General features: G+C 61.4%; 53 protein-coding genes and 2 tRNA genes (2 of these 55 running past the window's edge). 43 read left to right on the forward strand and 12 right to left on the reverse strand.

Going from position 1 to position 57199, the window contains the following annotated elements:
* The 7 genes from AB8A33_RS04260 to AB8A33_RS04290 all read left to right on the forward strand — a co-directional run.
* A protein-coding gene (locus tag AB8A33_RS04260; protein WP_439091566.1) for an ABC transporter substrate-binding protein crosses the window boundary here: on the forward strand, positions 1-1422 show its 3' portion. 252 nt of this gene lie to the left of the window's left edge; the window shows 1422 of its 1674 coding nt (coding positions 253-1674); the start codon falls outside the window, past its left edge; its stop codon occupies positions 1420-1422.
* Positions 1423-1442: 20 nt separating this feature from the next.
* The gene (locus AB8A33_RS04265; protein ID WP_439095854.1) at positions 1443-2411 is read left to right on the forward strand and encodes an ABC transporter permease; all 969 of its coding nucleotides are present in this window, start codon (positions 1443-1445) and stop codon (positions 2409-2411) included.
* Positions 2408-3238 (forward strand): ABC transporter permease, encoded by an 831-nt coding sequence (locus tag AB8A33_RS04270; RefSeq protein WP_439091567.1) that lies wholly within the window; start codon positions 2408-2410, stop codon positions 3236-3238. The genes AB8A33_RS04265 and AB8A33_RS04270 overlap by 4 nt, the downstream gene beginning before the upstream one ends.
* Positions 3235-4839, forward strand: coding sequence for an ABC transporter ATP-binding protein (locus AB8A33_RS04275; protein ID WP_439091568.1), 1605 nt, complete (start codon positions 3235-3237; stop codon positions 4837-4839). Before AB8A33_RS04270 ends, AB8A33_RS04275 begins: the two co-directional genes overlap by 4 nt.
* Positions 4836-5882: a histone deacetylase family protein gene (locus AB8A33_RS04280; protein ID WP_439091569.1), complete on the forward strand. Its 1047-nt coding sequence runs from the start codon at positions 4836-4838 to the stop codon at positions 5880-5882. Before AB8A33_RS04275 ends, AB8A33_RS04280 begins: the two co-directional genes overlap by 4 nt.
* Positions 5883-5974: 92 nt before the next feature.
* Positions 5975-7366, forward strand: coding sequence for an aspartate aminotransferase family protein (locus tag AB8A33_RS04285; protein WP_439091570.1), 1392 nt, complete (start codon positions 5975-5977; stop codon positions 7364-7366).
* Positions 7367-7442: 76 nt separating this feature from the next.
* Entirely contained in the window at positions 7443-9035 is a 1593-nt protein-coding gene (locus tag AB8A33_RS04290; RefSeq protein ID WP_439091571.1) for a gamma-glutamyltransferase family protein, read from the forward strand.
* 394 nt (positions 9036-9429) lie between these two features.
* On the opposite strand, the gene AB8A33_RS04295 is transcribed toward AB8A33_RS04290, so the two are convergent.
* From AB8A33_RS04295 to AB8A33_RS04330, 8 genes are all read right to left on the reverse strand, one after another.
* Positions 9430-9504 (reverse strand) — tRNA-Gln (locus AB8A33_RS04295).
* Between the two features lie 300 nt (positions 9505-9804).
* On the reverse strand, positions 9805-11463 hold the full coding sequence (locus AB8A33_RS04300; protein ID WP_439091572.1) for a urocanate hydratase: 1659 nt from the start codon (positions 11461-11463) through the stop codon (positions 9805-9807).
* A 22-nt stretch (positions 11464-11485) separates the two neighbouring features.
* Positions 11486-12574 carry a DUF917 domain-containing protein gene (locus tag AB8A33_RS04305; RefSeq protein WP_439091573.1) on the reverse strand — a complete coding sequence of 363 codons (1089 nt, stop codon included), beginning with the start codon at positions 12572-12574 and terminating at the stop codon, positions 11486-11488.
* A 64-nt stretch (positions 12575-12638) separates the two neighbouring features.
* Positions 12639-14018, reverse strand: a complete 1380-nt coding sequence (locus tag AB8A33_RS04310) for a dihydroorotase (protein WP_439091574.1) — start codon at positions 14016-14018, stop codon at positions 12639-12641.
* Positions 14019-14082: 64 nt separating this feature from the next.
* Complete coding sequence (locus tag AB8A33_RS04315) at positions 14083-14742, reverse strand: amino acid ABC transporter permease (protein ID WP_439091575.1); 660 nt, start codon at positions 14740-14742, stop codon at positions 14083-14085.
* Positions 14742-15443: an amino acid ABC transporter permease gene (locus tag AB8A33_RS04320; RefSeq protein ID WP_439091576.1), complete on the reverse strand. Its 702-nt coding sequence runs from the start codon at positions 15441-15443 to the stop codon at positions 14742-14744. The genes AB8A33_RS04315 and AB8A33_RS04320 overlap by 1 nt, the downstream gene beginning before the upstream one ends.
* Positions 15444-15446: 3 nt before the next feature.
* On the reverse strand, positions 15447-16208 hold the full coding sequence (locus AB8A33_RS04325) for an amino acid ABC transporter ATP-binding protein (RefSeq protein ID WP_439091577.1): 762 nt from the start codon (positions 16206-16208) through the stop codon (positions 15447-15449).
* A complete protein-coding gene (locus AB8A33_RS04330; RefSeq protein ID WP_439091578.1) occupies positions 16205-17038 on the reverse strand; it encodes a transporter substrate-binding domain-containing protein in 834 nt (277 codons plus the stop codon). The genes AB8A33_RS04325 and AB8A33_RS04330 overlap by 4 nt, the downstream gene beginning before the upstream one ends.
* Positions 17039-17205: 167 nt before the next feature.
* Between AB8A33_RS04330 and AB8A33_RS04335 the strand changes: the two genes are divergently transcribed.
* From AB8A33_RS04335 to AB8A33_RS04360, 6 genes are all read left to right on the forward strand, one after another.
* Positions 17206-18426 carry a LysR family transcriptional regulator gene (locus tag AB8A33_RS04335; protein WP_439091579.1) on the forward strand — a complete coding sequence of 407 codons (1221 nt, stop codon included), beginning with the start codon at positions 17206-17208 and terminating at the stop codon, positions 18424-18426.
* Between the two features lie 179 nt (positions 18427-18605).
* Complete coding sequence (locus tag AB8A33_RS04340; protein WP_439091580.1) at positions 18606-19814, forward strand: ABC transporter substrate-binding protein; 1209 nt, start codon at positions 18606-18608, stop codon at positions 19812-19814.
* 156 nt (positions 19815-19970) lie between these two features.
* The gene (locus tag AB8A33_RS04345) at positions 19971-20843 is read left to right on the forward strand and encodes a branched-chain amino acid ABC transporter permease (RefSeq protein WP_439091581.1); all 873 of its coding nucleotides are present in this window, start codon (positions 19971-19973) and stop codon (positions 20841-20843) included.
* Position 20844: 1 nt separating this feature from the next.
* Positions 20845-21849, forward strand: coding sequence for a branched-chain amino acid ABC transporter permease (locus AB8A33_RS04350; RefSeq protein ID WP_439091582.1), 1005 nt, complete (start codon positions 20845-20847; stop codon positions 21847-21849).
* Positions 21842-22600, forward strand: coding sequence for an ABC transporter ATP-binding protein (locus AB8A33_RS04355; RefSeq protein ID WP_439091583.1), 759 nt, complete (start codon positions 21842-21844; stop codon positions 22598-22600). Before AB8A33_RS04350 ends, AB8A33_RS04355 begins: the two co-directional genes overlap by 8 nt.
* A complete protein-coding gene (locus tag AB8A33_RS04360; protein WP_439091584.1) occupies positions 22600-23307 on the forward strand; it encodes an ABC transporter ATP-binding protein in 708 nt (235 codons plus the stop codon). The genes AB8A33_RS04355 and AB8A33_RS04360 overlap by 1 nt, the downstream gene beginning before the upstream one ends.
* 4 nt (positions 23308-23311) lie before the next feature.
* Here the strand turns inward: AB8A33_RS04360 and AB8A33_RS04365 are convergent, their stop codons facing one another.
* Together AB8A33_RS04365 and AB8A33_RS04370 are read right to left on the reverse strand one after the other, a co-directional pair.
* Entirely contained in the window at positions 23312-23734 is a 423-nt protein-coding gene (locus AB8A33_RS04365; protein ID WP_439091585.1) for a hypothetical protein, read from the reverse strand.
* Between the two features lie 47 nt (positions 23735-23781).
* Complete coding sequence (locus AB8A33_RS04370; protein ID WP_439091587.1) at positions 23782-24693, reverse strand: helix-turn-helix transcriptional regulator; 912 nt, start codon at positions 24691-24693, stop codon at positions 23782-23784.
* Positions 24694-24851: 158 nt separating this feature from the next.
* Between AB8A33_RS04370 and AB8A33_RS04375 the strand changes: the two genes are divergently transcribed.
* The 20 genes from AB8A33_RS04375 (at position 24852) to AB8A33_RS04470 (ending at position 47745) form a co-directional block, all read left to right on the forward strand.
* Positions 24852-26402, forward strand: a complete 1551-nt coding sequence (locus AB8A33_RS04375) for a benzoate-CoA ligase family protein (protein ID WP_439091588.1) — start codon at positions 24852-24854, stop codon at positions 26400-26402.
* Between the two features lie 21 nt (positions 26403-26423).
* Complete coding sequence (locus AB8A33_RS04380) at positions 26424-27242, forward strand: alpha/beta fold hydrolase (RefSeq protein WP_439091589.1); 819 nt, start codon at positions 26424-26426, stop codon at positions 27240-27242.
* A 12-nt stretch (positions 27243-27254) separates the two neighbouring features.
* Complete coding sequence (locus AB8A33_RS04385) at positions 27255-27749, forward strand: DUF309 domain-containing protein (protein WP_439091591.1); 495 nt, start codon at positions 27255-27257, stop codon at positions 27747-27749.
* Between the two features lie 113 nt (positions 27750-27862).
* Positions 27863-29551, forward strand: a complete 1689-nt coding sequence (gene boxC / locus AB8A33_RS04390) for a 2,3-epoxybenzoyl-CoA dihydrolase (RefSeq protein WP_439091593.1) — start codon at positions 27863-27865, stop codon at positions 29549-29551.
* Positions 29552-29656: 105 nt separating this feature from the next.
* A complete protein-coding gene (gene boxB, locus AB8A33_RS04395) occupies positions 29657-31102 on the forward strand; it encodes a benzoyl-CoA 2,3-epoxidase subunit BoxB (RefSeq protein ID WP_439091594.1) in 1446 nt (481 codons plus the stop codon).
* A gap of 81 nt (positions 31103-31183) precedes the next feature.
* Positions 31184-32377 (forward strand): benzoyl-CoA 2,3-epoxidase subunit BoxA, encoded by a 1194-nt coding sequence (gene boxA, locus AB8A33_RS04400; RefSeq protein ID WP_439091595.1) that lies wholly within the window; start codon positions 31184-31186, stop codon positions 32375-32377.
* A gap of 93 nt (positions 32378-32470) precedes the next feature.
* Positions 32471-34360, forward strand: a complete 1890-nt coding sequence (locus AB8A33_RS04405) for a feruloyl-CoA synthase (protein WP_439091596.1) — start codon at positions 32471-32473, stop codon at positions 34358-34360.
* Positions 34361-34986: 626 nt separating this feature from the next.
* Positions 34987-35706 carry an aspartate/glutamate racemase family protein gene (locus AB8A33_RS04410; protein WP_439091598.1) on the forward strand — a complete coding sequence of 240 codons (720 nt, stop codon included), beginning with the start codon at positions 34987-34989 and terminating at the stop codon, positions 35704-35706.
* Between the two features lie 75 nt (positions 35707-35781).
* Complete coding sequence (locus tag AB8A33_RS04415) at positions 35782-36642, forward strand: VOC family protein (protein ID WP_439091600.1); 861 nt, start codon at positions 35782-35784, stop codon at positions 36640-36642.
* Positions 36642-37763, forward strand: coding sequence for a M14 family metallopeptidase (locus tag AB8A33_RS04420; protein WP_439091602.1), 1122 nt, complete (start codon positions 36642-36644; stop codon positions 37761-37763). The genes AB8A33_RS04415 and AB8A33_RS04420 overlap by 1 nt, the downstream gene beginning before the upstream one ends.
* Positions 37764-37784: 21 nt before the next feature.
* Positions 37785-38798, forward strand: a complete 1014-nt coding sequence (locus AB8A33_RS04425; protein ID WP_439091604.1) for a quinone oxidoreductase family protein — start codon at positions 37785-37787, stop codon at positions 38796-38798.
* On the forward strand, positions 38795-39220 hold the full coding sequence (locus AB8A33_RS04430) for a PaaI family thioesterase (protein ID WP_439091605.1): 426 nt from the start codon (positions 38795-38797) through the stop codon (positions 39218-39220). Before AB8A33_RS04425 ends, AB8A33_RS04430 begins: the two co-directional genes overlap by 4 nt.
* A gap of 90 nt (positions 39221-39310) precedes the next feature.
* On the forward strand, positions 39311-40885 hold the full coding sequence (locus AB8A33_RS04435; RefSeq protein WP_439091607.1) for an ABC transporter substrate-binding protein: 1575 nt from the start codon (positions 39311-39313) through the stop codon (positions 40883-40885).
* 14 nt (positions 40886-40899) lie between these two features.
* Positions 40900-41868, forward strand: coding sequence for an ABC transporter permease (locus tag AB8A33_RS04440; protein ID WP_315843670.1), 969 nt, complete (start codon positions 40900-40902; stop codon positions 41866-41868).
* A gap of 3 nt (positions 41869-41871) precedes the next feature.
* Entirely contained in the window at positions 41872-42717 is an 846-nt protein-coding gene (locus tag AB8A33_RS04445; RefSeq protein ID WP_093756969.1) for an ABC transporter permease, read from the forward strand.
* 7 nt (positions 42718-42724) lie between these two features.
* Positions 42725-43747, forward strand: a complete 1023-nt coding sequence (locus AB8A33_RS04450) for an ABC transporter ATP-binding protein (RefSeq protein WP_439091609.1) — start codon at positions 42725-42727, stop codon at positions 43745-43747.
* Positions 43725-44714: an ABC transporter ATP-binding protein gene (locus AB8A33_RS04455; protein WP_439091610.1), complete on the forward strand. Its 990-nt coding sequence runs from the start codon at positions 43725-43727 to the stop codon at positions 44712-44714. The genes AB8A33_RS04450 and AB8A33_RS04455 overlap by 23 nt, the downstream gene beginning before the upstream one ends.
* Before the next feature lie 24 nt (positions 44715-44738).
* A complete protein-coding gene (locus AB8A33_RS04460) occupies positions 44739-46247 on the forward strand; it encodes a class I adenylate-forming enzyme family protein (RefSeq protein WP_439091612.1) in 1509 nt (502 codons plus the stop codon).
* Positions 46244-47005, forward strand: a complete 762-nt coding sequence (locus AB8A33_RS04465; protein ID WP_439091613.1) for an SDR family NAD(P)-dependent oxidoreductase — start codon at positions 46244-46246, stop codon at positions 47003-47005. The genes AB8A33_RS04460 and AB8A33_RS04465 overlap by 4 nt, the downstream gene beginning before the upstream one ends.
* Before the next feature lie 224 nt (positions 47006-47229).
* Complete coding sequence (locus tag AB8A33_RS04470) at positions 47230-47745, forward strand: Lrp/AsnC family transcriptional regulator (RefSeq protein ID WP_089266090.1); 516 nt, start codon at positions 47230-47232, stop codon at positions 47743-47745.
* Positions 47746-48262: 517 nt separating this feature from the next.
* On the opposite strand, the gene AB8A33_RS04475 is transcribed toward AB8A33_RS04470, so the two are convergent.
* Positions 48263-48337 (reverse strand) — tRNA-Thr (locus AB8A33_RS04475).
* A 322-nt stretch (positions 48338-48659) separates the two neighbouring features.
* Here AB8A33_RS04475 and AB8A33_RS04480 point away from each other — a divergent pair.
* The 5 genes from AB8A33_RS04480 to AB8A33_RS04500 all read left to right on the forward strand — a co-directional run bounded on the left by AB8A33_RS04480 (position 48660) and on the right by AB8A33_RS04500 (position 52575).
* A complete protein-coding gene (locus AB8A33_RS04480; protein WP_439091615.1) occupies positions 48660-48881 on the forward strand; it encodes a hypothetical protein in 222 nt (73 codons plus the stop codon).
* 35 nt (positions 48882-48916) lie between these two features.
* Positions 48917-50626 (forward strand): FAD-dependent oxidoreductase, encoded by a 1710-nt coding sequence (locus tag AB8A33_RS04485; RefSeq protein WP_439091617.1) that lies wholly within the window; start codon positions 48917-48919, stop codon positions 50624-50626.
* 20 nt (positions 50627-50646) lie between these two features.
* A complete protein-coding gene (locus AB8A33_RS04490) occupies positions 50647-50955 on the forward strand; it encodes a UBP-type zinc finger domain-containing protein (protein ID WP_092145281.1) in 309 nt (102 codons plus the stop codon).
* Positions 50956-50996: 41 nt separating this feature from the next.
* Positions 50997-51920: an alpha/beta fold hydrolase gene (locus AB8A33_RS04495; RefSeq protein ID WP_439091618.1), complete on the forward strand. Its 924-nt coding sequence runs from the start codon at positions 50997-50999 to the stop codon at positions 51918-51920.
* A 148-nt stretch (positions 51921-52068) separates the two neighbouring features.
* Positions 52069-52575 (forward strand): hypothetical protein, encoded by a 507-nt coding sequence (locus AB8A33_RS04500; RefSeq protein ID WP_439091620.1) that lies wholly within the window; start codon positions 52069-52071, stop codon positions 52573-52575.
* Positions 52576-52606: 31 nt separating this feature from the next.
* On the opposite strand, the gene AB8A33_RS04505 is transcribed toward AB8A33_RS04500, so the two are convergent.
* Positions 52607-53278, reverse strand: a complete 672-nt coding sequence (locus tag AB8A33_RS04505; RefSeq protein ID WP_439091622.1) for a TetR/AcrR family transcriptional regulator — start codon at positions 53276-53278, stop codon at positions 52607-52609.
* A gap of 101 nt (positions 53279-53379) precedes the next feature.
* Between AB8A33_RS04505 and AB8A33_RS04510 the strand changes: the two genes are divergently transcribed.
* The 5 genes from AB8A33_RS04510 to hisD form a co-directional block, all read left to right on the forward strand.
* Positions 53380-54315 carry an SDR family oxidoreductase gene (locus tag AB8A33_RS04510; RefSeq protein WP_439091623.1) on the forward strand — a complete coding sequence of 312 codons (936 nt, stop codon included), beginning with the start codon at positions 53380-53382 and terminating at the stop codon, positions 54313-54315.
* A gap of 42 nt (positions 54316-54357) precedes the next feature.
* A complete protein-coding gene (locus tag AB8A33_RS04515; protein ID WP_439091624.1) occupies positions 54358-55023 on the forward strand; it encodes an epimerase in 666 nt (221 codons plus the stop codon).
* Between the two features lie 126 nt (positions 55024-55149).
* Positions 55150-56439, forward strand: a complete 1290-nt coding sequence (murA, locus tag AB8A33_RS04520) for a UDP-N-acetylglucosamine 1-carboxyvinyltransferase (RefSeq protein WP_439091626.1) — start codon at positions 55150-55152, stop codon at positions 56437-56439.
* Positions 56440-56457: 18 nt separating this feature from the next.
* Complete coding sequence (locus AB8A33_RS04525) at positions 56458-56904, forward strand: DUF2948 family protein (protein WP_439091628.1); 447 nt, start codon at positions 56458-56460, stop codon at positions 56902-56904.
* 103 nt (positions 56905-57007) lie between these two features.
* A protein-coding gene (gene hisD, locus AB8A33_RS04530) for a histidinol dehydrogenase (RefSeq protein WP_439091630.1) crosses the window boundary here: on the forward strand, positions 57008-57199 show its 5' end (the start). The gene runs 1104 nt beyond the window's last position; the window shows 192 of its 1296 coding nt (coding positions 1-192); its start codon is at positions 57008-57010; the stop codon falls past the right edge of the window.

A 57199-nucleotide genomic window follows, 5' to 3' on the forward strand; every position in this document is an offset into this window, starting at 1 on the left:
GGGCCGACGCTGACGGTGGTGAGCAAGATCTTCCAGCCGCTGTTCACGTACTCGCCGACGCTCGACTTCGTGCCGGTGCTGGCGAAGAGCTGGACGATTTCCGACGACAAGAAGGTCTACACATTCCGTCTGCAGGAGAACGTCAAGTTCCATGACGGTCAGCCGATGACGGCCGACGACGTTATCTTCTCCGCGATGAAGTTCTGGATGACGCTGTCGCTGCGGGCGCGCATTGTGTTCGCGCGCATCCAGAAGGCCGAGGCCCCCGATCCATACACCGTCGTGATCACTCTGAAAGAATCGTACGCGCCGTTCATGTACGGGTTTGGCGCCACCGGTTTCACCATCGTGCCGAAGCACCTCTACGACGTCGCTGATCTGCGCAATAATCCGAACAATGCGAAGCCGGTCGGTACGGGTCCGTTCAAGCTCGTCGAATGGCAGCGTGGCAGCTTCATCCGGTTGCGTCGCAACGAGGATTACTGGAAGCCGAACCAGCCTTATCTCGACGAAATCGTCTACCGGATCGTGCCGGACAGCCAGAGTCGCGCTGTCGCGTTGCAATCGGGGCAGGTACAGCTTGCCGGTGGCAACGATATCGAGCCGTTCGATCTGCCGCGTTTCCAGGCCCAGCCGAATCTGTCGGTAACCCTGAAGGGCTGGGAATATTACGGGCCGCTCGCCTGGATCGACATCAACAAGCGCGTCAAGCCGCTCGATGATGTGCGTGTGCGCCGCGCCATGAGCATGGCAATGGATCGCAACTTCATCCTGCAGAAGCTGTGGTTCAACAGTGGCAAGGTTGCGACCGGTCCGATGTGCGAGACGACCAAGTTCTACGACGCTTCGGTCAAGCTGCCGCCGTTCGATATTGCGGCCGCGAATAAGCTGCTCGACGAGGCCGGTCACAAGGCGGACGGATCGGGGGTGCGTTTCACGATCCGCCACATGCCGCTGCCCTATGGCGAGGTCTGGACGCGCCTGTCGGAATATTTCCGTGCATCGATGCAGAAGATCGGCATCAACGTGACCATGGATACGACTGATGCAGGCGGGCACACGGCCCGCATGGCGAAGTGGGATTATGAGACGTCGATCAACTACATCTATCAGGTCGGCGATGCGAATATTGGTCTGGAGCAGTATTTCACCTCGGAAAACATCAGGAATGTCGCGTTCAACAATGTCGGCGGCTACAGCAATCCGCGTGTCGATGAGCTGATGGTCAAGGCACGTTATGCCACGGACCCCGGCGAGCGCCAGAAGTTGCTGTCGGAGTTCCAGCGTATTGCGGTGGACGACATGCCATATATCTTTCTGATCCAGATGAGCTTCCCGACCTACACCACGAAGCGGCTCAACAACGTGATCACGACGGCGATGGGCATTTCCGGCGACTTCGACGATGTCTTCCTCGCATGACGGAGAGCCGTCTCCATGCGATGCCCCGCCTGATCGGATGGCGAGTGCTCAAGATGGCGGCGATGGTCCTGGCCATCGTCGTCGTCAACTTCCTGTTGATCCATGCCGCGCCTGGCGACCCGGCGAGCGCCATCGCTGGGCAGTCGGGGCAGGCGGATGCCGAATTCATGCGGCAACTGCGTGAGCAGTTCGGCCTCGACAAGCCGCTGCCAGTGCAGCTCTGGATTTACATCGAGCGCGTACTGACGCTCGACCTCGGCGTCTCTCATCGCCTGCAGCGGCCGGTACTGACCATCATATTCGAGCGGCTGCCGGCGACGCTGCTGTTGACCGGCACGGCGTTCCTGATCGCGCTGTCGAGCGGCATCGCACTTGGTGTTCGCGCGGCCCGCAAGCCGGGCGGCATCGCCGACACGGTCATCATGGGCATATCGCTGTTCTTCTATGCCACGCCACTTTTTCTGGTCGGCATCGTGCTGGTGCTGGTGTTCGGTGTCTGGCTGAACTGGCTGCCGACCTTCGGGATGGAGACCGTCGATGTCCCGCTGCACGGCCTGGCGCGGGTGCTCGACATCGCGCAGCACGCCGTGTTGCCCGTGGTGACCCTCGCGGTGTTCTATTCGGCGGTCTATGTCCGCCTGACGCGCGCAACGATGTTGGAAGTGTCGAGCTATCCCTTCGTCAAGACCGCACGCGCCAAGGGAGCCACCGAGCACCGCGTCACCTGGATTCATGTGCTGCGCAATGCGCTGCTGCCGGTCATCACACTGGCGGGTATTCAGGCCGGGCATCTGATCGGCGGCTCGGTCCTGGTCGAGACGGTGTTTGCGTGGCCGGGAATCGGCAGTCTCGCGTTCGAAGCGCTGATCGCGCGCGACTATGACCTTCTGCTCGGCATCTTCCTTTGCACGTCGGTGGTGGTGCTGGTCTTCAATCTGCTCACCGATCTGTTGTATCTCGTCTTCGATCCGCGAGTTCAGGCGCTATGAAATCATTCGTCAGGCGCTTCCCCCGGATGGCGATCGGAAGCGCGATCATTCTGGCCGTGATCGCGATGGCGGCAACGGCGCCCATCTTTTTCCCGTTCTCACCATGGGAGATGCGCGGCTCGCCGTTCGAACCACCGGGCAGTCCCGATTTCCTGCTTGGCTCCGACGCGCTCGGCCGTGACATCGCCGCCGGGATCGCCCATGGCGCCTGGGTGTCGCTGATGATCGGCGGCATCTCGACCATGGCGTCGCTCGGCATCGGCGTCAGCCTCGGCGCGCTGGCCGGCTATGTCGGCGGGCGCGTCGATGATGCGGTGATGCGCTTTGCGGAATTCTTCCAGACCATTCCCAGCTTTCTGCTGGCGATCCTTCTGGTCGCGATCTTCCGCCCCAGCATCTTCTCGATCATCGCGGCAATCGCGCTGGTGTCCTGGCCGCCGGTCGCCCGTGTCGTGCGCGCCGAGTTTCTGTCGCTGCGCAAACGGGAGTTCGTGCAGGCGGCGGAAGTGCTCGGCGTCTCGCATATGCGCGTCGTCTGGCAGACGCTGCTTCCCAACGCGCTGCCGCCGGTCATTGTGCTCGGCAGCCTCATGGTCGCCAATGCCGTTCTCACGGAATCGGCATTGTCCTTCCTGGGGCTCGGCGACGCCAACTGGATGTCGTGGGGCTTCCTCGTTGGCTCCGGTCGCAGCGTGATCCGGATTGGTTGGTGGATCAGCGTGCTGCCCGGCGTTGCCATCTTCATCACGGTGCTCGGGCTCAATCTGCTCGGCGAAGGACTTCAGACATGGCTCAATCCGCGTCTGTCGAAGCGGGATATGCCATGACGAAGAAGCTTCTCGGCATCGACGATCTGTCGATCGGTCTTCCCGTCTATGCAGACCGGCCGCTTGCGGTCTCCAAGGTGAGCTTCTCGCTCAACGAGGGAGAAATCCTGTGCGTGGTCGGCGAAAGCGGCTCTGGAAAGTCCATGATTGCCAATGCGATCATGGGACTGTTGCCCCGGGAATTGCCGGTTCTCGGCGGCGGGATTGATCTGCAGGGCATCGATCTGCTGACCCAGAGCCCGGCGCAGTTGCGCGGTCTGCGTGGCTCGCGGATGGGCATGGTGTTCCAGGAGCCGATGGCGGCGCTCAACCCGTTGATGCGGGTCGGCGACCAGATCGCCGAAGTGTTCCATGTCCATGGTCTCCCCGGCAAGCCGCAGCAGATCATTGATCTGTTACGCGCGGTCAATCTGCCGGACCCCGAAGCATTGATCCACGTCTATCCGCACATGCTGTCGGGCGGCCAGCGTCAGCGGGTGGTGATTGCCATGGCTATCGCACTGGAGCCCGCGCTGCTGATCGCCGACGAGCCGACGACGGCGCTCGACGTCACGACGCAGGCACAGATCCTCAAGCTGATCCGTGAGATCCAGCAACGGCGCAATTCCGGCGTTCTGTTCATCACGCATGACTTCGGCGTGGTCCGCGAGATTGCCGACCGCGTCATCGTGATGAAAGACGGCGAACTGGTCGAGCAGGGGACGGTCAGCGATGTGCTCGAAAGGCCGTCGCACGACTATACCAAAAAGCTGCTCGCCGCCGTCCCCAGGCCGAGCACCGACGCACCGCGCCCGCGGTCCGACCGGACCATCCTCAAAGCCTCGCATCTGCGCAAGACGTTCTGGCGCGGCAGAACGGAGGTAGCCGCGCTCGACGACATCAATCTCGATCTGCGCAAGGGCGAAACCATCGGCCTGGTCGGCGAGAGCGGCTCGGGCAAATCGACCTTCGCCCGCACCATCGTCAATTTGATCGCGCCGGACAGCGGCGAGATCAGGTTCGAGGGTACCGATCTGCGCAACCTGTCGCGCAAGCAGTGGAAGCCGTTTCGCAAGCGCATCCAGTTTCTGTTTCAGGATCCGTTCGAGTCGCTCGACCCCCGCCGTTCGGTCGGCGACATCATCGCCGCAGGTCCGATGGCGCATGGCGCGAACGCCGCCGAGGCGCGCGCGATCGCCAAAGAAAAGCTGCGACTTGTCAGCCTCGATCCGTCCGCGCTCGATCGCTGGCCGCATGAGTTCAGCGGCGGCCAGCGACAGCGCATCGGCATCGCGCGTGCTTTGGCGATGGATGCCGAACTGCTGATCGCCGACGAGCCGGTCTCGGCGCTCGACGTCTCCGTGCAGGCGCAGATTCTCGATCTGCTCGAAGGGCTGCGAGATAAACTTGGCCTGTCCATGCTGTTCATCACCCACGACATGCGGGTCGCTGCGCAAATTTGTGATCGCATCGCCGTCATGAAACTGGGGCAGATCGTCGAGGAGGCACCCGCAAGGGAACTACTGTCGAACCCGCAGCATCCTTACACCAAGACACTGATCGCTTCCGTGCCTGGACTGTCCGGCGAAAGCGCCAATCATCGCACCGTGGAGGCCCTATGAAGATCATCTCATCTCCTGTTCAGACGCGGCACGACCCGCAGCAGATCATGCTGCGCGGCAGGATGATCAAGCCTTTCGAGCAGCCAGAACGGCTGCGGATTCTCGCACAGAGTCTGGCGGAAGAAGGACACGAGGCCGTCGAACCAGGGCTGCATGCTCTCGACCCCGTCCGCCGTGTTCACGATCCGCTCTATGTCGATTTCCTCAGCCAGGCCTATGCGGAATGGCAGAAGCTTCCGGATGCAAGCATCGAGGTGCTGCCGAATACGCATCACTATCGGAGCGCATCGCAAGCGGGACAACCGCCGGGGCGGGTGCCGCAGAACATCACCGGAAAGGCTGGATGGTATGTCAGCGACCTCAACTGTGCGATTGGCCAAGGGACGTGGGAGGCAATCGAAGCTTCCGTGCGCAGTGCTATTCACGCGTCTCAGCTCGTTATTGGCGGCGAACGAAGCGCGTTTGCTGCCTGTCGTCCACCCGGGCATCATGCCTATCGCGATCAGGCCGCGGGTTTCTGCTTTATCAACAACGCTGCGGTGGTAGCCGACATGCTGGCTTCCACTTTTAGCCGTGTCGCCGTCATCGACTTCGACACCCATCACGGGGATGGCACGCAGTCGATCTTCTATGGGCGGGACGACGTGTTCGTGGGGTCGGTCCATACCGATCCTGTCAACTATTATCCGTTCTTCATCGGTTATGCGGACGAACGCGGTTTGGGCCGCGGGGAGGGGTACAACATGAACCTTCCGCTCCATCCCGGCGCCGGCGATACCGAATTCATTGCGGCCTGCACGTCTCTGGGCGAGGCCGCAATGAAGGCGGGCTGTCAGGCACTCGTCCTGTCTGCCGGTTGGGATGCCCATCGGGATGATCCGTTGTCGCTCCTTCGGGTGTCCGACGATGCCTATCAGCGGATCGGTGAAATCTTCGGCGCAATGCGGTTGCCTACCGTCATCGTGCAGGAAGGCGGCTATTCGCTCGACGTGATCGCGAAAGCACCGAAGCGGTTCCTCGCGGGCTTCTCCGCGCGGCACTGAGTGGCACAGTTTCTGAGAAATATGGAGTTTCGACAGGCCATTGGCATCGAGGATGCCGTCGAGCAGGTCGATCAATCGAGGAGAGCCGAGCAATGACCATTCGTCCGAATTCGATCGAGGCACGCGACGTCGCGCGCGTCCTGCATCCCTATACGAACGCTGTCGTCCACGAAAAGGTGGGGCCGATGATGATCGAGGGCGGTGACGGCATCTATGTCATCGACAACGAAGGCAATCGATACATCGAAGGGCTGGGTGGGTTGTTCTGCGCCTCGCTGGGATTCAGCGAGCAGCGTCTCGTCGATGCCGCGCATCGCCAGATGCAGAAATTGCCCTTCTATCATAGCTTCGGCGGCAAGTCGCACGACACCGCCGTTGAGCTCGCCGAGCGCCTTGTCGATCTCGCGCCGGTGCCGATGAGCAAGGTGTTCTTCGCCAATTCAGGATCGGAGGCCAACGATACCGCGATGAAGATGGTCTGGTACTATCACAACGCGATCGGCAAGCCGAACAAGAAGAAGATCATCTCTCGCATGCGCGCTTATCACGGCGTCACTATCGCTTCGGCAAGCCTCACCGGCCTCGTGAACAATCACCGCGATTTCGATCTACCGATCGATCGCGTGCTGCACACCGATTGCCCGTTACATTACCGCTATGCCAATCCGGGCGAAGACGAGGAAGCCTTTGCGACCCGCTGCGCGGATGCGCTGGAGCAACTCGTTCTGAAGGAAGGGCCGGATACTGTCGGCGCATTCTTCGCCGAGCCGCTGATGGCCTCCGGCGGATGCATCGTACCGCCGCCGACCTATTACGAGAAGATCCAGGCGATCCTGCGCAAATACGACATCCTCCTGGTTGCCGACGAGGTCATCTGTGGATTCGCCCGGACCGGCAATATGTTCGGGAGCGAGACGTTTGGCATGCAGCCCGACATCATCACCATGGCGAAGCAGCTTTCCGCGGCCTATCAGCCGATCGCCGCAGTGATGATCAACGAGAAGGTCTATCAGGCGGTCCGCGAGGGCAGCGGCAAGATCGGCACCTTCGGCCACGGCTTCACCTATGGCGGTCACCCGGTGGCCACAGCGGTCGCGCTCGAGACGCTCAAAATCTATGAAGAGCGCGACATCGTGAACTATGTGCGCTCCATCATGGGCGAATTTCAGTCCGGCTTGCATGCCTTCGATGATCACCCGCTGGTCGGCAATGCCCGCGGCGTCGGCCTCATCGGTGCGCTCGAAGTGGTCAGCAACAAGGCAACGAAGGAAGTCTTCGATCCCGCATGGGGCGTCGCCGCCCATGTCGGCGAACGTGCCCTGAAGCACGGCCTGATCACGCGCGCGCTGGGCGACACGGTGAATTTTTGCCCGCCGATGATCATCACCAAGGCGGAGATCGCAGATATGTATGCGCGCACCCGGCTGGCGCTCGACGAAACCTATGCCTGGCTTCAGGCAGGCCGTCCCGCTGCAGCAGGCTGATGTCTGTCACCGAATGCCGGCTTCCGAGCAGGCATTCGCGTAGCTCACGATACTCCCAACAATTACGGATCTGACAATGCGCAATTTTGAAACGCCGGGCCGTTCCCTGGCCTATGGCCGCGGTGGCATGGCGGCGACGTCGCACCCGGCATCGACGCTGACGGCTGTCGAGATCATGAAGGCCGGCGGCAATGCGATGGACGCGGCGATCGCCGCCTGCGCGGTGCAATCGGTTGTCGAGGCCGGGTCCACCGGCATCGGAGGCGACTGCTTCGCGCTGTTCGCGCGCGCGGGAAGTTCGAAGCCGCTTGCCTACAACGGCTCGGGCCGTGCGCCCGCTGCGGCTGAGGCCGCCTGGTATCTCGGCCAAGGCCTCCGCAGCATCGATCGGCAGTCGCCCCATGCGGTGACGATCTCCGGTGCGGTGGACGCCTGGGCAACGCTCGCCAGGGATCACGGAAGGCTGCCGCTCAGCGAGATCCTTGCTCCTGCGGCTGAGATGGCGCGTCGCGGCTATGTGCTGACGCCGCGCGTCGCATTCGACCTCGCCAATCAGGTGGCTCTGCTCGATGCAGATACAGGCTGCCGACAAACTTTCCTGGTTTCAGGCAAGGCTCCCGAAGCGGGTGCCATCCAGAAGCAGGAGAAGTTCGCCGACACGCTTGAACTGATCGGCCGCGAGGGCGCGCGCGCCTTCTACGAAGGCGAGATCGGCGCGGCGCTCGCCGGCTTCCTTGCCGACAAAGGCGGCCTTCATACCCGCGCCGACTTTGCGTCCGCCAAGGGCGAATACACCGATCCCATCTCCGTCGATTATCGCGGCCGCACGGTCTATGAATGCGGCCCGAACGGGCAGGGCATCATCGCGCTGATGATCATGAAAATCCTCTCCCGATTTAAACGGGCGGACTCTCCGTGCGACATCGACAATCTGTATATTGAAGTCGAGGCGACGCGTCTCGCCTATGCGGCGCGTGACCAGTTGCTCGGCGATCCCGCGATGGCGACGATACTCGTGGACTACATGCTGTCGGACGAACTCGCGGCGTCGCTCGCCGACAAGATTGACCTCAACAAGGCGGTCGCCGAGATGCCGGTGCTGTCCGGTGCCGAGCACAGCGACACCGTCTATATCAGCACCGTCGACAAGGATCGCAATGCAGTCAGCTTTATCAACTCCCTGTTCCATCCCTATGGATCGGGCCTGATGGAGCCGGCGAGCGGCGTTCTATTCCACAATCGCGCGCAGAGCTTCGTTATCGCGCCCGGACATCCCAACTGCATCGCGCCGCGCAAGCGGCCGCTACACACCATCATTCCCGGCATGGTTTACGAAGGTGACCGGCCGTCGATGGTATTCGGCGTCATGGGCGGGCACTATCAGGCCATGGGCCATGCCTATTTCCTGACGCGGCTGTTCGATCACAGCCTCGATCTACAGGCCGCCATGGACGAGCCCCGGCTGTTTCCGCTTCCGGGGAGCAATGCGGTCGAAGTGGAGGAGAGCCTCCGTCCTGTCGTGACCGAGGCATTTGCCGCGCGCGGGCTTGCGGTCCAGCCGCCGCGCTGGCCGATCGGCGGCGCGCAAGCCATTGCGATCGATTGGCCCGGTGGCGTGCTTATTGGCGCGTCGGACCATCGAAAGGATGGATGCGCACTCGGTTATTAATATAGGCCCCCGACCATGCATGGCCCGAGCCAATGTCTGCTTCTGGCGCAAAGCGGACATGAGCTTCCTATGCGGTCGCCTAGCTAGCACCTTCTCATCACATTCATTCAATTCGAGAACTCTTCGCCGTCTTTGGGGGCGCAACAATCAGCTACGACGTTGTCGAACATTGGGGGCGTCGATTGGTCGAGCGTAAACTGTGAAATGCTCGCAGCCGGAGTCGCGTATTGGACGTCCTCTGTTAACCTTGGGCCCAACGTCGGCGCATCACGTTAAGGCGCTCAGTTGTGCAAAACGAAAATGCACGTGGCGTCCATTATTCCGGAAAGTCAGGGGACAATCTTCTGAAACGTAATGTTTCTAAATTTTAAGTATTTGATTTTATTGTTGTATTTGGCTGGGGCGGGAGGGATCGAACCTCCGAATGGGGGAATCAAAATCCCCTGCCTTACCGCTTGGCTACGCCCCAACGGCCGAGGCGACAACAGGCGGGCGGACCCGCGGATCGCTTTGGCTCCGTCGGTCTATAGAGAGAGCTCCGCAATTTCAACCACCTGACAGCGGTGTTCCCCGCTTCCGGATGCAACGGACTTTTGTGCCATTGGGCGGCTTTTGCCGGTGCGCGATCCCTGCGCTCCCTGAATTTTTCGATTTTCGCGTCTGTATAATGGGCGGCTTGGACCGTGAGCTGGCGCGAAACGACGTTTGCGAGGCTTCCGCAGGCGCGGGCTCTCGCCTGACTCGCCGAAGAGTGGTCGGAACGACTGGTCTAGAGCTGGATATGCGGGACGCGCTTGAGCGAAACCTCGTCGATGGCCTCACTATATCCGGCATCCGCATAGCGGATGACACCAAGGCCCGTGTCATTGTCGAGGCTCATGGCGAGTCGTTCTGCCGCGGCGGCCGTGCCGTCGGCGATCAGGGTGACCCCGGCGCTGGTCATGTAGCCGGCATAGCCGCCGCCGCCGGAATGAACGGCGACGAGATCGGCCTGGGATGAACACAGCGCCATCGCGTCGAGCAGCGGCCAGTCAGCGATGGCATCTGAACCGTCGCGCATGTTCTCGGTCATGATGTTTGGATGCGCCATGCCGGCGGCGTCGAGATGATCGCGCGAGAAGGCGACCGGTCCCTTAAGCGTGCCATTGGCGACGAGTTCGTTCACGCCCAGCGCCAGTTCGCTGCGCTCGCCATGGCCGAGCCACGCGATGCGGGCCGGTAGGCCCTCGAAAGGCACGTACTGGCGAGCGAGCTTGATCCAGTTCGAGACGATCTGGTTGTCGCCGAACAGGCGCAGGACGAGATCGTCCATGGCAGCGATATCCCCGGGATCGCCCGACAGCGCCATCCAGCGGAACGGACCGATAGCGCGCGCAAATAGCGGGCGCAGATAGGCTTCCGTGAAAATGGGAATATCGAAGGCATTTGCGACGCCGCCGTCCCTGGCATGGGTACGAATGAGGTTGCCGTTGTCAAAAACCTCGGCACCGCGCGACTGGAAGGTCAGCATGGCGCGCACATGGGCGACGATCGAGGCGCGGCTTTCTTCCATCAACTGCTCGGGGGCAGTCTTGCGCATTGCCCGCGCTTCTTCCAGCGAGCGGCTGCGTGGCACATAACCATAGACGAGATCGTGCGCGGCCGTCTGGTCGGTGACGATGTCCGGGATGATGCCGCGATAAGCGATCTCGGGATAGATATCGGCGGCATTTCCGACAAGGCCGACCGACAATGCGCGACGCTCGGCCTTTGCGGCGGCGATCATCTCCAGCGCTGAATCAAGATCCGCCGCAATGACTTCGAGATAGCCGATTTCCTTACGCTTGCGTGCGCGCTCCGGATCGATGTCGACGGTGAGGATCGCCGCACCGGCCATGCGCCCGGCGAGCGGCTGTGAGCCGCCCATGCCGCCGAGCCCGGCGGTGAGGATGAAGCGCCCGGCGAGCGTGCCACCGAAGCGGCGCTCGGCAATGCGCATGAAAATCTCGTAGGTGCCCTGAATGACGCCCTGCGAACCGATATATTGCCACGCCCCGGCGGTGAGGCCGCCCCAGCAGATCAGGCCTTTGCGCTCGAGCTCGTAGAAGATCTCGGCCTTCGCCCATTGGCCCACGATGTTGCAATTCGCCATGATCACCAACGGCGCCTTGGCGTGCGTACGTAGCAGTCCGACCGGCTTGCCCGATTGAATGACCAGCGTCTGGTCTTCTTCCATCGTCATCAGCGCCTGCACGATGGCCTTGTGCGCCGGCCAGTTGCGGGCCGCGCGGCCCAGCGCGGCATAGACAACCAGGTTCGACGGATCCTCGCCGACCGCCAGCACGTTCTCCAGAAGCCGTAACAGCCCTTCCTGCCGCCATCCCCTGGCGCGCAGTTGCGGGCCGCCGGGAATGGGAAAGTCGGGATGGCGTGGGTTTGCGGATGTCATGGCGGACTCCGGTCGTGATGCCTCAAGCCAGTGCGTAACGTGCGATCTCGATGCCCATGGCGCGCTCGACGGATGGATAGACCGCCGGGTCCTTGACGCTGGAAGCGAGCGGAATGATCGTCTTCGGCACGTGGAACAGATGCACGTTCATGCCGACTTCGAGATGGCCCACGCTCATCGGCTCGGCCTCGTCGGACAGTGTGGCGATGATGTCCGGGAAGGTCGCGAGGCGCTTACCATTTGCGTCTACGATGGCCATATATTCATTCATCACATGCAGTGTGATGGCCTTGTCGCCGCTACCGATGGTGAGCGTGCCGATATCGAAGGCTTCCGGTGTGTAGACGACATTCTTCGCGGTGATCTTGCCGCTGCCGAGGATGGAGCCGCCAGTATCCTTGCAGATCGCATCGATCACAGCAGAAGGCCCCTTGGATTCAGCAGCGAGGATCGCTTCGCCGAGGCGCAGCGCCAAAGAGATGCCGCCCAGCGCAGCGTTGTCGCGCACATAGGACGCGCGGACCGGATTGCGGCAGGACGCGATGAAGCCGCCGGACATGTCGCCGGCGGTGCGCAGGATCGGCGACACCTTGGCGGTGGCGCCGCGCACGGTGAGTTCGATATAGCGGTTCTCGGCGCGGTTGCCGCCGGCTGCGGTCTGGATCATCGGCTCGGGCGAACCGGCGAGGCCGATCGAGCCCATGTCGCCGGTCGGATGCGCGCGCATGTCGCCGACGGCATCGACTACCTTGGTGCCGAGCAGGGCCGACGGCAGCCACGCATTCATGGTGGAGGACTTGCCGTTCTGGCCGATGATGAGGCCTTTCAGCGGTTCACCCAGCGCGTCCTGCAGCAATTGCACGGCGCGCACATAATCCTTGCCCTGCATTTCCCAGGCGGTGGTCGATGCCGGCGCGCCGATGGCGGCTGCAGTAGCCACCCAGTCATCGTCATCGAGTTCGTCGATCGATACGAGTTCGGGCTTGCCGACGAGAATGGCGGCGCGGCCGAGCATACGACCGTGATCTGCCCAGCCGCCGCCACCGGCAGCGTAGACACCGCCGCCGCGCACGGCGGCTTCAATATCGCGTTCGGTCAGAATACGTCCCATTGGAATGTCTCCTCGGCAGATGTTCTTGTGTTCAATATGTGGTCGGTGATCGGAACGGCGGGCGTCACGCCACCGACAGTCGCTCCGGGAGCAGCAGCGGTGGCCGCACGAATTGTCCGCTGCCGGGCTCGGCGAGAACCTTGCTGCCGTCGAAGGCAAGCTGGCCGCGTACGTAGGTCGCAGCCACGGTCCACGGCAGCGTGATGCCGTTATAGGGCGACCAGCCGACGACATTGTTGCCGCTTGCGGCGCCGTCATAGACGATGGGCTTGTCCACCAGCACGGTGATGTCGGCGTCGAGGCCGGGCGCCAGCGCGCCCTTGCGATCGTCGATGCGGAAATGCCGCGCCGGATTGAATGACATCAGCTTCGCGGCATGGGTCAGCGGCAGCTTGCGTTCGACGAGGCCCTTTACCAGCAGCGGCACCATGGCTTCGAGGCCGGGGACGCCCGATGCATTGGCGAGCATGTCCGGATTGATCTTGCGATCCTCCGACCAACTGACGTGATCGGTCGAGACCAGCGAGACACGCCCGGCTGCAAGCTCCGCCCACAGCGCCTCGACATCGGCACGCGGGCGCACCGGCGGATTGATCTTGGCCTTGCCGCCCAATCGAGAGACATCATTCTCCTCGTCGAGCACGAGATAGTGGATGCAGCATTCCACCGTGGCGTGATGACCCTCAGAACGATACCACGCCGCAATGTCGTAACCGCGTGCGACAGAGCAATGCACCACATGGGCGGGACAACCGGTCTCGGCACCGGTCTCATAAATCTGCAGCATCGCCAGGATTTCGGCGAGCGGTGGGCGGGACATGGCATGGGCACGCCAGTCGGTGACGCCCTTTGCCTTCACCTTGGCGACGGCATCGCGGATGAATTCGTCGTCCTCGTTGTGGACGCCGGCCGCGAGGCCGGTCGGCGCAATGGCGGCGAAACAATCGGCGAGCAGCGGCGCGGGGATGCGCGGAAAGCGCTTCGGGTCAGTGCCGAAGGTGGAGAACTTGAAAGCGGCGACGCCGGCCTTGGCCTGTTCGACAATGCGCGCCGGACCTTCCTCGGGATCGATGGTGCCATAGAGTGCGAAGTCGACGCGCGCTTGCTTGCTCGCATGGGCGATCTTGCGCTCGACCGCAGCCGCTGAACAAACCAGATCGCCTTCGTCATAGGGCATATCGACGATGGTGGTCACGCCGCCGGCTGCAGCGGAGCGCGTCGACCAGATGAAATCTTCCTGATTACGCTGCGACAGCGAGTGGACCTGCGCGTCGATGGCGCCCGGCAGGATCATGCCGGACTTGAAATCCTGTCGCTCGCGCGCGGCAGGCGGTGTGCCTTCGCCGACCGCTCCCACGCGCCCGTCGCGGACCGCGACCCAGCCGTTCTCGATGATGCTGTCGTGACCGATCACCTTGCCGGTGAGAACCAGATCGAAATTCATGTGTAACTCCACATTCGCCGCCGGCGAGCCGGCTTGTCGTGATGGCCCTGCGGGACCGTATGTTCTAGAGCCTGTGCTCGAGCCGCGCGATCAGGCGCACGACCGGCAACAACAGGAGCAGATAGATGATGGCCGCGAGGATCAGCGGCGATGAATTGTAGGTGAGCGAGCGCGCCAGATTGGCGGAATGCAGCAGCTCCGGCACCGAAATGACGCTGGCCAGCGTTGTGAGCTTGACCAGCTCGACCGTGTTCGAGAGCAGATCGGGCAGCACGTTGCGGATAGCCTGCGGCAGCGTCACGTAAAGCAATGTCTGTGTGGCGGAGAGTCCGGTGGATCGTGCGGCCTCGCGCTGGCCCTTGGGCACGCTGACCATGCCGGCGCGATAGATCTCGCCGTAGTAACTTGCCGAATTGATCAGGAAGGCGACGGCGACTGCTACCAGCGCGGGCACGCGCAGCCCGATAAAGGGCAGGCCCGCATAGACGAAGACCAGCAGCACCAGCGGCGGAAAGGCGCGGAAGAAATCGACGGCGGCGATCGCCGGCCAGCGCAGCACGCGATAGGAACTGGTGGTGAGCAACATCACGAGGATGCCGCTGACGAGCCCGATCGGGATCAGGAACGAGCACAGCAGAAGCGTCTGCAGCAGTCCCTGCAGCAGGAACGGCGCGACTTTCGCCATGACGTCGAGATTGAAGAACTCCTGGGTAAACTGCTCCATCAGTGCTCACCCCACCGATAGTTGCGTTCGAGCGTACGGGAGGCGATCACCAGCGGGATGAACACCAGCACATAGAGCAGGGCGCCCATGGTGAGCGGTGTCGCGTTGGCGGACATCGACAGCGCTGAATTGGCGCGGCCGAGAATCTCGTTGACGCCGATAGCGCTGCCGAGCGCGAGGTTCTTGGTGATGGAGATCGCGCGGTTGGTCAGTGGTGGGATGCCAAGGCGAACGGCCTGCGGCAGGATCACGTAACGCAGGGTTTGCGCGAAAGTGAGGCCCGTGGAACGTGCGGCCAGCCATTGGCCCTTGGGTACCGAGGTGATGCCGGCCCAGAAAATCTCCTCCGCGAATGCGGCGAGCACGGCACCAAGCGACATCCACAGCACGACCAAGCTGGGCAGCACGATGCCGATATTGGGAAATCCGAAGAACAGGACCAGGATGATCGCCAATGGCGGCAGGGAGCGGAAGATATCGACGAACACGATGATGAGGAAATTGACGGGCTTCCAGCCGATCGCCCGGAGCGCCGCGAGGCCGAAGCCTGCACCGATACCTGTGATGACCACTGCGAGGCCGGCAAGGATGGTAACGCCGGCGCCCTGCAGGATCTCCCAGCCATACTTCATCGCGATATCCGCGTTGAAGAAGGTGAAGACGAAGCGGTCCCAGTTGCTCATCGCGTCGGCGGCGGTCATGGCCTAGTGCCTGATCTGCGCGAGAAAACGTTTGGTACGCTCTTCCTGCGGCCGCAGGAAAATGTCTTCGGCGCTGCCCTGTTCGATGACGAGACCGCCATCGAGGAACACGACCTCGTCGGCGGCTTCACGGGCGAAATTCATCTCGTGGCTTGCGATGACCATGGTGATACCGCGGTCGCGCAAGTCCTTCACGACGGCGAGCACGCTGCCGACCAGTTCCGGGTCGAGCGCCGAAGTCGGTTCGTCCATCAGGATGATCTTGGGATTGAGTGCTAGCGAACGCGCGATGCCGATGCGTTGCTGCTGGCCGCCCGAGAGTTGCGCGGGATAGGCGGCCGCCTTGTCGGGCAGGCCGACCAGCGCCAGCATCTCCCCGGCACGGGCATTGGCGTCGGCGGTGCTCATGCCGGCAACCTTGCGCAGGGCCAGCGTGATGTTCTTCTGCACGGTGAGATGCGGATAGAGATTGAAGCTCTGGAATACCATGCCGATCTGTCGCCGCGCCGCGTTGATATCGGTGCGCGGCGACAAGAGATCGACATTGTCCATGATGATGGAGCCGCCATCCGGCTCCTCCAGACGATTGCAGCAGCGCAGCAAGGTACTCTTGCCCGAGCCGGATGGGCCGATCAGAAAGACCAGCTTGCCCGGCTCGACCAGAAGATCGACGCCCTTCAGGACTTCGGTGGTGCCGAAGCTCTTCCGGACGCCGCGTGCTTCGAGCAGATAGCGGGGCACAGGCGCTGCTGCTGCCGAACTCATGAACAGGTCGGCTTCTGCTCGGTCGCGTCATAGCCCGCAACGCCCGGTGCGCCATAGCCGGGATAGATGGTGGTGGTCGCGGAACCGGCCTCCGGCTCGACACCGAACCATTTTACATAGAGCTTCTTCAGCGTGCCGTCCTGCTTCATGCAGACCAGCGCGTCTTCGAGCTTGTTGCGCAGTTCGGTATTGCCGTTGCGCAGCGGCATGCTCCAGACGAGGCCCGTCTTGTAGAGATAGGCGTTCTTCAGCCGCGGATTGTTCTTCACGATCCAGGCGACGACGGTGGCGGCCGAGATGTTGGCGTCGGCACGGCCGGCGAGCACGGCCTGCGCCGCGTCAGTGCTGGTGGCGAAGGATTCCGACTTCCAGCCATATTTGGCGGCATTGTCATTGACCCATTTCTCGTAGATCGCGCCTTTCTGCACGGCGATGGTCTTGCCGGAGAGATCTTCGAGCTTGGTGATGGGAGGTGCCGAAGCCAGCGTCATGAAGCGATAGTCGGCGTCGACGAAGCCTTCCATGAACAGCAACTGCTGCGCGCGCTCGGGCGTGACGGTGACCACAGCGGCGAGGAAGTCGTAGGTGCCGGCCTGCAGCGCCGGAAGGAGACCGGCGAATTGCGCGCCTTCCACCGTGATCGGGCGTTTGATGCGCTTCGACATTTCATCGACGACGTCGATATTGAAGCCTTCGAGGCCGCCCGACAGTTTGGGCATGGCATGCGGCGCGAAGGTTGAGTCGATCGCAGACTTCAGCGGTTCCTGAGTCTGAGCGAATGCGGGGCTGGCAAGGGCCAGAAGCCCAGCGGCAACGATCATTGCTTTCATCGAACACCTCCATTGGCGCGGCCAGGCCAAGCCGGCATCTGGCTCCGCGGTCCCTGTCATGAAGGCTAACGCAATTGCGCAATGGGGGGATATCCCATTTGATGGACATCCTATACGCTCTCGCTGCAGCGCAGAAAAATTCGACTACAAACCCGGATGACTATGGAATGGACATTGCGACCTTGGTGATGACAGCCGTGGTGCTTCGTTGCGGCAATGTGCGTGAGGCCGCGCGCCAGCTGAATCGGGCGCCGAGCACGATCTCGGCGGCGGTGAAACGGTTCGAACGCTCCATTGCAGCGCCACTACTGAACCGGGCGGGTGCGGCAAGCTTTCTTACGCTCGAAGCGCGGCGCATGCTGAACGACATCGAAGCGGCGTCGGATATCGCGCGCGCGATGATCGCGCCGCGTCTGGCCGCGGATGCTGCGCTTGCCTTTTGCGCCTCACGGGACATCAGCCTCACGGCCCTTCAACGCGTCGCGCTGGTCGCCGAGACCGGCAGTGTACGGCGCGCTGCACGTATCATTCGCCTCGGTCAGCCGCAGCTCGCGCGACAGATTGCGCGGGTGGAAGATGAGCTTGGCCGCGTGCTGTTCGATCGATCGCGGGTCGGCGTCACGCCAACGACTGCGTGCCAGTTGCTGATCGCATCGCTCGGCGAACTTGAGAAAACCATGCAGCGATTGTCGCGGCGTGCGCGCGAACGTTTCCGTTCGACCAATGCCACGATCAGGCTCGGGGCGGTGATGCCGCTCGGTCACGAAAGCAATGTCGCGCGACTGCTGGCCTTTCTGGTCGCCGCCTGGCACCGGGATCGGCCGACGCAGCCGCTGTTTGTCACCAATGGTACGGCGGAGGATCTGCTCACCGGCCTGAAGGACAAGCGCTGCGATGTGGCGCTGATCGACAGCGATACGATCCCGGCTGATGTCTCGTCCCGCGCGCTGGTGCGATCGAAGCTTGTGGTTGTCGGCGCACGCGAGGTGCTGGGCGATGAACCCGATGTCATGCGGGTGCTTCGCCAGCAGCCGCTTGCGCTACCGAGCCGACGCACTGGCCTCGGGCAGGCCGCCCACAGGCTGCTCGCGCAATTGCTGCCTCAGGCAGAGATCGATGCGCTCACAATCACGGAAATCGACTCGATCCCGATCATCGCCAACCTGATGCTGGATTTTGGCTTCGTGTCGGTCCTTCCTGAAAGCGCGCTTGTGTCGTTCGATGCACGCCTCGTGGCGCTGTCGGTCGATCCCGGGCTTGAACTTATCCTGTCGCTGATCTGGGTGCAGACCGAAGGCGCGCGGCGTGGCGCCCGGTCCATTCTTGCCGCCTTGCGCAACTATGCGCCGGCAACACCGGCAGCCTCCATGATGGTCAACAGCGACTGATTTGAATGAGCGTAGCTACCCGCTGTCGCCGACTATGAATTATAATTCTTGATCTTTTCCAATTTCGTGCATTATGCTGCAGAGATGCGAGCGCGGGTGGAGGGCATCCCACCTAGCGTCAATCTGCATTGGTAGGCCGGATCAACCGGTCATCAATTATTCCGAGGGGAGACGAGTCGATGACCACCAAGGGGTTTCTGCGTCCGTTGACGCGGCGCGCCATGCTGTCCGGAACCGCCGGTGCAGCAACATTTATTGCGACGTCACCGCTTCATAGCCCGGCCATTGCGCAGAATGCGCCGTTGAAGGTGGGGATGATGCTTCCCTACACCGGGACCTATGCGAAGCTTGGCCAGTTTATCGATGACGGCTTCCGCCTCTATGTCGAACAGAAGGGCGGCAAGCTCGGCGGGCGCGAGATTGCATTCGTGCAGGTGGACGATGAATCGAAGCCGGAAGCAGCCACCGACAACATGAACCGGCTGGTCGGCCGCGAGAAGGCTGACGTCGTTGTCGGGACTGTGCATTCCGGCGTGGCCATGGCCATGGTCAAGGTCGCGCGCGACACCAAGACGCTGCTGATCATTCCGAATGCCGGCGCCAATGATGCGACTGGTCCGGCTTGCGCGCCGAACATCTTCCGCACGTCGTTCTCGAACTGGCAGAGTACCTACCCGATGGGCAAGGTGATGGCCGATGCCGGTATCAAGAACGTTGTCACGATTACATGGCGTTACACGGCCGGTGCCGAGATGATCGGCGCCTTCGCTGAGAACTTCACCAAGAACGGCGGCAAGATCGTCGCGGACCTGACGGTGCCATTTCCGGAAGTAGAATTTCAGGCGCTGATCACGCAGATCGCGCAGTTGAAGCCGGATGCCGTGTTCAGCTTCTTTGCAGGCGGTGGTGCGGTGAAGTTCGTCAAGGACTATGCGGCGGCGGGCCTGAACAAGACCATCCCACTTTATGGCGCAGGTTTTCTGACCGACGGCACCATCGAAGCGCAGGGTGAAGCCGCCAAGGGTATCAGGACGACGCTGCATTACGCGGACAATCTCGATAATCCCGCCAATCTCGCCTTCCTCAAAGCCTTCAAGGCCAAGACAGGCAAGGATGGCGATATCTACGCCGTACAGGGCTACGATGGCGCGGCGCTGCTGGATATCGGGCTGACGGCTGTCGGCGGCGACTTCAATGCGCGCGACAAGATGATCGCGGCGATGGGGGCTGCGAAAATCGACAGCCCGCGCGGACCGCTATCCTTCAACAAGGCGCATAACCCGATCCAGAACATCTATCTGCGCGAGGTTCGCAACGGGCGTAACGAGATGATCTCGGTCGCCCAGGCCGATGTCGACGATCCCGCGCGGGGCTGCAAGATGACCTGAAGCATTCGTTGCGCGGTCAGTCGATGGAGATCGAATCGTCGAAGCCTGTTGCGCGCAATACCCTCCTTGAAGGAGGTGGCGCTGCGCAGCGAGGTACGGCCTCATGCTTGATTGCGCCGGCGACTGAAGGTGGCCCGCCGTGGTTGGATTGATCTGATGGACCTCATCACACTAGGCGTTCAGTTGCTGAATGCGGTTCAGTACGGCGCGGTCCTTTTCCTTGTCGCAAGCGGTCTGACCCTGGTGTTCGGCATCCTGGGGGTCATCAATCTCGCCCATGGTGCCTTCTATATGCTCGGCGCCTATCTGGCTTACTGGATCACGTTGATGACCGGCAGTTTTGTCGTTGCCCTGCTTGGCGGCGTTCTGGTTGCCTTTGTCGTCGGTATTCTGCTTGAGACCGCCTTCGTTCGTCTTCTCTATGGCCGGGATCATCTGGCACAGGTGCTGCTCAGCTTCGGCCTTATTCTGGTGATCGACGAAGTCAGGCAGTTGCTGTTCGGCAAGGACGTGCACGCGGTCGCCCCGCCCGCGTGGCTATCGGGATCGATCCAGCTGACCGACAACCTGTCCTATCCGGTTTACCGGCTGGCGATCTGTGTGTTCTGCCTGATGGCGGCACTCGTCATCTTCTTCGTGATCGCGCGCACCAAAATCGGCATGATCGTGCGGGCGGGCTCGGAAAATCGTGAGATGGCGCGCGTGCTCGGCATCAAGTTCGACCGGGTCAATCGCTACGTCTTCGCCGCTGGCATCGCGCTGGCGGCGCTCGGCGGCATCCTGATCGCGCCGATCTCGACAGTGTTTCCCGGCATGGGCGATGGCATGCTGATCCTGTCCTTTGTCGTGGTCGTGCTCGGCGGCATCGGTTCGGTCGCTGGCGCCGCCGTCGGCGCCCTGCTGATCGGGCTCACAGATACGTTCGGAAAGGTGTTCTTTCCCAGCGTTTCCAGCATTCTGATCTATGTGGTGATGGCAGCCGTGTTGCTGTGGCGGCCCAGTGGAATTCTCGGACGCCAGGATGCTTGATATGAGCATGCCCAATCTGCGGGTCCGATTGTTCGGCATCGCCTGTCTGGCTATGGCGATTGCGCTGCCATTCTATGTATCGACCTATTACACGCAATTCTTTGCCAAGGCGCTCATCATGGGCATGCTGGCCATGTCACTGAATCTCGTGGTCGGCCATGGGGGTCTTGTGAGCCTGTGTCATGCAGCGTTTTTCGGTCTCGCAGGATACGTGCTTGCGCTGTTGTCGCCCCGTTATGATGCGGCGTCGCTGTTAACGACGCTTCCAATTGCGATCCTGTGTTCCGGTACGGCGGCCCTGCTGATTGGCGCACTGGTGCTGCGCACCCGCGGCGTCTATTTCATCATGGTGACGCTCGCCTTTGGCGAGATGCTGTTCTTCTTCTTCCACGATACCAAATTCGCGGGGGGATCGGATGGCATCTCCATCAACATCCGGCCCGAGATCGCCATTGCCGGCCGCCAATTGCTCGATCTCGACAAGCCCATGACTTTCTACTTTGTCGTGCTGGGTTTCCTGGTGGGCGTGATCGCTCTGCTCGCAATCGTGGTCCGCTCACCTTTCGGGAGGGCGCTGGCAGCAGCCCGGGACAATGAGCGCCGGGCGCGGTCGCTCGGCTTTCCGATCTTTCGCCTCCGCCTGACGGCATTTACCCTGTCTGGCGCGCTGGCGGGCGTTGCCGGCTATCTGGCCGCGGCCCAGTTCGGCTTCGTCGCGCCGCAGATGCTGGGATGGCACCAGTCGGCGACAATCCTGGTCATGGTGCTGATCGGTGGCTTGCGCTCGGTCACCGGGCCGCTCGTCGGTGCGCTGGTTCTGATCGGCATGGAAGAAGTGCTGAAGGCGCATCTCGACAACTGGAAGCTTGTCGAAGGCTTGATCATCATCGGCATCGTCATCCTGCTGCCCAATGGCGTCCGGCAGATCTGGTCGATGGTGTTCGGGGCGTCGCCGCAACGCGCGGCCGAAATCAAGCCTGCAGCTGCGGAAGCCCGTCATGCATGACATTGCGCTACGTGCCGCTGGATTGCAGAAGCGCTTCGGAGGCCTCCTGGCCGTCTCCGATGTGTCGATCGATATTCGCGCCGGCGAGATCCATGCGGTGATCGGCCCGAACGGTGCCGGGAAATCCACGCTGATCAATCTGCTGGCCGGCGAATTGCTGCCGACGTCGGGTGAGGTCCTGCTCAACGGTGCGGATATCACGTCGTTGTCGCCGGACCGCCGCGCGCGTGCTGGCCTCGGCCGCGCCTATCAGAAGACGACGTTGTTTGCGCAGTTCAGCGTGCATGAGAATGTGCGTCTTGCGGCGCAGGCCCGTTCAACCGCGCCGCTCCGGATGTTTGGCGGCACGCGGTCCGACCGGCCATACCTTCAGTTGGTCACCGATGCGATCGACCGGGTCGGGTTATCAGCACGGTCGCAGATCATTGCCGACAAACTGAGTCACGGCGAACAGCGCCAGCTCGAAATCGCGATGGTGCTGGCGACCAATCCGCAGGTCATTCTGCTCGACGAGCCGCTGGCCGGCATGGGGCCATCGGAAGCGCGAGGCATCATTGGATTGATCGCGTCGCTGAAGGCAGATCGTGCGCTACTGGTGGTGGAGCACGATATGGATGCGGTGTTCGAACTCGCAGACCGGTTGACGGTGATGCAGGACGGCCGTGTCATTGCCACAGGTTTGCCTCAGGACGTGCGCGTAGATCCTGGTGTGCGCGCCGCTTATCTCGGGGCTGATGGAGGCATCGCGTAATGGCCTTGCTGGAGGTGGAAAAACTCGATGCCTTTTACGGCGCCAGCCAGATTCTGCACGGCGTCGATCTGACCTTTGCGCCCGGTGAGCAGGTCGCGCTGATCGGCCGCAACGGTATGGGCAAGACCACGCTGCTGCGTTCGCTGATGGGATTGATGCCGCTTTGTCGCGGCAGTTTGCGCTTCCACGGCCATGATATCCGCAATGCAGCGCCTGAAACGATCGCGCGATGCGGCATGGCGCTGGTGCCGGAGGGGAGGGGCATTTTCGGCTCGCTGTCGGTCACCGAAAATCTGGTGATGGCTGCGCGACGGGGAAATCACGAGCGTCAGTCCTGGACCCTGCCGAAAATCTTCGAGCTGTTTCCGCGTCTGCACGAACGCCGCAACAATGGAGGGCATCAATTGTCGGGAGGTGAGCAGCAGATGCTCACCATCGGCCGCGCGCTGATGACCAATCCTGATATGATCATGATCGATGAGGCCACGGAAGGTCTGGCGCCACTGGTGGCGCAGTCGATCTGGCAGACGCTGGCGATCGTTCGGGGCGAGGGCATCGCGACCATCGTTGTTGACAAGGATTTCCGGAGTCTGGCGAAAGTCGCCGACCGAATGGTGATCCTGTCGAAGGGCTGCGTGGTGTTCGACGGTACGCCGGCGGCATTGGCCGCGCAGCCGGACGTGCTGGAACGCCATCTCGGCGTTTGACCAATCAGGCGACGACGACGGTCAACGCATCGTCATTGGCCGCAATAATATTGTCGGAAAGCGGTTCCGGCCATTGCACCACGAGGCGGCCGAACAGATCGTTGAGCTCTTCCCGGTCAATGGCGTCGTAAAAACAGGGCGTCGTGGCGCGCGCGATGAAGCTGTGTAGCAGGTGCGCGGCATCGTAGTCATAGACGATATCGCCGGGAACGCTTCCCGGCTTGCGCAGCAGGAAGGTTCGCAGGCTTGTCAGGCGTGCCTGCCCGCCGTCTGTTGCGGCAAAGGAGAGCACGGCTGCTTGATGCGCAATGCGTGGGCCGTCCTGCATCCGGTCATACATTGGCAACGCGTTGGCGCTGATGACATCGGCGAGATCGCGGAAATCGCTTGAGACATCTTCGGAGTGCAGGGTGTTGCGGATCGCCATCGCGCCGATGGGATCGAAACCGCGTGCCTGCAGAAGCTCGCCCAGTGTCACGACGCAGCGCTTCTCAGTCCGAAGGCCTGGGCATTTGTGTTCAACACACGCGACACCGCGCCGACCAGTTGCGCTGCAGCCTTGTCCTTGCTGAGGCCGGCCGTATCGACAATAGCGGAGGCGCGGGCGTAGAGCGGCTCACGGCTCAGCAGGATTGTGCGCAATTCCTGCATGGCGGAGCGGTCGTCCGCCATCGGGCGCAAGTCACCCTGGTGGCGAACGCGCGCCATATGTTCTTCCGGCTTGGCCTTGAGCCAGATCGTGTAGAACGATGACAATACGCGATCGAAAGTCACGGGTTCCGAGACAATGCCGCCGCCGGTCGCAAGGACGATGGGCTCCTTGCGCCCCAACAGGCCGTTCAGCGCAGCCTGTTCCATGCGGCGAAAGCCCTCCTGTCCATAGAGCGCGATGATCTCGGCGACCGATAGTCCGTTGTGCTGCTCGATCTCCTTATTGAGCTCGACGAAGCTCCAGCCGATCTTGTCCGCCAGCAATTTCCCAAGCGTCGATTTTCCGGCGCCGCGCAGCCCGATCAGGGCGATGCCGCTGAATGACATATAATTCTGGAACGAACTGTGCCCGCGTCCGGCGAGAACATCCTTAGCTTGGGCGATCTGGTTCGGTGTCGCGTTGCGAACGAGGTCTCGAATGACCGGCCACTCCGTTGTCGGTTCGTCCGCCGGTATCAGATCTTCGAGATGGGCACCCATGGCGCCGGACACCCGGCGCAGCAGCACGATAGACACGTTGCCCTTGCCGCTTTCCAGTTGCGCGATGTAGCGCTCCGAAATCCCGGACACTTTTGCCAGCACCTTTCGCGACATGCCGCGCAGGCCGCGCATGGTGCGGACACGCTGACCGAGCTGTTCAAGAAAGGCGGTTTCGGGATCGGCCTGGTCGGTCATGTGGCGTGCGTGCTCGCAGAGGATTTCAGGAAAGATAATTCCGGATGCGATTGACAGCAACCGGAGTTGGTGACTTTATATGAATTATAATTCAAAAGAGACGATAGGGAGAGCACCGTGAGCAACGGTTGTGGAATCGCCCAAGGTGCAAACGCATCATGAGTGGGCCGTCCAGTTCTTACAATGCGGTGACCTGGCTTCTCGACCGCAACATCGATGAGGGCCGCGGCAGCAAGCTCGCCTTTACCGATACAGTGACCGAACTGACCTATGGCGACCTGCAGACAAAAAGTTGCCAACTGGCCAATTTGCTGAAGCGGCTCGGCGTCCGACGCGAAGAACGCGTCGCGATGATCATGCTCGACACGGTCGACTTTCCGGTGGTGTTCCTCGGCGCGATCCGGGCCGGCATCGTCCCGGTGCCGCTCAACACTCTGCTGACCTCGGAGCAATACGCCTATGTGCTGGCCGATTGCCGGGCACGCGTGTTGTTCATTTCCGCAGCGCTTTTGCCGGCAGTCGACGACATGCTGGGTCGTTTGCCGGATCTTGAGCATGTGATTGTGGTCGGTGGCGCTGACAATGGCCGCAAGTGTCTGGCCGATGAAGTCAGGGATGAGAGCACAAGCTTCACCACGGTCGCGACCCATGCGGACGAGCCTGCCTTCTGGTTGTACTCGTCCGGATCCACGGGCATGCCGAAGGGGGTTCGCCATCTGCACGCCAGTCTGGAAGCAACGGCGACCACCTATGGCAAGCAGGTTCTCGGCATCCGCGAGGACGATGTCGGACTGTCTGCGGCCAAACTGTACTTCGCCTACGGCCTCGGCAACGCCATGACATTCCCCATGTCGGTCGGCGCCACGACGGTGCTCAATTCGGAGCGCCCGACGCCGGCCACCATGTTCGGCCTGATGCGCCGTTATCAGCCGAGCATCTTTTTCGGGGTGCCGACATTGTTCGCGGCGATGCTGAACGATGAGGCGTTTAAAACGGAAGTTCGCCTCCCGCGCCTGCGCATTTGCACCTCGGCTGGCGAGGCGCTGCCGGAGCCGGTGGGGAACGGATGGAAGAACCGCTTCGGCGTCGATATTCTCGATGGCGTCGGCTCAACCGAACTGCTGCATATCTTTCTGTCGAATGCTCCCGGCGATATCAAATACGGCACATCCGGCCGGCCGGTACCAGGCTATCGTGTGCGGCTCGTCGATGATGCGGGCCTCGATATTGCTGACGGAGAAATCGGCGAGTTGCTCGTCGATGCGCCGTCCGCCGGTGAGGGATACTGGAATCAACGCAGCAAGAGTCGTCGCACCTTCGAGGGTCATTGGACGCGCACCGGTGACAAATATGTCCGCGATGCCGACGGGCGCTATACGTTCTGCGGACGTGCCGATGACATGTTCAAGGTGTCCGGCATCTGGGTGTCTCCGTTCGAGGTGGAGAGCGCGCTTATCGCACATCCCGCCGTATCCGAAGCGGCGGTCGTGCCGGAGGCCGACGCCGAGGGGCTGTTGAAGCCGAAGGCCTTCGTGGTGCTGAAACCGAATGCCGTGCTTGAGGGCCTGCGCGAATCCTTGAAGGATCACGTCAAGCAACGGATCGGTCCGTGGAAGTATCCACGCTGGATCGAGATTGTCGATTCCCTTCCCAAAACAGCCACCGGAAAAATCCAGCGCTACAAATTGCGCGATGGAGCGGCGGTCTGAAACCGAGAGATGGATGACAAGATGAGTGCATTGAAATCTGCGGGACGGCTGACCATCGGTGCGTCCGAACTCGAATACCGCATGATTGGTCCGCAACCGGATGTGGCGCCGACCATCGTGCTGCTACATGAAGGGCTGGGCTCGGTCGCGCTGTGGGGCGACTTCCCGGACAAGCTTGAGGCGGCGACCGGGGCGGGCGTCTTCGTCTATTCGCGCGCCGGCTATGGCGCGTCGAGCCAGGTCGTGCTGCCGCGTCCGCTGGACTACATGCATGTCGAAGCACTCGACGTGCTGCCGCAGCTGCTCGATGCCATCGGCTTTCGCCGCGGCTTGCTGGTCGGTCATTCCGATGGCGGATCCATCGCGACGATCTATGCCGGCGGCATCCAGGATCACCGTATCCGCGGCGTCTCGATGATCGCGCCGCATTTCGTCGTTGAGGATGTTTCCGTCACGTCGATCGCCGAAATCAAGAGGGCGTACGAAGAGGACGACCTGAAAGCCAAGCTCGCGCGCTGGCATGATGACGTCGACAACGCGTTTTATGGCTGGAACGGCGCATGGCTCGATCCGCAGTTCCGCGACTGGGATATTTCCGACTATCTCGCTTATGTGCGCGTGCCCGTGCAGATCGTGCAGGGAGCCGACGATCAGTACGGCACCAGGAAGCAGATCGAGATCGCCGAGGTCGAATGCTATTGCCCGGTGGATGTCGAGATCATTCCCGGCGCTGCGCATTCGCCTTATCGCGAAGCCCCAGAGGCAACCTTGCAGGCCGTGGCCGATTTCGCCAATCGCCTGCTGCATTTTCACGGCGAGGGCGAATTACGCGCTGCGTAAGCGGGCATGATCGTGACTGTCACTCCTTCTCTCGCGATGCCGCGCTGGCCCTATCGGCTCGGCAAGCAGACGAAGGCTGATCACGACACGCTCGCGCTGGCCAAGGCACTGGTCCCGATGCGCTATGCAGGCTTCGTCCCGGCCAGTGATCCGGCGTTGCGCTATGGGCTCGCGCTCAACGATGCCGGCTTCTTCTGGGAGGCTCACGAAATTCTCGAGGCTGTCTGGAAGGTCGCGCCACAAAGAGGGCGCGACCGGATTCTGCTTCGCGCCTGCATTCAGGTTGCCAATGCCAATCTGAAACTCAGTCTGCAGCGGCCGCGGGCGGCACATCGATTGCTGCAGGAAGCGCTGTCCGAACTCGATGAACTCGCCATACGCCCGCGGGCAAGTATTGCCGGAAGCTTTTCCGAGCACTTTCCGGTCGCGGTGCTGGCGTCTGCGATCGCACATCAGCTGGCAATCGACGAGGCTGAGCGGGGTCTGATCATTATCATCCGGACATGAAAGAAAATGCATGTTTCCGTCCGAATCCTCTAGACGGTCCCGATATCATGAATTATTGTGCATATAACCAAGGCGCACAGCGCACATAAATCGAGACTGTCAAAGGGTGGAGCATGGCCGCAGAGCAACGCGTTCTCTCGAACGGCGCCAAATTTATCGACTTCCAAACCGATCCGTCGCGCTACCGCCACTGGAAGCTCAGTGTCGATAACGACGTTGCAACGCTCACTATGGATGTTGATGAGAATGGCGGTCTGTTCGAGGGCTATCAGCTCAAACTGAATTCCTACGATCTTGGCGTCGATATCGAACTGGCGGATGCCGTGCAGCGGCTTCGCTTCGAATATCCGGAGGTCAAGGTCGTGCTGCTACGCTCCGGCAAGAACCGGGTGTTCTGCGCTGGTGCCAATATCCGCATGCTGGCCGGCGCTACTCACGCCCACAAGGTCAATTTCTGCAAATTCACCAACGAGACTCGCAACGGCTTTGAAGACTCGAGCGAAAATTCCGGCCAGCGCTTTATTTCAGTGATCAATGGTACGGCTGCGGGTGGTGGCTATGAACTGGCGCTGGCCACCGATCACATCATTATGGCGGATGATGGCTCTGCGGCGGTGGCGCTGCCGGAAGTGCCGTTGCTCGCGGTGCTGCCGGGCACCGGCGGCCTGACCCGCGTGGTCGACAAGCGTAAGGTGCGCCGCGATCACGCCGATTATTTCTGCACTATCGAAGAAGGTATTAAGGGCAAACGTGCGGTGGCGTGGCGGCTGATCGATGACATCGTTGCCAACAGCAAGCTGGAAGCGAAAGTCGCCGAGCGCGCCAAGGAGTTTCTGGCGACGTCAAAGCGCAACGGCACGGGCGAGGGCCTCAAGCTGCCGCCGCTGAACCGCCGCTTCGATGACAGCGGTATTCGTTACGGTCTGGTCAATGTCGATATCAATCGCGCAGAGCGAATTGCGACCATCTCGATTAAAGCGCCTGACGCGGCGACGCCGTCGGATATCGACGGGATGATGGCGCAGGGCGCTGCCTTCTGGCCGCTGCAGGTGGCGCGCGAACTAGACGACGCCATCCTGCATCTGCGGATCAATGAACTTGAGACCGCCATGCTGGTGTTCAAGTCGCATGGCGACGGCGCCAATGTGCTGGCCTATGATGTCTTCCTCGAAACGCACAAGGCGCATTGGCTGGTCAACGAGGTCCGGCAATACTGGAAGCGGGTGCTGAAGCGTATCGATGTGACGTCGCGCACGCTGGTGACGCTGGTCGAGCCGGGCTCGTGCTTTGTCGGCACGCTGGCCGAACTCGTCTTCGCGGCCGACCGCTCCTACATGCTGGTCGGCCAAAAGCAGGGCGACAACCGTGCGCCGCCGGCGATCGTACTGAGCGCGATGAATTTCGGGCCTTACCCGATGAGCCACGGACTGACGCGGCTACAGTCGCGCTTCCAGGCCGATCCGGAGGATGTAACCCGCGCGAAAGCGAGGATTGGTGAGCCGCTGGATGCGGAAACCGCCGAGCAGCTCGGGCTCGTCACCTTCGCGCTCGATGATATCGACTGGGATGACGAGGTGCGTGTGTTCTTCGAAGAACGCTGCAGCTTCTCACCCGATAGCCTCACGGGCATGGAAGCCAATCTGCGATTTGTCGGGCCGGAGACTATGGAATCGAAAATCTTCTCGCGGCTGACGGCCTGGCAGAACTGGATCTTCCAGCGACCGAATGCGGTCGGCGAGAACGGCGCGCTTGGACGTTACGGCACTGGCCAGAAGGCGCAGTTCGACATGACGCGCGTGTAAGCCCCCGCAACTGGAACAGCGCGGCCATGTGTCACTCTTTGGATAAATGCAAGTCGGTGGCTTGCCCAATTCGAACGATCACAAATACAGCGGGAGATCCCAGTCATGAACATCATGAATGTCGACTACAGCACCAAGATTCCGAACAACGTGAATCTGGCCGAGGATCGCCAGGTGCTCAAGGCGCTGGAGGGATGGCATCCCGGCTATCTCGATTGGTGGAACGACATGGGGCCTGAAGGTTTTCAGGAATCCCTCGTCTATTTGCGCACCGCGATATCAGTCGATCCCAAAGGCTGGGCCAAGTTCGACTATGTGAAGATGCCTGAATATCGCTGGGGCGTGTTGCTGGCGCCGCAGGACACCGAGCGCAAGGTGAATTTCGGACGACACATGGGCGAACCCGCCTGGCAGGAAGTCCCCGGCGAATATCGCGCGATGCTCCGCCGCCTCGTGGTGATCCAGGGCGACACCGAACCGGCCTCGGTCGAACAGCAGCGCCATCTCGGTCAGACCGCGCCGTCGCTCTATGATTTGCGCAACCTGTTTCAGGTCAATGTGGAGGAGGGGCGCCATCTCTGGGCGATGGTCTATCTGCTGCAGAAATATTTCGGCCGCGACGGCCGCGAGGAGGCCGATGATCTTCTCCGTCGCCGCTCGGGCGATGCCGATGCGCCGCGCATGCTCGGTGCGTTCAATGAGGCCACACCGGACTGGCTGTCTTTCTTCATGTTCACCTTCTTCACCGACCGCGACGGCAAGATGCAGTTGGAGAGTCTCGCGCAATCCGGATTCGACCCGCTGTCGCGGACCTGCCGCTTCATGCTGACCGAGGAGGCGCATCATATGTTCGTTGGCGAGACCGGCGTCGGCCGCGTGCTGCAGCGAACCTGCGAAGCGATGAAGGCGGCGGGGATCGAGGATCCCAACGCCATCGAGAAAATCCGTGCGCTCGGCGTGATCGACCTGCCGACCATGCAGAAGAAGATCAACCTGCATTATTCGCTGTCCCTCGATCTGTTCGGCTCCGAAGTATCCACAAATGCCGCGAATTTCTACAATTCCGGTCTGAAGGGGCGTTTCCAGGAGACCAAGATCGAGGATGATCACCAGCTCACCAATGACATCTATCAGGTGCTGAAATTTGTCGACGGTGAGATCAAGCTGGTCGATGAACCGGCGCTCACCGCGCTCAATATGCGCCTGCGCGACGATTACACGGTGGATTGCGCCAAGGGTGTCGAGCGCTGGAACAAGATCATCGAGAAGGCCGGCGTCAATTTCCGCTTCGATTTGCCTCACACCGCATTCCATCGCCAGATCGGTGAATTCCGCGATGTGAACGCTTCGCCGAAGGGCATCATCATGAGCGATGCCGCCTGGGCGAAAGCCAGGAATGACTATCTGCCGTCCGTTGACGACGGTGATTTCATCGCGTCGTTGATGACACCGGTCAGCGAGCCCGGCAAGTTCGCCAGCTGGATATCGGCGCCGAAGGTCGGCATCGACAACAAGCCGGGCGATTTCGAATACGTGAAGATTGCGGCCTAGCACCGTCTGCGTGCGGCGAGCGGGCTTTCGTCAAGGTCGCTTCGCCGCATGCCGATCTCGATGGCGCGCGTGGGATTTGTCATGAATGCCCCTTTCAAACAGCACCTGATCGATCCAGAAATCTGCATCAGGTGTAACACCTGCGAGGAGAGCTGCCCGGTCGATGCGGTGACACATGACGACAACAACTACGTCGTCAACGCGGAGATCTGCAATTACTGCATGGATTGCATCTCGCCGTGTCCGACCGGCGCGATCGACAACTGGCGCGTCGTCGCGGCGCCGTATTCGCTCGACGAGCAGTTCTCCTGGAGTGACCTGCCGGCGCAGGAGGAGATCGCGAACAATAGCCCCGGCGCGGGCGCCATCGAGGCGCTCGAGGATGAGATCGGCGCGTTGCTCGAAGAAGCACGCAAAGGGCTGGGCGGCAAGGCCGTCGCGCCGCTGTCATCGAGCAAGGCGTCGGTCAATCTTTATAACCGCGGCAAGCCCGCACTGGCCACGGTGACCGGCAATTTCCGGCTCACCCACGCGACGGCCGACTCCGACGTGCGCCACATCATCCTGGATTTTGGCGAGCAGCCGTTTCCCATCCTCGAAGGCCAGAGCATCGGCATTGTCGTGCCGGGCCTGGGCGCGGACGGCAAGCCGCATCAGGTGCGGCTCTATTCGATCGCGAGTTCGCGCGATGGCGAGAAGCCGAACACCAACAATCTGGCGCTGACCGTGAAACGTGAGGTCGGCGGGCTCTGCTCGAACTACCTGTGCGATCTGCCGCGTGGCGCAAAGGTCGAAGTCACTGGGCCGTTCGGTGCCACCTTCCTGCTGCCGAACGATCCTTCGGCGAATGTTCTCATGGTCTGCACTGGCACGGGCTCTGCGCCATTCCGCGGCTTCACGGAGCGCCGCCGGCGCGCGATGCCTGGTGCGCCCGGGCGGCTGCTCCTGTTCTTCGGTGCGCGCCGTCCCGAGGAGCTTCCTTATTTCGGTCCGCTGCAAAAGGTCCCGGAGGAGTTGCTGGGCAAGCACTTCTGCTATTCGCGCGTGCCGGGCGAGCCACGGATCTATGTGCAGGATCGTATCCGCAGCGAAGCTGCTGCGATCACGTCGCTGCTGCGCGACGCGCAGACCCACGTCTATATCTGCGGGTTGAAAGGCATGGAGAGCGGCGTTGAAGAGGCGTTTGCGGATATCTGCCGCGCCGCGTCGATGGATTGGTCGGATCTGAAAACAGTGATGCGCGGCAGTGGGCGCTATCATGTCGAGACGTACTGATCGACGTTGTGTCCGATCCGTGCCGGCAACGACCGTTTCGATTGAACAGCCCGGATAAGAACAAAGACGGGTACATTATGGGGGAGAGAAGCGATGGTTCTGGACCGCGACAATGCGGCTGGCTCAGGCAGTCCATTTTTTTTGACGCCGTCGGTTGATGCAGAACAGCGATCCGACGGTACGATCCTTCTTCGATCCGATACAGCACTGTGCCCCTACGCGCGTTGTGTCGGGGACTGGCTCGAGCATTGGGCACAACAGGCACCGGAGCGGACCTTTCTGGCGGAGCGGTCCAGTCCGGATTTGCCTTGGGTGACGCTGAGCTATGCCGAGACGCTTCGGCGCGTGCGTGGCGCGGGGAGCTGGATTCTTGCACAGGAGATGAGTGCGCAGCGGCCCCTCGCAGTGCTATCGGACAACGGCATCGAGCATGCGGTTCTCGCCCTGGCAGCGATGCATGTCGGTGTGCCCGTCGCCGCGATTTCTCCGGCATATGCGCTGATGTCGAAGGATTTCGAAAAGCTGCGTGGTGCGATTCAACTTCTAGATCCCGGTGCCATCTTCGTCTCGAACTTGCATCAGTTCGGTCCGGCCCTCGCTGCGATCGCCCCGTTTCACACTGCTGCTATCATCGGCGGTGGCGCGACCGCCGGAGAGGTGTGGTCATATGCTGATGTGGTCACAACGCCGGTGAGCGCAGCCATCTATCATGCCTTCGCAGCGGTCCATGCAGATACGATCGCCAAATTGCTGTTCACGTCGGGATCGACCGGCGCGCCGAAGGCGGTCATCAATACCCAGCGCATGCTGACCTCGAGCCAGCAGGCCAAGGCACAGACCTGGCCGTTTCTCGAAACTCAGCAGAGTGAACTCGTTCTTCTCGATTGGCTGCCCTGGAGTCATACCTTCGGCGGAAATCACAATTTCAATATGGTGCTGCGCAACGGCGGAACGCTGTACATCGACAGCGGCAAGCCCGCGCCCGGATTATTCGCGACGTCGATCGCCAATCTGCGCAGCGTCATGCCGACGGTCTATTTCAACGTGCCGCGTGGCTTCGACATGCTTATTGCAGCCCTGCGGAAGGACGATGGGTTGCGAGAGCGATTCTTCAGTGAGGTGAAGTTCGTCTTTTATGCCGGTGCGGCTCTGCCGCAGAGCACTTGGTCGGCGCTGGAGACACTCTCCATCGAGACAATAGGACGCCCGTTGCCGATGGTCTCCGCCTGGGGTTCGACGGAAACATCGCCACTCGCGACCGACTGTCATTTTCAGGCGCCACGATCAGGCAATATAGGCGTGCCGATTCCCGGCACAGAGCTAAAGCTCGTGCCATCGGCCGGCAAGTTCGAGGTGCGGGTGCGCGGCCCCAATGTGACGCCGGGCTACTGGAAGGCGCCGGACCTCACCGCGAAAGCTTTTGATGCGGACGGCTTCTATCTGATCGGCGACGCCGTTGCATTTGCAGATCCGGCTCATCCCGAGCAGGGCTTGCTGTTCGACGGGCGCATCGCCGAGGATTTCAAGCTGACATCAGGCACCTGGGTCAATGTCGGAACGCTGCGCGTGGCAGGAATCTCCGCGTTGACGCCGCTGGTCCAGGACATTGTCGTGGCCGGCCATGGTGGCGAGGATGTGCGCTTCCTTCTCGTTCCCAACCTGGCTGCCTGCCGCGCGGTGTCCGGCCTGCCGGAATCAGCGAGCATCGATGTCGTGCTTGGCTGCGAAAATGTGCGTTCGTCTATAGGGGAAGGGCTCGCAAGACTGAAGGCGGCAGGCGGAGGGTCTTCCACCTATGCAACTTGTGCGCTGTTGCTGGCAGAGCCGCTATCTGTCGATGGCGGCGAAATTACTGACAAGGGCTACGTCAATCAGCGTGCCGTTCTGGCGCGCCGTGCAGCCGACGTCGAAGATCTGAACAGAGGGTTCTCGGGTCGCCTGATAATCTGCGCGAGTATCGAGCAATACGCCCGTCATGCCTAGCCGGGATGTCCAGAGCTCGAACGATGCATTGGGACAATAAAATATCGCGTTGATGGTGAAGGCATCGGGTCGAGCGACCGCACACGACACTCTGTCGATGCGATCAACTGTCACATGCCGTGTCATGTCGTCGTCACACCCCAGCGCGGGCGCCGTGGTCAAATATGGCGCTCTTCCCCAGAGCACATGGACCGGCGCGAGGGCATTCGCGCGCTCCACGAGGTCGCCTTTCCCTCCAGGAGGCGACCTCGTTTGTGTCCGATGAACGGCTCATGCGGAGTGTTCGCGGAACGTGTCCGATCCGTATGCGTGTTAAGTTGCACCGAGTTCTATTCCTGGTGCAGACCGAACTCCGGCATTCTTCTCACACAGTGAGATTTCACGCGACACACACGGGCAATTCCCGGCGCTGCACGTCGTTGCATCATTTTGGTCTGTCAGGGCCCGACGAAGAAACGTTGATGCGACGGATCGAAAAATTTGAAATCCTATTCCGCCGATCGCTCGAACTATGAAGTTTCTTCTCAGGCAAACTGAGTATGATGACCGCGATCCGCAATCGGATTGCGCGGTGCTGATGCTATCGTTCCGTCAAGCACATCGACTGGACAGAGCGAGCAATAGTAATGCGGACGATTGGTTTGATTGGTGGAATGAGCTGGGAAAGTACTGCTGTTTACTATCGCCGGCTGAATGAGCAAGTCCGCGCCGAACTCGGTGGGCTCCACTCCGCGGATATTCTGATGCGTTCGATCAACTTCGACGCGATTGTCAACTTGCAGAAACAAGGGCGTTGGGACGAGGCCTGTCAGGTTCTCGCTGACATCGCACGCGATCTGGAAGGAGGCGGTGCTGGTTGCATTCTGATCTGCACGAATACAATGCACAAGCTTGCCGACGAAGTGCAGCAGGCAGTGTCGATCCCGCTTCTTCACATTGCCGACGTTACCGGTGCTGCCGTGAAGGCTGCAGGGCTGCAGCGGCCGCTACTTCTGGCAACGCGTTACACGATGGAACAGGAGTTCTACGTGTCGCGGTTGCGCGATGGTTTCGGGCTCGATCCCGTCATTCCGCCTGAAGATGACCGCGCGTTCATTCACGACATCATCTTCGATGAACTGTGCCAGGGCGTCGTTCGCGAAGAGTCGCGCCGTCTCTATCTCGATGCGATCGCGCGCGGAAAGGCGCGGGGCGCCGATGGCGTGATCCTCGGATGTACCGAGATCTGTCTGCTGGTCGGCCCCGAGCACATCGATCTCCCGGTGTTCGATTCAACCATGCTGCATGCGGATGCGGCGCTCGCCTTTTCGATGTCGAAAGAAGAGCCGCGACCACGTGCTGCATGACACTGACGTGATCGATGTTTGGATTGGCATCGATCTTGCTGATCTCACCAACCTGGAAGGCAACGAGGCTTTCGTATGAGTGATATGCGCACCGTTCAACGTCAGGTCTTACCTGTGCTCGATCACGTCGTCCTCAACGTGATGGGCCAGCTTGATGAGGCGGCTGCGCAATATGTGCGCCTCGGCTTTCAGTTGACGGAGCGCGGTCATCATACGCTCGGCTCCAGCAACAATCTGGCGATCTTCGGCACGAACTATCTCGAATTGCTCGGCTATCTGCCCGGTCGCGAAACCATGCGGGCCGATCTCTGGGCCCATCCGCCGGGTTTGAGCGGACTGGTGTTCAAGTCGGTCGATGCCGATCTGGTCTACGCGACGCTGAAGGACAACGCGGTCCCCGTGATGGAGCCGATGAGCTTCGCGCGACCGGTGGAGTTGCCGGACGGCGCCCAAGATGCGCGTTTCAAAGTCATCCGCGTGGCGGGCGACGAAGTGCAGAACGGCCGCACGTTCTTCTGCCATCATGATACGCCGGAACTGGTGTGGCGCCCCGAATGGCAGACGCATGCCAATGGTGCCACTGAAATCGTCGAATTTGTCATCGCCTCGCAGCAGCCGGCACGCACCGCGACGCTCTATGAGCGCATGTTCGGCGCGCCGCTGCTGACGCCGACAGACGGCGGCTTTTCGTTCAGGGCCGGTGCCGCGACGATTTTCGTGCTCGATCCTGCCGCCGTGGCCGACCGCTATGCCGGCGCGGCGCTGGTCAGCCAGGACGGCACGGACCGCATGGTCGCGCTGGTGTTCAAGGTCGCGTCGCTCGATACGCTGCGTAGTGTGTTTGACGCGGCCGGCATTTCCTTCAAGCCCTATGCCGGCGGGATTATCGTGTCGCACACCGACGCTGCCAATGTCGCCCTGGGGTTCACGGCGTGATGGCGGCGTTGCTCAACGATTTTACCCGCAGCTTTGCGCTCGACTATGACGGCGCGCGCGTCAAGTTCCGCAGCGCCGCGGATGACCTCGGGGCCGAGTTGACCACCTACACCCATCCGGATCGCAAGGGGCCGGATGGCCAGGATCTGTGCATCGATGCGGCGCGGCTCGGCGATCCGCGTGCACCGTCGCAACTGGTGAGCCTCAGCGGCACCCATGGCCTCGAAGGTCTCAGCGGGTCGGCGGCGCAGATCGGCTGGATGCAGAGCGAGTTTGCGCGCGCTCTCCCGCACGGCGTGTCGGTGCTCCTGGTCCACGCGATCAACCCCTATGGCTTCGCTTGGAGCACGCGCACCACCGAGAACAATGTCGATCTCAATCGCAACTTCATCGATTTCTCCACTCCCCGTCCGGGCAATCCGGGCTATGCGAAACTCTATCCGCATCTGCTTCCGGAGGACTGGACACCGGCAGCCCTTCAGATCTACGCCGACGCCGTCGAAGCTTTCAAGGACGCGCATGGTGACGACGGTCTGTTCGACACGCTGGCGCGCGGGCAGTACGACTTCCCGGATGGCTCCAATTATGGCGGCGCCGGGCGGGAGTGGTCCAATCTGGCTCTGGAGACCGTGGTTGCCGATCATCTCGGTGCGGCCGAGCGCGTCGGCTTCATCGATTGGCATACTGGCATCGGTGATTTCGGCGAGTCCTTCTTTCTGTGCTTCAACCCTGAAGGTGGCGCGCTTCATGCGGAAGCCGTGCGCTGGTGGGGGCGTGACCGCATCGTCGGTCAGAAGCCGAACAGCTTCGCGCGGCCCAATTATCAGGGACTCGTGTTTCACGGCATGACCAGGTTCCTCGGCGCGCGACCAATGGTCGGCGCTGTGATCGAATTTGGCACGCGAGGTACCAAGGTTCGCCGCGCTCTGCAGCTCGATCTCTGGCTGAAGTTCAAAGCCGAGAAAGACAGCGAGCGCGTTCGCATGCTGCGCGCAGACCTGCACGATTGCTTCGTGCCCGTGTCGTCGCACTGGCGTGAAGAGACCACAGAACAAGCCATTTCCATCACTCAACAGGCGGTGGAGGGGCTGGCAAGCTGGTCCCTCTCTGCCGCAGCCTGAACCAACGGAGCGAGATAGATCATGCGAGCAGTTGTCCTTTACGAACACGGCGATAACGATAAGCTGCAATTCACGGCGGATTATCCGACGCCGAAGGCCGGCGAGGGCGACGTTGTCATCCGCGTGCGGGCATCGTCGATCAACTATCACGACGTTTTCACCCGCCGCGGTATGCCCGGCATCAAGGTGCCACTGCCTGTCATCATTGGCCTCGACGTGGTCGGTGAGATCGCCGAACTTGGCGCGGGCGTCACTGGCTGGAACATCGGTGATCGCGTGCTGATCGATCCGGTCAACCGCGTCGAAGGCGGCTTGATGGGCGAGACCCAGGATGGCGGCCTCGCCGAATTCTGCCGCGCCAAGGCGCATCAGCTCGTCATGATTCCGGAGGGCGTCAGTTTCGAGCAGGCTGCGGCACTCCCGGTCGCTTATGGCACTGCGATCCGTATGATGAACACCATCGGCCAGATCAAGGCTGGCGAGAAGGTTCTGATCCTGGGCGCCAGTGGCGGCGTCGGCGTGTGCTGCGTCCAGCTCGCCAAGCTGGCCGGCGCCTACGTGATCGCCTGCGCCGGCAGCGAGGAGAAGGGCAAGCGGCTCACGGAGCTCGGCGCGGACGAGATCATCCTCTACACGCAGTCCGACTTAATGAAGACGATCTATGAGCGCCACGGCAAGCCGCATCGCCGTCGCTTCGTCGAAGGTGGCGGTGTCGACGTCGTGGTGAATTTCACCGGTGGCGACACCTGGGTCAAATCGCTGCGCTGCCTCAAGCTCGGCGGCCGCATTCTGACCTGTGGCGCCACGGCAGGTTACTCACCGACGGAAGATCTTCGCTTCATCTGGACCTTCGAGCTGGAGATCAAGGGCTCCAACGGCTGGGAACGCGACGATATCACCAAGCTGTTCGATCTCGTCGCAGCCAAGAAGCTGCAGGTGCTCATCGACAAGACCTATCCGCTGGAACAGGCGCACGAGGCTGTCAAAATCATCGAGGATCGTGCGGTATTCGGCAAAGTCGTGGTGACGCCGTGAGCAAGCCCGACGTTAAGATCCTGACGGCTGCAGAGATCCAGCAGATGCTGGATGTCTCTCCCTTCAACCTGTTTCTCGGCCTTGAGGTGATCAAGGCCGATCCCGAGAAACAGGAAGTGACGATGCGTTCGCCGATGCGACCGGAATTCGAACGCCGGCCGGGCTCCAAGCAGTGGCATGGCGGCGTCATTGCCTCGGTTATCGACACGGTCGGTGATTTTGCTGTCGGCATGATGGTGGGGCGCGGCCTTCCGACCGTGAATTTCCGGGTCGACTACCTGAAGCCGGCTGTCGATACCGACTTGGTCGCAGTGTCGCGGGTGCGCCGAGCCGGCAAGAGCGTCGGCGTCGCCGACGTCGATGTATTTGACGAGAAGGGTGCGCTGCTCGCCATCGGCCGGGGCACCTATTCCACGCTTTAAGCAAAATAACAGCAGGAACGGGCGACGGGGCCGGTTCCTGTTTGCAACAAAGGAAGAACAATGAGCGGTTTTAGCAGACGTGATTTTCTGATGACGACAGCCGGCGCCGTTCTGGCGTCCGGCTTCGCCGGCTCTTCCAGTGCTGCAACAGCCACGCCGAAACGCGGCGGTACGCTGGTCGGCACATGGGGCGGATTTGAACCGCAATCGCTGTTCGTTCCAGCGGGCGGCGGCTCCAGCCCGTATTTCACTTCGACGAAGGTGTTCGAGCGGCTGATCCGCCTGACTGCCGATCTCAAATTCGAACCGGTGCTGGCTCTCGGGATCGAACCGGCAGAGGATTTTCGTAGCTACACGATCAAACTACGTCCGAACGTCACCTGGCATGATGGCAAGCCGTTGACCGCGGACGATCTGGTCTTCAATGCGATTCAATACTGGAAGCCAATCTCTGCCGGCGTCACACTCGATGCGCTGCAGACCGCAGAGGCCGTGGATCCACTGACCGTGGTGCTGAAATTCAAGGTGCCGGTGCCAGAGTTCTTCCTCAAGTCCGTGCTGGCCGGCAAGGCCGGTCTCGTCATTCCCAAGCATATCTATGACGGGTCGAACATCATTACTAACCCGGTTAATAACACGCCGATCGGCACTGGTCCGTTCAAGGTCAAGGAGTGGGTGCGCGGCAGCCATGTCGAATATGCCCGCAATGACAACTATTGGAATGCTGGCAAGCCCTATCTCGACAAGCTGGTGATCCGCTGGTGGCGAGATCCGGCGTCGCGGTCGGCTGCATTCGAGGCTGGCCAACTTGATATAGGCACGTTCAATCCGATCCCTGCGCCGGACATCGCGCGTCTGACGGCAACCAAGAAGTTCGTTGCCGAGACCAAGGGCTATTCGAATTCGGCGTGGATCACGAGTGTCGAGTTCAACCAGCGTCGCGAGATCTTCAAAAAGCGCGAGGTGCGTCAGGCTCTGCTTCATGCGATCGATCGCAGCTTCATCGCGGATACTGTTTTCTTCGGTCGCGCGCGTCCCTCGCTTGGCGCGCTCCACTTCTCGAATTCGATCTTCTTCACCAAGGACGTCCAGGATTATCCGTTCGACGTCAAAAAGGCCGCGGCGTTGCTCGATGCCGCGGGTTACCCGGTGAAATCTGGCTCGCGCTTCAAGATGAGCCTGGTATCGGCTGGGTGGTTCGAGGAAAACGTCAAGATTGGTCAGTACTTGAAGCAGGCCTTCGAGGACGTCGACATCACCGTCGATCTGGCTATCCCCGATCGCGCGACCTCGCTGAAGCGCATCTACACCGACTATGACTACGACGTCGCGGTGTCGAACAATTCAGCCAGTATCGAGCCGATCCCGCAGACAACGCAATATTACACGACCGACGGCATCGTGAAGGGCGCCGCCTTCCGTAACGCCACCGGCTATTCCAATCCGAAGATGGACGAGATCGTCAGCAAGATGGCGATCGAGACCGATGAGAAGAAGCGCGTATCGCTGGTGCACGAGTTCGACAAGCTCGCAGCGAGCGACGCGCCGGTCCTTCCGATGGTCGACCTTGAACCCGTGACGATCGCTCGTTCTGATGTCCGCGATCATTCGCTGACAGCGGACTTCATGGGCGAAAGCTGGGCCGAGGTCTGGCTGGACCGCTGAGAGCGGAGGCAAACGTGCGTCGCATCATCATCCGCAGGCTCGTGCAAATCATTCCGCTGATCTTCGCGGTCATTGTGATGAATTTTGTTCTGATTCATCTGGCGCCGGGGAGTCTGTTCGACGTCATGACGTCCGAACAGCAGATCACCGATCCGAAGATGCTGGATCAGCTGCGTCACACCTACGGCGTCGATCAGCCGGTGTCGGTGCAGCTTGCCAAGTATATCTGGTCGGTGATGCGGCTCGATCTCGGCTATTCGTACCGGCAGAATGCCCCGGTGTTCGACGTGATCATGCAGCAGCTGCCGGCGACGTTGATCCTGATGCTAGCGGCCATCGGGATCGCGCTGCTCGTTGGCGTCACGGCCGGCGTGCTGGCGTCGATCAAGGTCAACACGATCTGGGATAATCTGATCTCGCTCGGTGCAGTATTCTTCTTCGCTGCACCGAGCTTCTGGCTTGGCATCATGATGACGGTGATGTTCGCAGTGAAGCTCGGCTGGTTTCCGGTCGGTGGCATGCGCACCATTGGTGTGGACGAGAGCGCCATCGGCGCTGTGCTGGACGTCATGCATCATCTCGTCCTTCCCGCAACAGCACTAGGGCTTTTCTACGCCGCAACCTTCGCGCGGGTGATGCGGGCCTCAATGTTGGAGGTGGCCCGGTTGGATTTCGTGCGAACGGCCCGTGCCAAGGGCCTGTCGGGCGGTCGCGTGGTGCTGGCACACGTAATGCGCAACGCAATGTTGCCCATCGTCACCCTGCTGGGATTGCAGCTTGGCACCATGCTCGGCGGCAGCGTCGTCATCGAGGCCGTGTTTAGCTGGCCCGGCATCGGCAGCCTGCTGTTCGACAGTGTGATGAGCCGCAATTTCCCCATGGTGCTCGGCGTACTCGTCCTCGGTTCACTGCTGGTCGCCGTCTGCAATGCCACGGTTGACTTGCTCTATCTGCGGCTCGATCCCCGCATCAAGGCGAGGTAGGCCATGCTGACATTGTTCTTCGATTTTGCCCGGCGCTTTGCCCGCAACCGCGCGGCGCTGGTTGGTCTGTTTCTCGTCCTGGTCGTCGTCGGTGTTGCTATTGCCGCGCCATGGTGGTTCCCGCGTAACCCGCTTCGTATTGTCGGGCGGCCGGAGATCTGGCCCTTCATGTCGTCGCGTTATCCGCTCGGCACGGATTCTCTGGGCCGTGACATTGCAGCGATGATTGCCCACGGCGCCCGCACCACGCTTCTGATCGGCCTCTGCGCCAGCCTGACCGCCACCATCATCGGTATCACCGTTGGCGCTACTGCGGCTTATGTCGGCGGCTGGGTCGATGAGCTGCTGATGCGCCTGACCGAATTGTTCCAGACCATCCCGAACCTGATCTTCGTGCTGACCATCGTGTCGATCCTCGGGCAAAAGATCGAATATGTCACCATCGCCGTGGGTGTCGTGACCTGGACGCCGATCGCGCGGCTGACGCGTGCAGAGTTCATGTCGCTGCGCGATCGCGAATTCGTGCAGGCCTGCCGCGCCATGGGGATGGGCAGCCTGCGGATCATGTTCGGCGAGATACTGCCGAATGCATTGCCGCCGGTGATCGTGCTGTCATCACTCGTCGTTGCCGGAGCCGTTCTGTTCGAGTCCGCTGTGGCATTCCTTGGGCTCGGCGATCCCAATGTCACCAGTTGGGGGCAGCTGATCGGGGACGGCCGGACGCTCATTCGCTCGTCCTGGTACATTTGCGCAGTGCCGGGTCTCGCGATCATGCTCACTGTGCTGGCGCTCAACCTTGTGGGCGATGGCCTCAACGATGCGCTTAACCCCAAGCTGCGGGACCGCTGAGATGATCATGGGCAGCAAAGCCGTTCCAACGCCAATTCTCTCAATCGAAGACCTGCAGGTATCGTTGTTCACCCGCCGCGGCGTCTTGCCTGCGGTAGATGGGCTGTCGTTGACAGTCTCGGCCGGCGAGACTCTGGCCATCGTCGGTGAATCCGGTTGTGGCAAGTCGTTGACAGCGCTGGCGATCATGCGGTTGTTGCCGAACCCGCCCGCAAAGATCGTCGGGGGCGCCGTCCGCTTCATGGGGCGTGATCTCGCTGCCCTGTCCGAGCGCGAGATGCAGCGGGTCCGCGGCAAAGACATCTCGATGATCTTCCAGGATCCGATGACGTCGCTGAACCCCGTGGTGGCGGTCGGGGATCAGCTGATCGAGGCAATCAGGCGCCACAATGACGTGTCGCGTCACGAAGCGAGAGACCGCGCGGTCGAGTTGCTGCGCCAGGTGCGCATCCCGGATGCGGAGCGCCGCCTCAACGACTATCCGCACCATATGTCCGGCGGAATGAGCCAGCGCGTCATGATTGCCATGGCGATTGCCTGTGGGCCAAAGCTCCTGATCGCGGACGAACCGACCACGGCGCTCGACGTCACCATCCAGGCGCAGATTATCGAGCTGGTGAAGGAGCTGCAGTCCAGCTCCGACATGGGCCTTATCATCATCACCCACGATCTCGGCGTGGTCGCCGAAGTCGCTGACCGGGTGGCCGTGATGTATGCCGGCCGCAAGGTCGAGGAAGCGCCGGTGGAGGCATTGTTCGAGCGGCCGCTGCATCGCTACACGCGCGGGCTGCTGGGGGCGACGCCATCGGCACAGCGCCGCCGGGGCAGCCGCTTGGTCGAAATCACGGGCAATGTGCCGGCACTGTCCGATTTGCCGGAAGGCTGTGCCTTCCAGAACCGTTGTCCCGATGTGTTCGATCGCTGCCGTGCCGAGCGGCCGCAACTGGCGCCGTTGCTGCCGCACCGTTCCGTCGCCTGTTTTGCTGCCGAGAAGGAGTTATCGCGCGATGCCGCTGCTATCGGTGCTTAGTCTCTGCGTCCAATACCAGAGCGCACAGGGTGTCGTGCGGGCGGTCGACGATGTGAGTTTCGACCTCGAGCCCGGCGAGACCGTTGGTCTGGTCGGGGAATCCGGCTGCGGCAAGTCGACGCTCGGCAAGGCGATCATGCGCCTTGTGCCGACGTCCGACGGACGCGTCTTCCTCGATGGTGACGATGTCACGCGGATGCAGGCCGGCGCATTGAAGGCCTCGCGAAAATCGATGCAGATGATCTTCCAGGATCCCTATGGCTCTCTCAATCCCCGCCACGACGTCGGCACCATCGTAGGTCAACCGCTCAGCGTCGCCGGCTGGTCGCGCCGTGACATCAAGGATCGTGTCATTGAGCTGATGGGACAGGTGGGCCTGCCGGCCGATGCGATGCGGCGCTATCCGCATGAGTTCTCTGGCGGTCAGCGCCAGCGTCTCGGCATTGCGCGTGCACTTGCGCTCAAGCCCAAGGTAATCATCTGCGACGAGCCGGTATCTGCGCTGGACGTTTCGGTGCGCGCGCAGGTCATCAATCTGCTTGAGGACCTCCAGCAGGCAACGGGCGTGTCGTATCTGTTCATCTCGCACGATCTCTCGGTCGTCGAGCATATTTCGGACCGGCTGATCGTGATGTATCTCGGTCGTATCGTCGAAACAGGCCGCAGCGAGGACGTCTGGGATAGACCGGCGCATCCTTATACGGAGGCATTGCTCGCCGCCGCGCCGATCGCCGATCCGCGCATTGCACAGAGCCACGCTCGGAGCGTGCTGCAGGGCGAGTTGCCAAGCCCGCTCAATCCGCCGCCAGGCTGCAGCTTCAGTACGCGCTGCCCCTATGCACAGGCGCTGTGTCGCGAGGAGCGACCGATGCTACGCGATGTCTCCGATGGCCGCAAGGTGGCTTGTCACTACGATCTACTTGAACAACCCGCGGCGCTGCCGCGGGTTGCGCGGGTAGCCAATTGAGTTCTCAGAAGTGGAGCATAGCCAATGCGGTGGAATAATCTCGGTGACCTGATCGATCGCAGCGGTGACCTTGATCGGGAGGCGGTCATCGATCTGATCGATCCCGCGCATCCCAGGAGCTACACGCACCGTCAGATCGATGAGATGGCAAACGGGGTCGCCCAGTATCTTGTCGATAACGGTTACAAGCGTGGCACACATATCGCGATTCTGTCGCTTAACCGCGCCGAATACATCATGTGCTATTTCGGCATCATGCGCGCCGGCTGCATCGCTGTTCCGGTCAATATCAAGGCCGCGCGCGACACCGTCGATTTTGTGATGGACGACGCGAAGATCGCGCTGGCCTTCGTCGACAATGCCAACCGACCGATGGTGCGCGACGGCATTCCCATCATCAGTTTCGACGACAGCGGCCCAAGCGGCTTTACTGCGACCATCAAGCCCGCAGGGTTTACCGCCGTCGAGACGACGCGGGAAGAGGTCGGACAAATGCTCTACACCTCCGGCTCCACCGGTCGGCCCAAAGGCGTACCGCTATCGCATTACGGACAACTCTGGGCGATCTCGACACGGACCAGCGGTGCGCTCAATCAGGATGATCGCTACATCATCGCGCAGCCGCTGTTTCACATGAATGGTCTGTTCGCCATCAAGACGATTTTCGCTCAGAATGCGTCTGTGCTGGTGCTGCCGTCGTTCGAGACCCGCAGTTATATTGAGGCCATCGCCAAGTACAAGGTGACCGCCGCTACGGCCGTTCCCACCATGTGGGCCCGTGTCGTCAAGGAAACGGAACTGCTGGCGAAGAATGATATCACCTCGGTTCGTCGCCTGATGCTTGGATCGGCGCCGATGACCATGGGTCTGTGGGACAGGATCAAGCAGGCACTGCCCAACGTCGTGATGACGATGGGCTACGGTACTACGGAAGCGGGGCCGGCTGTGTTCGGTCCGCATCCCGACAAGATTCTGACGCCGCCGTTGGGCTTGGGCTATCCGATCCGTCTGGAGGATGTCCGGCTCGTCAACGGCACCGAGAATGAAGGCGTGTTGTTGATGCGGAATCCAGCAGTGCTGGATCACTATCATAATCTGCCGCAGCAGACCGCCAAGGTGTTGACCGATGGTTGGTATTACAGTGGCGATGTGATGCGCCGCGATGCCAACGGCTTCTATTTCTTCGTCGGCCGTGCCGATGACATGTTCGTCTGCTCCGGCGAAAACATCTATCCGGGTGAAGTCGAGAAGCTGTTGGAACGTCACCCACAGGTCCAGCAAGCCGCGGTGGTGCCGTTGCCCGACGAAGAGCGTAGCCAGGTGCCGGTCGCCTTTATCGTCACCCGCGAGCAGCCCACGCCGAGCTTCGACGATATCCGTCAGTTCGCCATCGCCAATGGTCCGGCATATCAGCACCCGCGACGGGTTGAGTTCGTCCACGAACTGCCGTGGGCGGGCACCAACAAGATTGATCGCAAGGCGCTGATCGATCGGGCGCGCAGCCTGGAAGCCAGTCACGGCTGGTCCGCATGAGCGGGCTGGCGGGGAAAATCGCGCTGGTTACTGGCGCAAGTCGGGGAATTGGTCAGGCTATCGCACGTCGCTTGGCGAAGGATGGTGCAACCGTGGCGGTCCATTACAACGCCTCGGTCGATGCGGCGAATGAGACTGTGGCGGCCATCACCGCCGCTGGCGGGGACGCCTTTCCGATCAAGGCTGATCTTTCGGAACGCGGTGGCGCAGCAGCCTTGGCCGCGGATCTAGGTGTCGAACTGACCAAGCGTTATGGCAGCCCTGCATTCGATATTCTCGTCAACAACGCCGGCGTCGGAAAGCGTGCGACCATCGAGGATATTTCCGAGGACGACTTCGATCTTCTGCTGCAGACCAATCTGAAATCGCCGTTCTTTCTGATCAAGGCACTGATGCCACATCTTCGCAATGGCGGACGTATCATCAATATCTCGTCGATGGGGACACGTTCGGCCTATCCGACCATGGCCGCCTACGCGCCGGCCAAAGCGGGTCTGGAAGCGCTGAGCCGTTTGCTGGCCGTTCATCTCGGCGGTCGACAGATCACGGTGAATTCCGTGATGCCCGGTGCGACGGCGACGGACATGAACATCGTCGCGCGCGATCCGGTGGCCAGCCGCGCAGTGGCTGAGACAATCGCGCTCGGCCGGGTCGGGCAACCCGACGATATCGCCAGGGTCGTCGCCTTTCTTGCGTCGGACGAAGCGGGCTGGGTCACTGGCCAGCAGATCGATGCTAGTGGCGGCCAGCGGCTATAAGAGGCCGCGCATTCAATCAACGCGCCGATATCACGATACGCGGCGGCGCATTCATCTTAGCGCTGCGTTAGCGGGGGCGTCGCTTTTGACGCCAGCCTGCCGCTCGAATGCGCAGCGGTGACAATTGTTTATGCTCGCGAACTTTCAAATCTCGCAATAGCATTGCGTCACGATGGCAATGAACGGCAGAAATATTCTGCGTACACCTTTCATCGGAGGCAACTATGCTCGACGAGCTCGACCGCAAAATTCTCGCGGCACTCCAGGTAGACAGCAGCCTTTCAATGCAGGACCTGGCTGATCGCGTTGGCCTGAGTTCCACGCCGTGTTGGCGTCGCATCCAGAAGCTCGAAAGCTCTGGCTACATCAAGCGACGCGTTGCACTTCTCGATGCAGACAAACTGAATTTGGGTGTCAGCGTTTTCATCGCCGTGCGAACGAACCAGCATAACGCGGAGTGGGTTCAGCGTTTCCGGAAAATCGTCGTCAGCTTCCCCGAGGTGGTCGATTTCTATCGCCTGAGCGGCGACGTGGATTATCTGATCCGGGCTGTGGTCTCGGATATCCGGGCCTACGACGATCTTTATCAGCGGCTGATCGCCAAGATTGATCTGCATGATGTGTCGTCAATGTTCACGATGGAGCAGATCAAGTCGACGACCGAATTGCCACTCATGAATGCTTTGGTGAAGCAGGGGCGGGGCGATATATCTTCGGCGGCGCATTCCCTGTCACATTGAGATGCCGCCGTTGGATAGATCGCGGCTGTTACTGCGTTTCGTTTCCGTGCGTTTCGCGTTGAAGCAGGGCGGTTTGGGTCACAGTGCATTGGTTGCACGCGAGATTGAAGCTCGAAGCATGGCCCGATTGAAGGGAACGCCCATCTTCGCCGTTACGCCGTAGGCGGTAATAAGTGATCCCTCTGTCCCGGCTGGCACCCGGGTTCCGTTGCCAGTCAAACACGTGGAGGGGGCGCAGCTAGCTGCATGAGAGGCGGCCCGAAAAGGGCCTAGGGTAGTGACTTTCGGTTCACTGAACTGCTCCTGGAACTCGGCATGGGGGCAGATTTTTCACTCGTCGCGACCTCTCGCTGGTGCGCCGCCACGGGACGCTTGCCAAATTCGTGTCACGCTCGCCGTATATTCGCGGTTTGTTCCGTCGTCTGGCGGTAAACGCGAGCGCGGCGGCGGTGTTGCGAAAGGCACCGCAAACTCTCGAATTGATGTGCAATTACAAGGGGATTGGACCCAAAGGGGCTGGTGCTGCCAGACAGGATTGAACTGTCGACCTCTCCATTACCAATGGAGTGCTCTACCACTGAGCTACGGCAGCATGCTGGATGCAGGAATCAGCCTCGAGGGCGCCTACCAAGCGGGGCGATCCTTGCCACAAGGTCACGGGCGGCGCAAGCGCGGGTGGCACTTAGAATGCATCATTATAACAGGGGTGTGGTCGGCCTGTTGCGGTTGCAGCCGCCTTGCGCTTCGCCATTGGCGAGTCGATCCGGTTCCCCATGGCCTTGATAACCGCCGGCAGAGCCTTCATTGGCCGGACCATCACCTCGAAGTCGATATCTCGCGTGATCCGTTGAAGGCGGTTATGTATGGGTCACAGGATCCAATCTGGCGCATCTGTGCACGCCATTCGATCGACCATGACAGCCATGACCGATACGCCGAGCAAACCCGCCAAGGAAAGTGCAGCTGCCCGTCAGGACAGGCTGCGCCAGGCGCTGCGTGAAAATCTTAAGCGCCGGAAGTTGCAAATGCGCGGGCGCGCCAGTCAGGCCGGCGATGCCGTTGCAGTCGAGGCGTCATCGGATGCCGATAAGATACAGGACTTCTGTTCAAGACCCGTCGATCCCGATCGGGATTGATGGCACCTGTCCGCCGCGTGAGCATGCGAGTTTAAATGTCATCAGAATCCCAGGCATCATCCAGCGCCGAGCTGCCGGTCTATGCGCCGCGGGCGGCGCTGCCACGTCACGATCAGACTTTTCCCGTGCTGACGGCGGCGGAGATCGAGAGGATGCGCCGCTTCGGTGAGATCCGGCATTACAAGGATGGCGATTGCCTGTTCGAGACCGGCAAGCCGGGTCCCGGCATGTTCGTGGTGTTGTCCGGACATGTGACGATCACCCAGCGCGACGGTTTCGGCCGCATCACGCCGGTGGCCGATCAGTGCACTGGACAGTTCGTGGCCGAGATCGCGCAACTGTCGGGCCGCGTTGCGCTGGTTGACGGTCATGCTGAAGGCGATGTCGAGACGCTGCTGATTCCGCCGGAACGGCTGCGCGCGCTGCTGATCGCGGAAGCGGATCTGGGCGAGCGCATCATGCGTGCGCTGATCCTGCGTCGTGTGAACCTCCTACAGGGCAGCGGTGGCGGTCCGGCTTTCATCGGCACCGCCAATTCCAGCGATGTCATCCGCCTGCAGGGCTTTCTCAGCCGCAACGGCTATCCGCATCATCTGCTCGATCCCGCAACGGACAAGGATGCCGCCGATCTGATCGCGCGCTATACGCCGTCGCCAGAGGATCTGCCGCTGGTGGTGGTGGCCGACGGCACGGTGCTGCGCAATCCGTCATTCTCCGAACTGGCCCGCGCGATGGGCATGATCAGCCATATCGCCAAGGGCAAGACCTATGACGTTGCCATCGTCGGCAGCGGACCTGCGGGCCTGTCCACCGCGGTGTATGGCGCGTCGGAAGGTCTGTCGATCGCGGTGTGCGATGCCAAGTCATTCGGAGGACAGGCCGGCGCCAGCGCGCGGATCGAGAATTATCTCGGTTTCCCGACCGGCATCTCCGGCATGGCGCTGACGGCACGGGCCTTCAATCAGGCACAGAAATTCGGCGCCGATATCATGATCCCGGCGGCCGTGAAGTCGCTGGACTGTTCACGCAAGGACGGATTGTTCGCGCTGGAGTTGGATGATGGCGATGTCATGCGTGCCAAGGCCATCGTGGTGGCATCGGGCGCACGCTATCGACGGCCGGATATCGAGCGGCTCGCCGATTTCGAAGGTCGTGGCGTCTGGTACTGGGCATCTCCGATCGAGGCCCGGCTCTGCAGGGAGCAGGAAATCTATCTGGTCGGTGGCGGTAATTCGGCGGGGCAGGCGGCGGTGTTTCTCGCGAGCCAGGCCAACAAGGTGCATATGGTGATCCGCGGCGGCGGCCTCGGCGCCAGCATGTCGCGCTATCTGATCGAGCGCATCGAGGCGACACCGAATATTGAGCTGGTCTTCAACACCGAAGTCGTGGCGCTGGAGGGGACGCAGGAGGCGGGGCTCGAACGGATCTGCACCCGCAGTCGACTGTCCGGCGAGGAGTCGTGCGCGGACATCCGCAATCTGTTCCTGTTCGTCGGCGCCGACCCCGCCACCGAATGGCTGGCGGATTGCGGCGTCACCCTCGATCGTCATGGCTTCATCATCACCGGCATTCCCACCAATGGCCGCAGCGTGCAGGCGCTGGAGACGTCGGTGTCCGGTGTCTTTGCGGTCGGTGATGTGCGCTCGGGTTCGGTGAAGCGTGTCGGTGGCGCGATCGGCGAGGGCGCCCAGGTGGTGGCGGCGCTGCATGGTTTTCTCGGCGATACGGCCACACCGACCCTTTGAGCTCATAACGGGAGATCATCATGCCCAAAGGCTGCACGCATATTTCCGGCATCCGCGATGTGACGCCCAGCGCACTCGGCTGCGAGGAATGCCTGAAGACGGGCAGTATGTGGGTGCACTTGCGGATCTGCCGGACTTGCGGTCATGTCGGCTGCTGCGACGATTCCCCGAACAAGCACGCGACCAAGCATTTCCACGCCACGAAGCATCCGATCATCGAAGGCTACGATCCGCCCGAAGGCTGGGGCTGGTGCTATGTCGATGAAGTGATGTTCGATTTGTCGGATCGAAAGACTCCGCACAACGGGCCGATTCCGCGCTACTATTGATATCATCGCCCGACGCGGGCGGACGTTTCAGCGGGGAAGTAATGCTTATCTTCACGATTGGACGCCGGGCTTTGCTCGGCATGCTGGTGGCCGTCCTGGCGGCGCCATTTCTTTCCGCAGCCGCTTCAGCGCAAGCCCCGCAAAGCCGCTTTGCTACAGTCAACGGCGTCAAGCTGCACTATTTCATTGCGGGCAAGGGCGATCCGATCGTGCTGTTGCACGGCTATGCCGAGACCAGCCATATGTGGCGCCCGCTGATCGCGAAACTTGCGGCCAGTCATACGGTGATCGCGCCAGATCTGCGTGGCTTCGGCGATTCCGACGCGCCGGCTGATGGCTACACCAAGGCGGCGATGGCGCGCGATATCCATGCGCTGGTGGTCGGCCTGAAATATCCCAAGGTGAAAATTGTCGGGCACGACATCGGTCTGATGGTCGCCTATGCCTATGCTGCGCAATATCCGGCCGAGGTCGATCGTATCGCGCTGATGGATGCGTTCCTGCCCGGCGTCGGCGACTGGACCCATGTCTGGCTGCTGCGCGATCTCTGGCATTTTCATTTCTACGGCAAGACGCCGCTGGCGCTGGTAGCGGGCCGCGAGCGCATTTACCTCGAACACTTCTGGAATGATTTCGCGGCGGACCCGAAGAAGTCGGTGCCGGAAAAGGACCGCGTGTTTTACGCCAAGGCCTATGCGAAGCCCGGCCACATGGCAGCCGGTTTCGAGGTCTTCCGCGCTTTTGAGAAAGATGCCGCCGAGTTTGCTGAACTTGCCAAGACCAAACTGCCAATGCCGATGCTGGTTCTCTCCGGTGAGAAGGCCGGTGGGTCCTTCCTGATCGAGCAAGGGCGCCTCGTCGCCAGCAATGTGGACGGCGTTATCGTCAAAGGCTCAGGCCATTGGCTGATGGAAGAAGCCCCCGATCAGGTGATCCCGAAACTGGTTGAGTTTCTCAACAAGTAGATTGCGCGGTTCTATTGATCGAACGCGAAAGTCTTGAACGAAACGCCGCCTTGCACGCAAATCTATATGATGACTATCAGCCAAAAACCATTGGCAAGTTCTCGCGCCGCACCCTAAGATTTGAAAAGTTCTAAAGCAGGGGTGCATCATGGTCTTGGGAATGAGCTTGGCAACGTTCACGTTGCTTCATGTGGTGATCAGCCTGATCGGCATCGTCGCGGGCCTTGTTGCAATGGTCGGGTTGCTGAAGTCAAAGCCGATGCCCGGCTGGACCGGTCTGTTTCTGCTAACGACGATCCTGACCAGCGTGACCGGCTTCTTCTTCCCGGTCGAAAAACTGCTGCCGTCGCATGTCATCGGCATCATTTCGCTGGTGCTGCTGGCGGTCGCCTGTCTAGCGCTGTACGGCCAGAAGCTGGCGGGGCCCTGGCGCTGGATTTACGTGCTGACCGCGATGATCTCGCTTTATTTCAATGTGTTCGTGCTGGTGATCCAGAGCTTCCTGAAGGTCCCGCCGCTGCACGCGCTGGCACCGAGCGTGCCACCCAGCGAGCCGCCTTTTGCGATCGTTCAGGGCATCGTGCTGGTGTTTTTCGTCGTCACGACCTTCCTCGCGATCAAGAAGTTTCGCCCATTGTCGGGCGGCTTCGCTTGATCGCAGGGCGGCGATCTTTCGCCGATAATCGTTAGGCTTTGCCTTTTCGGGCGGGCGATTCTCCGAGGATCGCCCGTATCTCACTGAAGGTGCGCTTCACAAGTGCCTCGGGTCTTTCGCTTGCGCCCTGCGCCAGCCAGATCTCGCCGCCGATCCGCATCGCGCCCGTCGTGATCATGGCGACCAGCCGCGCCTGTAATTGACCGGATTTATCCTTCGCGCGGTTGCCGAGCGCAGCAGCGATGGCGCGCTCCATCTTCTCGTATTTCCCGTGGTCGCGCGCGCGCAGCGCGGGATTGCCGTGCTTCAATCGCGCCATGGCGATCGCCTCGGAGCTCTCGAGCTGCTGCGCCATCGAGAGCAAGGCATTTTCCGCGGCCAGCAGCATCGGCTCGTCCGTGGGCCTTGCGGCGATCGCGGCCACAAGGAAATCCGTGCTGGCATCCTGCCACGCCAGAACGAGGTCTTCCTTCGACGCGAAATAATGGAAGAAGCTGCGGCGCGAGATCTCTGCGGCGGCCGCAATGTCGTCCAGCGTCGTTTCCTCGAAACCGCGCTTGAGAAACAGCTCCATCGCGACCTTGGTCAGCCGCTCTCGCGTCTGCTGGCGCTTCCTTTCGCGCAGGCCGGTCGGCAGCGCAGCAGGTGCCGCAACCGATTCCGCTTCTGTTTTCCTCGGCTTAGCCGGCATCCTGGCGGTCACAACAATCCTCGATCTGCACCTATTGCAAGTTTGCACTGAGTGCACATTTATGTCCCGCGGCCGCGCCGCGCAACGATTCTCGATCCTGGGGAGATATAAGCATGACGGACTGGAGCATCGACCATATTCCGCCCATGACCGGCAAACTGGCCGTGGTGACCGGGGCGACAGGCGGCCTCGGCTTCGAGACGGCAATGGCGCTGGCAGGCGCAGGCGCAGAAGTGGTGCTGACTGGCCGTAGCGACGCCACGGGGAGTGCTGCGATCGAGCGTATCTGCGAGCGACATGCCGATGCGATCATCAGCTATGAGCACCTCGATCTCGCCAGTCTGGATTCGGTCGCTACTTTCGCGCGCCGTTTCGATGCAATGTATGCGTCGCTTGATCTCCTGATTAATAATGCTGGCGTGATGGCGCTGCCGACGCGCCAGACCACTGCCGACGGCTTCGAGATGCAGCTCGGTACCAATTATCTCGGTCACTATGCGCTCACCGCGCGTCTGCTCCCGGTACTTCGCCGCAACAAGGCACCACGGGTGGTCAATCTCAGCAGTATGGCGCATCGTTCGGGCCTGATCGATTTCGACGATCTCCAGGGCGCGACGTTCTACAAGCCCTGGAAAGCCTATCAGCAGTCGAAGCTGGCGATGCTGATCTTCGCGATCGAGCTTCAGCGGCGCAGCGATGCCGCAGGCTGGGGTCTGATGAGCAATGCCACGCATCCCGGTTACGCGCTCACCGATCTCATTCCGAACGGTCCCGGCAGCGGCGGCTTGATGGGGCTCGGAAGCTGGTTGCTGCGTCCGCTGAGCCATTCAGCGGCCGCCGGTGCCTTGCCCACACTGTTTGCGGCTACCTCACCCGATGCGAAGCCAGCTGGCTATTACGGCCCGAACGGCTTCTACGAATTGAAGGGGCCACCGGCTCCCGCGAAGATCATGCCGCGGGCGCAGGATGCCGCCGTCGCTGCGCGGCTGTGGGAAGTCTCCGCTGCGCTCACTGGCACGTCGTTCGATCAGGTCGCGATTGCCGCCTGATTGCGCCGCTCGATCAACTGTCAGTCATCCAAAGGAATTCCAATGAAAGTCATTCTGTTCGGTGCGACCGGCATGGTCGGGCAAGGCGCACTCCGCGAGTGCCTGCTCGATCCCGATGTCGAGAGCGTGCTCGTGGTCGGCCGCAGCCCCACCGGGCGACGCGATGCAAAACTGCGTGAGATCACGCATAGCGATCTTTTCGACCTGTCGGCCATCGCGCCTGACCTGACGGGGTATGACGCCTGCCTGTTTTGCCTCGGGGTTTCTTCGCTGGGTATGAGCGAGCCGGACTATCGCCGGGTCACCTACGACATCACCCTCGCGGTGGCGAAGACGCTGGTGCGGCTCAATCCGGCGATGACCTTCGTTTATGTCACCGGCCAGAGTACTGACAGCACCGAGCAGGGCAGCGTGATGTGGGCGCGGGTCAAGGGCAAAACCGAGAACGACTTGCTCAAGCTGCCGTTCAAGGCGGCCTATATGTTTCGTCCAGGCGGCATCCAACCGCTGCATGGCGTGCGCTCGAAGACTGCATGGATTCAGGCCATTTACACGGCTACGGCGCCGCTCTGGGCGCTGCTCAACCGGCTCGCCCCGAAATATGTCACCACGTCCGAAAATATCGGCCGCGCCATGATCCGGGTGGTTCGCAACGGCTATCCGAAGCCCATTCTGGAGACACTGGATATCAATCTGGTCGGAGCGTAAACGGGCCGATTCGGCCCTTTTTCAGATTTGCTGCAGGCCTCATCGAAAAACCGCAAATTTCGACACTTTTGCTTTAAAGAGGCCATCCGCCCTATAGTCAGGGCACAGCAATCAGCGGGAATCGGTATGGATCGCATTCGCATCGTCGGCGGCAGCAAACTCAATGGCACGATCCCGATTTCGGGCGCCAAAAACGCGGCGCTGCCATTGATGATCGCCGGTCTGTTGACCGACGAGACGCTGATTCTCGACAACGTGCCGCGTCTGGCCGACGTCGCGCAGTTGCAGCGCATTCTCGGCAATCACGGCGTGGACATCATGTCGGCGGGCAAGCGCCCCGGCGATCATGAATATCAGGGCCAGACCCTGCATATCTCCGCCGCCAACATCATCGACACGACAGCGCCCTACGAGTTGGTCTCGAAGATGCGCGCGTCCTTCTGGGTGATCGCGCCGCTGCTGGCGCGCATGCATGAAGCCAAGGTCTCGCTGCCAGGCGGCTGCGCCATCGGCACCCGTCCGGTGGATCTGCTGATCATGGCGCTGGAGAAGCTCGGCGCCGACCTCACCATCGACGGCGGCTATGTCATCGCCAAGGCTCCCGGCGGCCTCAAGGGGGCCGAGATCGATTTTGCGAAGGTCACTGTGTCCGGCACCCATGTGGCGCTGATGGCCGCGACGTTGGCCAAGGGCACGACCATTATCAACAACGCGGCGTGCGAGCCGGAAATCGTCGACGTTGCCGACTGCCTGAACAAGATGGGCGCGCGCATCTCCGGCGCCGGCACCACGACGATCACGATCGAGGGCGTGGCCAAGCTGAATGGCACGCGCCACACCGTGCTGCCGGATCGCATTGAGACCGGCACCTATGCCATGGCGGTCGCCATGACCGGCGGCGACGTGCAGCTCTCCGGCGCACGGCCTGAACTGCTGCAGGCAGCGCTCGACGTATTGGTCGAAGCAGGCGCAACGGTGACGCCGAACAACGACGGAATCCGCGTCGCCCGCAATGGCGCCGGCATCAAGCCGGTGAACGTGTCGACGGCGCCATTCCCGGGTTTCCCGACAGATCTTCAGGCGCAGTTGATGGCGCTGATGACCACGGCAAAGGGGTCGTCGCATATCACCGAGACGATCTTCGAAAACCGCTTCATGCATGTGCAGGAGCTGGCACGCTTCGGCGCGCGGATTCACCTCGACGGTGAAACCGCGACCATCGACGGCACCGCCAAGCTGCGCGGCGCGCCCGTGATGGCGACCGATCTGCGCGCCTCGGTCTCTCTGGTGATCGCTGGCCTCGTCGCGGAAGGCGAGACCATGGTCAACCGCATCTATCATCTCGATCGTGGCTTCGAGCGGCTCGAGGAAAAGCTGTCCGCCTGCGGCGCCACCATCGAGCGCATCAGCGGATAGGGTTCTCTAGGGGGCGTCGTGACGGGTCAACGCAAGCTAATTGCACTGGATGCCGACGACCTCGCGGTGATTTCCGCGCATGTGCAGGATGCCGCCGTTAATGTCGGCGACATTATCTGGCGGCAGAGCGAAAAGCGGCTGGTGGTCGGCATGAGCCGGCTCGACTGGGACCAGGCAATTTCGGGTGAGGTGACGCCGCGCCGGCTGGTTTCGGCGCTGCGCTTCGACCGCGTGCTGGCCTGCAAGTCCCGCGATATCGATCTCGACACGCCCGATATCGCGCTGGAACTGTTCGGCATCGAATTCCATCCTGGCGAGGCGCCGAGCGGCAGCGCGGTCCTGATGTTTGCCGGCGGCGGTGCCCTGCGGCTCGACGTGGAGTGCCTTGAGGTCGAACTGGCCGATCTCGGCCCGGACGATCTGACCAGCGATGCCGGTACCGAGGCTTCCGGTCTGGACGCCTGATCCGCTATTCATCCTTTCCATAGCAGCACAGGGTTGACGGCCCTTTGCCGCCGCGCCATTGAGCAGGGGGCCTTGGCCGGCAAGGCCCCGCCGGAACACCAGAATGCCAATTCGTATCGATACCGCCAGCGCCGATTTCACCCAGCGCTTCAATGCCTTCCTGACCATGAAGCGCGAAGTCGCGGCCGATATCGAGGCCGCCACCCGCGCCATCGTCGATGACGTCGCGGCACGCGGCGACGCAGCGCTGCTGGAGGCCACCCGCAAGTTCGATCGGCTGGACCTCCAGGCCTCC

This window comes from Tardiphaga sp. 813_E8_N1_3 (genome assembly GCF_051811025.1).
GTDB lineage: Bacteria > Pseudomonadota > Alphaproteobacteria > Rhizobiales > Xanthobacteraceae > Tardiphaga.

Excerpts from the sequence above, each read along its gene's own strand:
- AB8A33_RS04280 (WP_439091569.1), top strand. The coding sequence starts at position 4,836 with ATGAAGATCATCTCATCTCCTGTTCAGACGCGGCACGACCCGCAGCAG.
- AB8A33_RS04510 (WP_439091623.1), top strand. The coding sequence starts at position 53,380 with ATGACGGACTGGAGCATCGACCATATTCCGCCCATGACCGGCAAACTG.
- AB8A33_RS04495 (WP_439091618.1), top strand. The coding sequence starts at position 50,997 with ATGCTTATCTTCACGATTGGACGCCGGGCTTTGCTCGGCATGCTGGTG.
- AB8A33_RS04425 (WP_439091604.1), top strand. The coding sequence starts at position 37,785 with ATGCGAGCAGTTGTCCTTTACGAACACGGCGATAACGATAAGCTGCAA.
- AB8A33_RS04410 (WP_439091598.1), top strand. The coding sequence starts at position 34,987 with ATGCGGACGATTGGTTTGATTGGTGGAATGAGCTGGGAAAGTACTGCT.
- AB8A33_RS04445 (WP_093756969.1), top strand. The coding sequence starts at position 41,872 with ATGCTGACATTGTTCTTCGATTTTGCCCGGCGCTTTGCCCGCAACCGC.
- AB8A33_RS04470 (WP_089266090.1), top strand. The coding sequence starts at position 47,230 with ATGCTCGACGAGCTCGACCGCAAAATTCTCGCGGCACTCCAGGTAGAC.
- AB8A33_RS04490 (WP_092145281.1), top strand. The coding sequence starts at position 50,647 with ATGCCCAAAGGCTGCACGCATATTTCCGGCATCCGCGATGTGACGCCC.
- AB8A33_RS04305 (WP_439091573.1), bottom strand. The coding sequence starts at position 12,574 with ATGGGACGTATTCTGACCGAACGCGATATTGAAGCCGCCGTGCGCGGC.
- AB8A33_RS04330 (WP_439091578.1), bottom strand. The coding sequence starts at position 17,038 with ATGAAAGCAATGATCGTTGCCGCTGGGCTTCTGGCCCTTGCCAGCCCC.
- AB8A33_RS04320 (WP_439091576.1), bottom strand. The coding sequence starts at position 15,443 with ATGACCGCCGCCGACGCGATGAGCAACTGGGACCGCTTCGTCTTCACC.
- AB8A33_RS04285 (WP_439091570.1), top strand. The coding sequence starts at position 5,975 with ATGACCATTCGTCCGAATTCGATCGAGGCACGCGACGTCGCGCGCGTC.
- AB8A33_RS04355 (WP_439091583.1), top strand. The coding sequence starts at position 21,842 with ATGCATGACATTGCGCTACGTGCCGCTGGATTGCAGAAGCGCTTCGGA.
- AB8A33_RS04315 (WP_439091575.1), bottom strand. The coding sequence starts at position 14,742 with ATGGAGCAGTTTACCCAGGAGTTCTTCAATCTCGACGTCATGGCGAAA.
- AB8A33_RS04465 (WP_439091613.1), top strand. The coding sequence starts at position 46,244 with ATGAGCGGGCTGGCGGGGAAAATCGCGCTGGTTACTGGCGCAAGTCGG.
- AB8A33_RS04370 (WP_439091587.1), bottom strand. The coding sequence starts at position 24,693 with ATGACCGACCAGGCCGATCCCGAAACCGCCTTTCTTGAACAGCTCGGT.
- AB8A33_RS04310 (WP_439091574.1), bottom strand. The coding sequence starts at position 14,018 with ATGAATTTCGATCTGGTTCTCACCGGCAAGGTGATCGGTCACGACAGC.
- AB8A33_RS04515 (WP_439091624.1), top strand. The coding sequence starts at position 54,358 with ATGAAAGTCATTCTGTTCGGTGCGACCGGCATGGTCGGGCAAGGCGCA.
- AB8A33_RS04265 (WP_439095854.1), top strand. The coding sequence starts at position 1,443 with ATGCCCCGCCTGATCGGATGGCGAGTGCTCAAGATGGCGGCGATGGTC.
- AB8A33_RS04360 (WP_439091584.1), top strand. The coding sequence starts at position 22,600 with ATGGCCTTGCTGGAGGTGGAAAAACTCGATGCCTTTTACGGCGCCAGC.
- AB8A33_RS04365 (WP_439091585.1), bottom strand. The coding sequence starts at position 23,734 with ATGGCGATCCGCAACACCCTGCACTCCGAAGATGTCTCAAGCGATTTC.
- boxC (WP_439091593.1), top strand. The coding sequence starts at position 27,863 with ATGGCCGCAGAGCAACGCGTTCTCTCGAACGGCGCCAAATTTATCGAC.
- AB8A33_RS04290 (WP_439091571.1), top strand. The coding sequence starts at position 7,443 with ATGCGCAATTTTGAAACGCCGGGCCGTTCCCTGGCCTATGGCCGCGGT.
- AB8A33_RS04345 (WP_439091581.1), top strand. The coding sequence starts at position 19,971 with ATGGACCTCATCACACTAGGCGTTCAGTTGCTGAATGCGGTTCAGTAC.
- boxA (WP_439091595.1), top strand. The coding sequence starts at position 31,184 with ATGAATGCCCCTTTCAAACAGCACCTGATCGATCCAGAAATCTGCATC.
- AB8A33_RS04500 (WP_439091620.1), top strand. The coding sequence starts at position 52,069 with ATGGTCTTGGGAATGAGCTTGGCAACGTTCACGTTGCTTCATGTGGTG.
- AB8A33_RS04460 (WP_439091612.1), top strand. The coding sequence starts at position 44,739 with ATGCGGTGGAATAATCTCGGTGACCTGATCGATCGCAGCGGTGACCTT.
- AB8A33_RS04325 (WP_439091577.1), bottom strand. The coding sequence starts at position 16,208 with ATGAGTTCGGCAGCAGCAGCGCCTGTGCCCCGCTATCTGCTCGAAGCA.
- AB8A33_RS04275 (WP_439091568.1), top strand. The coding sequence starts at position 3,235 with ATGACGAAGAAGCTTCTCGGCATCGACGATCTGTCGATCGGTCTTCCC.
- boxB (WP_439091594.1), top strand. The coding sequence starts at position 29,657 with ATGAACATCATGAATGTCGACTACAGCACCAAGATTCCGAACAACGTG.
- AB8A33_RS04455 (WP_439091610.1), top strand. The coding sequence starts at position 43,725 with ATGCCGCTGCTATCGGTGCTTAGTCTCTGCGTCCAATACCAGAGCGCA.
- AB8A33_RS04380 (WP_439091589.1), top strand. The coding sequence starts at position 26,424 with ATGAGTGCATTGAAATCTGCGGGACGGCTGACCATCGGTGCGTCCGAA.
- AB8A33_RS04335 (WP_439091579.1), top strand. The coding sequence starts at position 17,206 with ATGGACATTGCGACCTTGGTGATGACAGCCGTGGTGCTTCGTTGCGGC.
- murA (WP_439091626.1), top strand. The coding sequence starts at position 55,150 with ATGGATCGCATTCGCATCGTCGGCGGCAGCAAACTCAATGGCACGATC.
- AB8A33_RS04340 (WP_439091580.1), top strand. The coding sequence starts at position 18,606 with ATGACCACCAAGGGGTTTCTGCGTCCGTTGACGCGGCGCGCCATGCTG.
- AB8A33_RS04485 (WP_439091617.1), top strand. The coding sequence starts at position 48,917 with ATGTCATCAGAATCCCAGGCATCATCCAGCGCCGAGCTGCCGGTCTAT.
- AB8A33_RS04450 (WP_439091609.1), top strand. The coding sequence starts at position 42,725 with ATGGGCAGCAAAGCCGTTCCAACGCCAATTCTCTCAATCGAAGACCTG.
- AB8A33_RS04415 (WP_439091600.1), top strand. The coding sequence starts at position 35,782 with ATGAGTGATATGCGCACCGTTCAACGTCAGGTCTTACCTGTGCTCGAT.
- AB8A33_RS04270 (WP_439091567.1), top strand. The coding sequence starts at position 2,408 with ATGAAATCATTCGTCAGGCGCTTCCCCCGGATGGCGATCGGAAGCGCG.
- AB8A33_RS04480 (WP_439091615.1), top strand. The coding sequence starts at position 48,660 with ATGACAGCCATGACCGATACGCCGAGCAAACCCGCCAAGGAAAGTGCA.
- AB8A33_RS04405 (WP_439091596.1), top strand. The coding sequence starts at position 32,471 with ATGGTTCTGGACCGCGACAATGCGGCTGGCTCAGGCAGTCCATTTTTT.
- AB8A33_RS04375 (WP_439091588.1), top strand. The coding sequence starts at position 24,852 with ATGAGTGGGCCGTCCAGTTCTTACAATGCGGTGACCTGGCTTCTCGAC.
- AB8A33_RS04420 (WP_439091602.1), top strand. The coding sequence starts at position 36,642 with ATGGCGGCGTTGCTCAACGATTTTACCCGCAGCTTTGCGCTCGACTAT.
- AB8A33_RS04435 (WP_439091607.1), top strand. The coding sequence starts at position 39,311 with ATGACGACAGCCGGCGCCGTTCTGGCGTCCGGCTTCGCCGGCTCTTCC.
- AB8A33_RS04300 (WP_439091572.1), bottom strand. The coding sequence starts at position 11,463 with ATGACATCCGCAAACCCACGCCATCCCGACTTTCCCATTCCCGGCGGC.
- AB8A33_RS04350 (WP_439091582.1), top strand. The coding sequence starts at position 20,845 with ATGAGCATGCCCAATCTGCGGGTCCGATTGTTCGGCATCGCCTGTCTG.